52 protein-coding genes are annotated in these 57,002 nt (G+C 60.9%); 28 read left to right on the forward strand and 24 right to left on the reverse strand.

Annotation, left to right across the window (positions count from 1 at the left end; all coding sequences use genetic code 11):
* Positions 1 to 172: 172 nt before the first annotated feature.
* Positions 173 to 520, reverse strand: a complete 348-nt coding sequence (locus KW841_RS28440) for a DUF6124 family protein (RefSeq protein WP_218480623.1) — start codon at positions 518 to 520, stop codon at positions 173 to 175.
* A gap of 501 nt (positions 521 to 1,021) precedes the next feature.
* Here KW841_RS28440 and KW841_RS28450 point away from each other — a divergent pair.
* The 6 genes from KW841_RS28450 to KW841_RS28475 all read left to right on the forward strand — a co-directional run bounded on the left by KW841_RS28450 (position 1,022) and on the right by KW841_RS28475 (position 6,915).
* On the forward strand, positions 1,022 to 1,237 hold the full coding sequence (locus KW841_RS28450; protein ID WP_371319546.1) for an antitoxin Xre/MbcA/ParS toxin-binding domain-containing protein: 216 nt from the start codon (positions 1,022 to 1,024) through the stop codon (positions 1,235 to 1,237).
* 137 nt (positions 1,238 to 1,374) lie between these two features.
* Positions 1,375 to 2,490, forward strand: a complete 1,116-nt coding sequence (locus tag KW841_RS28455; protein WP_218480626.1) for an ABC transporter ATP-binding protein — start codon at positions 1,375 to 1,377, stop codon at positions 2,488 to 2,490.
* 39 nt (positions 2,491 to 2,529) lie between these two features.
* Positions 2,530 to 3,672, forward strand: coding sequence for a PotD/PotF family extracellular solute-binding protein (locus KW841_RS28460; protein ID WP_102702570.1), 1,143 nt, complete (start codon positions 2,530 to 2,532; stop codon positions 3,670 to 3,672).
* 31 nt (positions 3,673 to 3,703) lie between these two features.
* Complete coding sequence (locus KW841_RS28465; RefSeq protein WP_046037379.1) at positions 3,704 to 4,621, forward strand: ABC transporter permease; 918 nt, start codon at positions 3,704 to 3,706, stop codon at positions 4,619 to 4,621.
* A gap of 1 nt (position 4,622) precedes the next feature.
* On the forward strand, positions 4,623 to 5,450 hold the full coding sequence (locus tag KW841_RS28470; RefSeq protein ID WP_218480627.1) for an ABC transporter permease: 828 nt from the start codon (positions 4,623 to 4,625) through the stop codon (positions 5,448 to 5,450).
* The gene (locus KW841_RS28475) at positions 5,443 to 6,915 is read left to right on the forward strand and encodes an aldehyde dehydrogenase family protein (RefSeq protein ID WP_218480628.1); all 1,473 of its coding nucleotides are present in this window, start codon (positions 5,443 to 5,445) and stop codon (positions 6,913 to 6,915) included. Before KW841_RS28470 ends, KW841_RS28475 begins: the two co-directional genes overlap by 8 nt.
* A gap of 586 nt (positions 6,916 to 7,501) precedes the next feature.
* Here the strand turns inward: KW841_RS28475 and KW841_RS28480 are convergent.
* On the reverse strand, positions 7,502 to 8,443 hold the full coding sequence (locus tag KW841_RS28480; protein WP_015093239.1) for an IS110 family transposase: 942 nt from the start codon (positions 8,441 to 8,443) through the stop codon (positions 7,502 to 7,504).
* A gap of 426 nt (positions 8,444 to 8,869) precedes the next feature.
* On the opposite strand from KW841_RS28480, the gene KW841_RS28485 reads away from it, so the two are divergent.
* Complete coding sequence (locus KW841_RS28485) at positions 8,870 to 9,637, forward strand: metallophosphoesterase (protein WP_218480629.1); 768 nt, start codon at positions 8,870 to 8,872, stop codon at positions 9,635 to 9,637.
* Between the two features lie 13 nt (positions 9,638 to 9,650).
* Here KW841_RS28485 and KW841_RS28490 read toward each other — a convergent pair whose 3' ends face one another.
* Positions 9,651 to 9,851, reverse strand: a complete 201-nt coding sequence (locus KW841_RS28490) for a YbdD/YjiX family protein (protein WP_007981151.1) — start codon at positions 9,849 to 9,851, stop codon at positions 9,651 to 9,653.
* Between the two features lie 199 nt (positions 9,852 to 10,050).
* On the opposite strand from KW841_RS28490, the gene KW841_RS28495 reads away from it, so the two are divergent.
* Positions 10,051 to 11,082, forward strand: a complete 1,032-nt coding sequence (locus KW841_RS28495) for an NAD(P)-dependent alcohol dehydrogenase (RefSeq protein ID WP_218480630.1) — start codon at positions 10,051 to 10,053, stop codon at positions 11,080 to 11,082.
* Positions 11,083 to 11,860: 778 nt separating this feature from the next.
* On the opposite strand, the gene KW841_RS28500 is transcribed toward KW841_RS28495, so the two are convergent.
* The 5 genes from KW841_RS28500 to KW841_RS28520 form a co-directional block, all read right to left on the reverse strand.
* Positions 11,861 to 13,411: a glycosyltransferase family 39 protein gene (locus KW841_RS28500; protein WP_218480631.1), complete on the reverse strand. Its 1,551-nt coding sequence runs from the start codon at positions 13,409 to 13,411 to the stop codon at positions 11,861 to 11,863.
* Between the two features lie 3 nt (positions 13,412 to 13,414).
* Positions 13,415 to 13,693: a lipid-A-disaccharide synthase N-terminal domain-containing protein gene (locus tag KW841_RS28505; RefSeq protein ID WP_007976061.1), complete on the reverse strand. Its 279-nt coding sequence runs from the start codon at positions 13,691 to 13,693 to the stop codon at positions 13,415 to 13,417.
* A complete protein-coding gene (locus KW841_RS28510; protein WP_218480632.1) occupies positions 13,690 to 14,430 on the reverse strand; it encodes a glycosyltransferase family 2 protein in 741 nt (246 codons plus the stop codon). The genes KW841_RS28505 and KW841_RS28510 overlap by 4 nt, the downstream gene beginning before the upstream one ends.
* 49 nt (positions 14,431 to 14,479) lie before the next feature.
* A complete protein-coding gene (locus KW841_RS28515; protein ID WP_218480633.1) occupies positions 14,480 to 15,457 on the reverse strand; it encodes an NAD-dependent epimerase in 978 nt (325 codons plus the stop codon).
* A gap of 198 nt (positions 15,458 to 15,655) precedes the next feature.
* Positions 15,656 to 16,276 carry a cell wall hydrolase gene (locus tag KW841_RS28520; RefSeq protein WP_218480634.1) on the reverse strand — a complete coding sequence of 207 codons (621 nt, stop codon included), beginning with the start codon at positions 16,274 to 16,276 and terminating at the stop codon, positions 15,656 to 15,658.
* A 142-nt stretch (positions 16,277 to 16,418) separates the two neighbouring features.
* Between KW841_RS28520 and KW841_RS28525 the strand changes: the two genes are divergently transcribed.
* The gene (locus KW841_RS28525; RefSeq protein ID WP_218480635.1) at positions 16,419 to 17,270 is read left to right on the forward strand and encodes a CAP domain-containing protein; all 852 of its coding nucleotides are present in this window, start codon (positions 16,419 to 16,421) and stop codon (positions 17,268 to 17,270) included.
* Positions 17,271 to 17,841: 571 nt separating this feature from the next.
* Here the strand turns inward: KW841_RS28525 and KW841_RS28530 are convergent.
* From KW841_RS28530 to KW841_RS28545, 4 genes are all read right to left on the reverse strand, one after another.
* Positions 17,842 to 17,997, reverse strand: a complete 156-nt coding sequence (locus tag KW841_RS28530; RefSeq protein WP_218480636.1) for a DUF2474 domain-containing protein — start codon at positions 17,995 to 17,997, stop codon at positions 17,842 to 17,844.
* Positions 17,984 to 19,000, reverse strand: a complete 1,017-nt coding sequence (gene cydB, locus KW841_RS28535) for a cytochrome d ubiquinol oxidase subunit II (RefSeq protein WP_218480637.1) — start codon at positions 18,998 to 19,000, stop codon at positions 17,984 to 17,986. Before cydB ends, KW841_RS28530 begins: the two co-directional genes overlap by 14 nt.
* A 17-nt stretch (positions 19,001 to 19,017) precedes the next feature.
* A complete protein-coding gene (locus KW841_RS28540; RefSeq protein WP_218480638.1) occupies positions 19,018 to 20,439 on the reverse strand; it encodes a cytochrome ubiquinol oxidase subunit I in 1,422 nt (473 codons plus the stop codon).
* Between the two features lie 137 nt (positions 20,440 to 20,576).
* Positions 20,577 to 22,901 (reverse strand): FdhF/YdeP family oxidoreductase, encoded by a 2,325-nt coding sequence (locus KW841_RS28545; RefSeq protein WP_218480639.1) that lies wholly within the window; start codon positions 22,899 to 22,901, stop codon positions 20,577 to 20,579.
* A gap of 682 nt (positions 22,902 to 23,583) precedes the next feature.
* On the opposite strand from KW841_RS28545, the gene moaA reads away from it, so the two are divergent.
* Complete coding sequence (gene moaA / locus KW841_RS28550; RefSeq protein WP_218480640.1) at positions 23,584 to 24,582, forward strand: GTP 3',8-cyclase MoaA; 999 nt, start codon at positions 23,584 to 23,586, stop codon at positions 24,580 to 24,582.
* 5 nt (positions 24,583 to 24,587) lie between these two features.
* Positions 24,588 to 25,487 carry a bestrophin family protein gene (locus KW841_RS28555; RefSeq protein WP_218480641.1) on the forward strand — a complete coding sequence of 300 codons (900 nt, stop codon included), beginning with the start codon at positions 24,588 to 24,590 and terminating at the stop codon, positions 25,485 to 25,487.
* An 812-nt stretch (positions 25,488 to 26,299) separates the two neighbouring features.
* Here KW841_RS28555 and glp read toward each other — a convergent pair.
* A complete protein-coding gene (gene glp / locus KW841_RS28560; protein ID WP_218480642.1) occupies positions 26,300 to 27,505 on the reverse strand; it encodes a gephyrin-like molybdotransferase Glp in 1,206 nt (401 codons plus the stop codon).
* A complete protein-coding gene (moaB, locus tag KW841_RS28565; protein ID WP_007976036.1) occupies positions 27,502 to 28,041 on the reverse strand; it encodes a molybdenum cofactor biosynthesis protein B in 540 nt (179 codons plus the stop codon). The genes glp and moaB overlap by 4 nt, the downstream gene beginning before the upstream one ends.
* Positions 28,042 to 28,339: 298 nt before the next feature.
* On the opposite strand from moaB, the gene KW841_RS28570 reads away from it, so the two are divergent.
* The 7 genes from KW841_RS28570 (at position 28,340) to KW841_RS28600 (ending at position 34,656) form a co-directional block, all read left to right on the forward strand.
* On the forward strand, positions 28,340 to 29,230 hold the full coding sequence (locus KW841_RS28570) for a LysR family transcriptional regulator (RefSeq protein WP_126046152.1): 891 nt from the start codon (positions 28,340 to 28,342) through the stop codon (positions 29,228 to 29,230).
* Between the two features lie 144 nt (positions 29,231 to 29,374).
* A complete protein-coding gene (gene fdhD / locus KW841_RS28575; protein WP_218480643.1) occupies positions 29,375 to 30,202 on the forward strand; it encodes a formate dehydrogenase accessory sulfurtransferase FdhD in 828 nt (275 codons plus the stop codon).
* Between the two features lie 43 nt (positions 30,203 to 30,245).
* A complete protein-coding gene (gene moaC / locus KW841_RS28580; RefSeq protein WP_218480644.1) occupies positions 30,246 to 30,752 on the forward strand; it encodes a cyclic pyranopterin monophosphate synthase MoaC in 507 nt (168 codons plus the stop codon).
* On the forward strand, positions 30,749 to 31,000 hold the full coding sequence (locus KW841_RS28585) for a MoaD/ThiS family protein (protein ID WP_218480645.1): 252 nt from the start codon (positions 30,749 to 30,751) through the stop codon (positions 30,998 to 31,000). The genes moaC and KW841_RS28585 overlap by 4 nt, the downstream gene beginning before the upstream one ends.
* Before the next feature lie 3 nt (positions 31,001 to 31,003).
* Positions 31,004 to 31,492, forward strand: a complete 489-nt coding sequence (moaE, locus tag KW841_RS28590) for a molybdopterin synthase catalytic subunit MoaE (protein WP_218480646.1) — start codon at positions 31,004 to 31,006, stop codon at positions 31,490 to 31,492.
* A 44-nt stretch (positions 31,493 to 31,536) separates the two neighbouring features.
* Positions 31,537 to 32,895, forward strand: a complete 1,359-nt coding sequence (gene chrA, locus KW841_RS28595) for a chromate efflux transporter (RefSeq protein WP_218480647.1) — start codon at positions 31,537 to 31,539, stop codon at positions 32,893 to 32,895.
* 465 nt (positions 32,896 to 33,360) lie between these two features.
* Positions 33,361 to 34,656, forward strand: coding sequence for an FAD-binding oxidoreductase (locus tag KW841_RS28600; RefSeq protein ID WP_218480648.1), 1,296 nt, complete (start codon positions 33,361 to 33,363; stop codon positions 34,654 to 34,656).
* Positions 34,657 to 34,833: 177 nt separating this feature from the next.
* Here KW841_RS28600 and KW841_RS28605 read toward each other — a convergent pair whose 3' ends face one another.
* Positions 34,834 to 35,616 (reverse strand): DeoR/GlpR family DNA-binding transcription regulator, encoded by a 783-nt coding sequence (locus KW841_RS28605; protein WP_218480649.1) that lies wholly within the window; start codon positions 35,614 to 35,616, stop codon positions 34,834 to 34,836.
* Positions 35,617 to 36,042: 426 nt separating this feature from the next.
* Here KW841_RS28605 and speF point away from each other — a divergent pair, with 426 nt between their 5' ends.
* On the forward strand, positions 36,043 to 38,226 hold the full coding sequence (gene speF / locus KW841_RS28610; RefSeq protein ID WP_218480650.1) for an ornithine decarboxylase SpeF: 2,184 nt from the start codon (positions 36,043 to 36,045) through the stop codon (positions 38,224 to 38,226).
* Between the two features lie 49 nt (positions 38,227 to 38,275).
* Here the strand turns inward: speF and ppk2 are convergent, their stop codons facing one another.
* Both ppk2 and KW841_RS28620 read right to left on the reverse strand, forming a co-directional pair.
* Positions 38,276 to 39,094 carry a polyphosphate kinase 2 gene (gene ppk2 / locus KW841_RS28615; RefSeq protein WP_015095568.1) on the reverse strand — a complete coding sequence of 273 codons (819 nt, stop codon included), beginning with the start codon at positions 39,092 to 39,094 and terminating at the stop codon, positions 38,276 to 38,278.
* Positions 39,095 to 39,152: 58 nt separating this feature from the next.
* On the reverse strand, positions 39,153 to 40,874 hold the full coding sequence (locus tag KW841_RS28620) for a SulP family inorganic anion transporter (protein WP_218480651.1): 1,722 nt from the start codon (positions 40,872 to 40,874) through the stop codon (positions 39,153 to 39,155).
* Between the two features lie 318 nt (positions 40,875 to 41,192).
* Between KW841_RS28620 and KW841_RS28625 the strand changes: the two genes are divergently transcribed.
* Positions 41,193 to 41,645 carry a hypothetical protein gene (locus KW841_RS28625; protein ID WP_218480652.1) on the forward strand — a complete coding sequence of 151 codons (453 nt, stop codon included), beginning with the start codon at positions 41,193 to 41,195 and terminating at the stop codon, positions 41,643 to 41,645.
* Between the two features lie 289 nt (positions 41,646 to 41,934).
* The gene (locus tag KW841_RS28630; protein WP_256357983.1) at positions 41,935 to 42,882 is read left to right on the forward strand and encodes an AraC family transcriptional regulator; all 948 of its coding nucleotides are present in this window, start codon (positions 41,935 to 41,937) and stop codon (positions 42,880 to 42,882) included.
* Positions 42,883 to 43,119: 237 nt separating this feature from the next.
* Here KW841_RS28630 and KW841_RS28635 read toward each other — a convergent pair whose 3' ends face one another.
* The 3 genes from KW841_RS28635 to KW841_RS28645 all read right to left on the reverse strand — a co-directional run bounded on the left by KW841_RS28635 (position 43,120) and on the right by KW841_RS28645 (position 46,429).
* Positions 43,120 to 45,039, reverse strand: a complete 1,920-nt coding sequence (locus KW841_RS28635) for a tyrosine-protein phosphatase (protein ID WP_218480654.1) — start codon at positions 45,037 to 45,039, stop codon at positions 43,120 to 43,122.
* A gap of 284 nt (positions 45,040 to 45,323) precedes the next feature.
* A complete protein-coding gene (locus KW841_RS28640; RefSeq protein ID WP_218480655.1) occupies positions 45,324 to 45,857 on the reverse strand; it encodes a hypothetical protein in 534 nt (177 codons plus the stop codon).
* Between the two features lie 98 nt (positions 45,858 to 45,955).
* Entirely contained in the window at positions 45,956 to 46,429 is a 474-nt protein-coding gene (locus KW841_RS28645; protein WP_218480656.1) for an anti-virulence regulator CigR family protein, read from the reverse strand.
* A 403-nt stretch (positions 46,430 to 46,832) separates the two neighbouring features.
* Between KW841_RS28645 and KW841_RS28650 the strand changes: the two genes are divergently transcribed.
* On the forward strand, positions 46,833 to 47,069 hold the full coding sequence (locus KW841_RS28650) for a hypothetical protein (RefSeq protein ID WP_218480657.1): 237 nt from the start codon (positions 46,833 to 46,835) through the stop codon (positions 47,067 to 47,069).
* Positions 47,070 to 47,258: 189 nt separating this feature from the next.
* Entirely contained in the window at positions 47,259 to 47,996 is a 738-nt protein-coding gene (locus tag KW841_RS28655) for a hypothetical protein (protein ID WP_218480658.1), read from the forward strand.
* A gap of 33 nt (positions 47,997 to 48,029) precedes the next feature.
* Here KW841_RS28655 and KW841_RS28660 read toward each other — a convergent pair whose 3' ends face one another.
* A complete protein-coding gene (locus KW841_RS28660) occupies positions 48,030 to 48,833 on the reverse strand; it encodes a hypothetical protein (RefSeq protein WP_218480659.1) in 804 nt (267 codons plus the stop codon).
* Positions 48,834 to 49,473: 640 nt separating this feature from the next.
* On the opposite strand from KW841_RS28660, the gene KW841_RS28665 reads away from it, so the two are divergent.
* Complete coding sequence (locus KW841_RS28665) at positions 49,474 to 49,773, forward strand: fructose-bisphosphate aldolase (protein ID WP_371319547.1); 300 nt, start codon at positions 49,474 to 49,476, stop codon at positions 49,771 to 49,773.
* A 67-nt stretch (positions 49,774 to 49,840) separates the two neighbouring features.
* Here the strand turns inward: KW841_RS28665 and KW841_RS28670 are convergent, their stop codons facing one another.
* Complete coding sequence (locus tag KW841_RS28670) at positions 49,841 to 50,272, reverse strand: hypothetical protein (protein WP_218480660.1); 432 nt, start codon at positions 50,270 to 50,272, stop codon at positions 49,841 to 49,843.
* Between the two features lie 339 nt (positions 50,273 to 50,611).
* Between KW841_RS28670 and KW841_RS28675 the strand changes: the two genes are divergently transcribed.
* From KW841_RS28675 to KW841_RS28690, 4 genes are all read left to right on the forward strand, one after another.
* Entirely contained in the window at positions 50,612 to 51,796 is a 1,185-nt protein-coding gene (locus KW841_RS28675) for a DUF6384 family protein (RefSeq protein WP_256357984.1), read from the forward strand.
* Positions 51,797 to 51,870: 74 nt separating this feature from the next.
* Positions 51,871 to 52,998 carry a DUF6384 family protein gene (locus tag KW841_RS28680; protein WP_218480662.1) on the forward strand — a complete coding sequence of 376 codons (1,128 nt, stop codon included), beginning with the start codon at positions 51,871 to 51,873 and terminating at the stop codon, positions 52,996 to 52,998.
* A gap of 58 nt (positions 52,999 to 53,056) precedes the next feature.
* Complete coding sequence (locus tag KW841_RS28685; protein WP_218480663.1) at positions 53,057 to 53,377, forward strand: hypothetical protein; 321 nt, start codon at positions 53,057 to 53,059, stop codon at positions 53,375 to 53,377.
* 81 nt (positions 53,378 to 53,458) lie between these two features.
* Complete coding sequence (locus KW841_RS28690) at positions 53,459 to 54,598, forward strand: merozoite surface protein 3b (RefSeq protein WP_218480664.1); 1,140 nt, start codon at positions 53,459 to 53,461, stop codon at positions 54,596 to 54,598.
* 76 nt (positions 54,599 to 54,674) lie between these two features.
* Here KW841_RS28690 and KW841_RS28695 read toward each other — a convergent pair whose 3' ends face one another.
* Positions 54,675 to 55,223, reverse strand: a complete 549-nt coding sequence (locus KW841_RS28695; protein ID WP_007975263.1) for a cupin domain-containing protein — start codon at positions 55,221 to 55,223, stop codon at positions 54,675 to 54,677.
* Between the two features lie 447 nt (positions 55,224 to 55,670).
* Positions 55,671 to 56,969 (reverse strand): FAD-binding oxidoreductase, encoded by a 1,299-nt coding sequence (locus KW841_RS28700; protein WP_116583057.1) that lies wholly within the window; start codon positions 56,967 to 56,969, stop codon positions 55,671 to 55,673.
* Between the last annotated feature and the right edge of the window lie 33 nt (positions 56,970 to 57,002).

Genomic DNA, 57,002 nt, shown 5'->3' on the forward strand with positions numbered 1-57,002 from the left:
CCTGCTCCCCTGGGCTCAAGCTGCAAGCCTGATACCTGTCGGTAAGCAGAAAACCCTGTGGGAGCGGGCTTGCCCGCGATAGCGGCAGCACATTCAACATTGATGTGTCTGACATACCGCCATCGCGAGCAAGCCCGCTCCCACAGGTCTACTGGTGATCTGAAGATTGTGGTCAGGGCGGATCAAGTTGATCCAGTGCGCGGTTCACCGCCAACTCCCCCAACATGATCACCTGCGCGATGCCCAACAGCGCATTGCGGCTCGACCCTTCCAGATGATCCACCAGATCGTTGGCCATGACATTGGCCGACGCCAGCGACTCGCAGGCGTGCACCAGCAAGGTTTCGGCATTGAGCTCGGGATTGACGATGAACATCGTGCTGGGTTTGTGAGGGGTGACCATGATGTGGGGGCCCGGGTTGAGCGCGCGCTCGGCGGCTTCGTGGAGCTTGCTTGAATCGAGGCTTTCGTACGGAGATGCCGGATCGGTGTCCGGCGGGTTGGGTGTGACTTTGAACATAGTGAAACTCCTCGCATCGTAAAAAGGAGCCATCACTCTCACGCTACCAAACGTAGGGTGGTGGCCATACGCAGGTTGGTAGACCGGGATGCAAGGAGACCGGCGCGCCCGAAGGCGCCCTGTGCATGGCCACCATAGAGCAGAGTAGAAAAACGCTGCAGATGATGACGCTTTGCACCTCACATAGCCGGGCTACCAAACCCGATCACTGTTGTTATCCAGCGACCGGTAAACGATAAAACCCAGGCCCAAGGCGCACAAGCCGGCGGATTCTGGCGTACCTGTAGGCAATGACGCAAGCCGTTGTAGCTTGCGGGAAGTAACGCTGACAGCGCTTAAACACCACGCTCCCATCAATGGCTTTCCACGCCCTACAGGCGTTGAAAACATCAGGGAAATACAGGAAATATCCGACGCCATTTTAAGGTTGGCCGTCGGAAGTTCGAAGGTTAACTTTGCAGCCCCGGGCAAGTACATGCGATGGCGAAGGAGACCAAATCGGTGCGTCTAAACCAACAGAAAAAAACAGTCCGATATGCGCGGACCTTGAAACACGCCATTAACGTATTTGGCAATCAGCAATTGGCTAAGGACTGGCTAAAGAGACCTTGCAAGTATCTGGAAGGCAACATCCCGCTGGAACTGATCAGCAACTCGCCTGGATACCAGAAGGTTGAAAATTATCTGACCCGGATTGAACTCGGGGTTTATCAATGATCGTTACGTCATACGTCTACTGAAAAACTTGTAGCTTGCCGCTGCTCCTATCCCCCAAGGGATATATACACCGCAAAACCCCCATTGCTAGTTTGGCCCCCGACGCACTGATTCATCACTGCAAGGGAGCCCGCCTCGTGAACAACACCCCGCCAAGCGATATCGAATTCTGCAATGTGGTCAAACGCTATGGCGAGGTGCAGGCCGTCAACGGTCTGGATTTCGCGGTGCGGCGTGGCTCGTTTCATTCCTTTCTCGGTGGCTCGGGCTGTGGCAAGACCACCACCCTGCGCATGATCGCCGGCTTCGAGCAACCCACCAGCGGCGAGGTTCGTCTGGCCGGTAAAAGCGTCGCCGGGGTGCCGGCGTTCGAGCGGCCGGTGAACATGGTGTTCCAGCATTACGCGTTGTTCCCGCACCTGACCGTGGCGCAGAACATTGCCTACGGCCTGCGCTATCGCACACCGCGCCCGGACAAGAAACAGCAACTGCGCATGGCCGATGAAGCGCTGGAGATGGTGCGCCTGAGTGGCTTTGGCCAGCGCAAGCCGAGCGAGCTTTCCGGCGGCCAGCAACAGCGTGTCGCCCTCGCCCGCGCACTGGTCAACAAGCCGACCGTGTTGCTGCTCGACGAACCACTGGCCGCGCTGGACCGCAAGCTGCGCAAGGAGATGCAATCGGAGTTGCTGCGTTTGCAGCGCGAGGTCGGCATCACCTTCGTGCTGGTCACCCACGATCAGGAAGAAGCCCTGTCGATGAGCGACAGCATCAGCGTGATGCACAACGGTTCGATCATCCAGACCGCCACCCCGGAGCAACTCTACGAGGCTCCGGCCAGCCGCTACGTCGCCGACTTTATCGGCGAGTCCAACCTGTTCGACGGCACCGTGCGCCAGCTCAACGGCAATTCGGTGGTGCTGCGTACCGAGCAGGGTCTGGAACTGACCAGCCCGCTGACGCCCACCGGCAAAGCCCTGAGCGCCAACACAGCCGGTTGCATTGCGGTGCGCCCGGAGCTGATCAGCATCGCCGGCGCCCATGCCGAGATGAGCCGCGAAGTGAAGCTGCCGGGCTGCGTCGAAGACCGCATTTACCTGGGCAATTGCACCGAATACCGCGTACGCACCCAGGCCTTCGGCGTGGTCTGCGTGCGGGTACCGCGCCAGCAGGATCACGGCGCCAATGCCTTCGAACACGGCGCAGCGGTTCGCGTCGGCTGGGATCACGCCAATGGCCTGGCCATGGCGTTGTAAATCATCGATTCGTTTCATCAACCGGATGTGGAGCGTGCTATGGACCAGAAGACTTTTATAAAAACCCTGCGCAGCTGGCAGAACGGCTCGATCAGCCGTCGCGAGTTCCTTGGCCGCACCGGCCTCGGCATTGCCGCCGCCGTGGTCGCAACCAACATGCCCGGCCTGCTGACCTCCAGCGCCGAGGCCGCCGAGCAAGCCAAGCTGGGTGATCGCCTGTCGCTGGCGACCTGGCCGAACTACCACAGCCAGGAAAACCTCGACGCCTTCGGCAAGACCACCGGCGCCCGGGTGTCGATGAGCGTGTTCGGTTCCAACGAAGAAATGCTCGCCAAATTGCAAGCCGGTGGCAGTGGCTGGGACGTGCTGGTGCCGACCAACTACACCATCAGCACCTACGTCGGGCTGGGCCTGATCGAACCGCTGGACCTGTCGCGCATTCCCAACTTCGATGCCTCGGCGTTCCAGCAGAAATTCATGGCCCAGGGCACGGTGGACGGCAAGGTCTACGCGGTGCCGAAAAACTGGGGCACCACCGGCATGCTCTACGACACCGGCAAGCTGAAAAACGGCCCGACCAGCTGGAAGGAATTCTGGGTCGCCGCCCAAGGCCCGGCCAGCGGCCGGACGATGGTCCACGACTACCAGTTGACCGCCATCGGCAACGCCCTGAAAAGCTTCGGCTACAGCTTCAACTCCCTGGACCCGAAAGAACTGGCCGACGCGGAAAAGCTGCTGATCGAGGTCAAGCCGCACCTGTTCGCGATCAACTCCGACATTCAACCGTCGATGCGCAGCGGCGATGCCTGGCTGGCGATGTCCTGGACCGGCGACGCTTCGCAACTGCACCGCGACAACGCGCAAATGCAGTTCGAACTGGGCAAGGAAGGTGGCGAGTTGTGGAGCGACTTCTTCGCGATTCCGAAAAGTTCGGAGCACAAGGATGCCGCCTACGCGTTCATCAACTATCTGCTTGATCCGCAGCACAACAAGCTGGAAGTGCTGAGTCACGGCTACCCGAGCGGCGACAAGCGTGTCGACGCGCTGCTGCCTGTGGCGATGCTCGACGACCCGATCATGTACCCGGCCGCCGAGGCCTTGAGCCCGCTGGAGTTCGGTGCCGCCGCGACGCTGACCAGCCCGGCGCGCGCCGAACTGATGGCGCGTTTCAAGTCCGCCTGATCGCCTGACCATGGCCAATGAGGAGTCACCCATGAATGCCGCCGCCCACCCGCAAACGGTGCAGCCGGGCCATGCCCTGTCGGTCGAGGTTCGCCAACGGCGCAGCCTCGGCCGGCGCATCACCCTGCTGATGCTCTTGCCTTCGACCCTGTGGTTCCTGCTGCTGTTGTTGATGCCGCTGGTGATCATCCTGGTTTTCAGTTTCGGCGAGCGCAGCGCCGTGGGCGGTTACGCCGGTGGCTTCACCCTGGCCAACTACCTGAACCTCGGTTCTCGCGGCGCAGCGTTCAGCAATACGCTGATGCTCGCGCCGCTGGGCACTCTGGTGTGTCTGGTGGCGGCCTATCCGCTGGCGTACTTCCTCGCGGTCAAGGTCAGCAGGAACCGTTCGCTGTTGCTGACCCTGGTGATCGTGCCGTTCTGGACCAGTTTTCTGATCCGCACCTACGCGTGGATTTTCATCCTCAGCGGCAAAGGCATTCCGGCGCTGCTGGCCAGCCTGGGGCTTGAGGATGTGCGGCTGATCAACACGCCGTGGGCGGTGCTGATCGGCATCGTCTACGGCTACCTGCCGCTGATGGTGTTCCCGATCTACGTCAGCCTGGAAAAACTCGACAAGCGCCTGCTCGAAGCGTCCGCCGACCTGGGCGCCAGCGCTTTCGAAAGCTTTCGCCGGATCACCCTGCCGCTGTCGGCGCCGGGGATCATCACCGGGGTGATGCTGGTGTTCATCCTGCTGATGGGCGAGTTTCTGATCCCGGCCATTCTCGGCGGCGGCAAGGTGTTCTTTGTCGGCAATGCGCTGGTCGACCTGTTCCTGCAATCGCGCAACTGGCCATTCGGCAGTGCGCTGGCCATGACGTTGGTGGCGATGATGCTGCTGATCATCGGCGTGTATCTGAAACTGGTGGCGCGCTACGGCGGCCGCCCTGCCGATGGAGGCTTGTGACATGTGGCTGCGCAGCTATTCGACTTCGCTGTACCTGTTCCTCTACACGCCGATTGCCTTGATCGTGCTGTTCAGTTTCAACGCCGGGCGCAGTGGCCTGGCCTTCCAGTGCTGCTCGGTGCAATGGTTCGGCACCGCGTTCGGCAACCCATTCATCATGGAAGCCCTGGGCAACAGCGCACTCATCGCCGCAAGCTCCGCGGTGATCGCCACGCTGTTCGGCACCCTGGCGGTGTTCGGCTTGCAGCGCTGCGGCGCCAAGGTACGCCTGCTGTTCGATGCGCTGACCTACTGCGCGATTATCGTGCCGGGCATCGTCATCGGCATCTCGACGCTGATCGCCTTCATCAGCCTGTTCGACCTGATCAACCCGCTGCTGGCGAGCTGGCTGCCCACTGTGCCGAAGTTGAACATGGGCTTCTTCACCGTGATCGCCGCGCATTCGCTGTTCACCATGGCCCTGGTGATGGTGATCGTGCGCAGCCGTGTCGATTCCCTCGACAAGGCCCTGCTGGAAGCCTCGGCGGATCTGTACGCGCCACCGATGGACACCTTCTGGCGGGTGACCCTGCCGCAGATCAGCCCGGCGATCATGGCCGGGTTCCTGCTGGCGTTCACCTTCAGCTTCGACGATTTCATCATTGCCTTCTTCGTCGCCGGTTCCGAAACGACGTTGCCGATCTACATCTTTTCCTCCATCCGCCGCGGCGTGACGCCGGAGATCAACGCGATTTCCACGGTGATCATCTGCGTGTCGCTGGCCCTGCTGTTCACTTCCCGCCATCTGCAAAACCGCCGCACCGGCGTCCAGGAGTCGCACCATGCGTGATCAGCTCTACATCAACGGCGAATGGGTCAGCCCGGACCTGGGCGGCTATCTGGACGTGATCGACCCGGCCACCGAACAGGTCTTCCACCGCGTGGCGGCGGGGACTGAAGAGGACGTCGACCACGCCGTGCGCGCGGCCCGGCGGGCCTTCGACAATGGTTGGGGTCAGACCAGCGGTGCCGAGCGTGCGCATTGGCTGGAGGCCTTGGCCGATGAACTGGAGGCCGGCAAACAGGCACTGGCGGAACTGGAAGTGCGCGACAACGGCAAACCGCTGCCCGAAGCGCAGTGGGACATCGGCGATGCCATTGCCTGCTTTCGTTACTACGCCGGTCTGGCCCGCGATCTGGACCAGCAACAGGATCAGCCGCTGGCCTTGCCGGACGAGCGTTTCCGCTGCCGCATCCGCCACGAGCCGATTGGTGTGGCCGGGCAGATCATCCCCTGGAACTACCCGCTGTTGATGGCTGCGTGGAAGGTGGCACCAGCCTTGGCCGCCGGGGCCACGGTGGTGTTGAAACCGTCCGAGCTGACGCCGCTGACCGCCCTGGAACTGGCCGCCGCCGCCGACCGTATCGGCTTGCCGGCCGGGGTGTTGAACCTGGTCACCGGCCTCGGCGCCGACGCCGGCAGTCCGCTCACCGAACATCCGGGCGTGGACAAACTGGCCTTCACCGGCAGCGTGCCCACCGGGGCGAAAATCATGTCGGCGGCAGCGCGGGACATCAAGAACATCAGCCTGGAACTGGGCGGCAAGTCGGCCTTCATCGTGTTCGATGACGCCGATGTCGACGCCGCCGTGGAATGGATTCTGTTCGGGATCTTCTGGAACCAGGGTCAGGTGTGCAGCGCCACATCACGCCTGCTGGTGCAGGAATCCATCGCCCCGCGCCTGATCGAACGACTGGTGGAGGAAACCCGCAAGATCAGTATCGGCCCCGGTATGCAGCCCGGGGTTCTGCTGGGGCCGCTGGTCAGCCAGGGCCAGTACGACAAGGTGCTCGGTTTCATCGACCAGGGCCTGGCCAGTGGCGCCCGTATGCTCACCGGCGGACGGCGACCGACGCATCTGGCTGAAGGGTATTTCATCGAGCCGGCGATCTTCGATGAGCCCGGCCACAGCAGCATTCTGTGGCGCGAAGAAGTGTTCGGCCCGGTGCTGTGCATCAAGCGTTTCAAGACCGAAGAGCAAGCCGTGCAAATGGCCAACGCCAGCCGCTTCGGCCTGGCCGCCGCCGTGATGAGCGCCGACTTGCAGCGCACCGCCCGGGTCGCCAACCAGCTGCGCGCCGGGATCGTCTGGGTCAACTGCTCGCAACCGACCTTCGTCGAAGCACCTTGGGGCGGGATGAAACACAGCGGCATCGGCCGGGAACTGGGGCAATGGGGGTTGCACAATTACCTGGAGGTCAAGCAGGTGACCGAGTACGTCAGTGACCAGCCGTGGGGGTGGTACCTGAAATAAACAGTCCCCCCTGTGGGAGCGGGCTTGCCCGCGAAGGGGCCGGCACATCCAGAAAAGATGGCGCCTGACACGCCGCCTTCGCGGGCAAGCCCGCTCCCACAGAGACGGAGGCCAGCCGTGGGATTGGCGGTCGCTGAAGATCAAAACTGTGGGAGCGGGCTTGCTCGCGAAGGCGGTAGTTCAGCCAATATCTCTATTGGATTTGCCGGACTCTTCGCGGGCAAGCCCGCTCCCACAGGGATTGTGGCCAGCCTTGGAGTTGGCGGTCGCTGAAGATCAAAACTGTGGGAGCGAGCCTGCTCGCGAAAGCGGTGGGTCAGTCGACATCTCTGTTGGATGTGCCGGCCTCTTCGCGAGCAGGCTCGCTCCCACAGGGATTGTGGCCGGTCGCGGGATTGGCGTTCACTGAAGATCAGAATTGTGGGAGCGGGCTTGCTCGCGAAAGCGGCGGGTCAGTCGACATCTCTGTTGGATGTGCCGACCTCTTCGCGAGCAGGCTCGCTCCCACAGAGACTGAGGCCAGCCGTGGGATTAGCGTTCACTGAAGATCAAAACTGTGGGAGATTCTATGGTTGAGGGAAAGCCCTCAACTGGCTTTTGGCTGATATTCGCTTTGCCCTTTCAGCAAGGCGAATACCACCCGAGCAAGCTTGCGAGCCAGCATCACCAACGCCTGAGTGGTGCTGAACCCCCGAGTTCTTTGTTCTTCGTAATACCCTTTCCAGGCTTTCGTACGGCTAGCCGACATCGCTGCATTGTGCAGAAGTCGGCGGGCCTCGGGGTCACCGCGCTTGGTCAAACTGCGGCGAGCGTCCTTCTGTCCTGATTTCGCCACCCGTAAATCCATGCCCAGGAAGGCGATAAATGCATCCGCGTTTCTAAAATCCCCTCGCTGAAATGCGGTTATCAAGCGGGCCCCAGTCAAAAAACCAATACCCTCAACTTTCAGGCAGCGCTTCAATTGACCGAGCAAACCGGCTTCTTTGAGCTGATCGTTGATCGTCTTTTCGATCAGCGTCTCAAGCTGCTGCATGGACTTCACTTGCTCGGCAAAAGCCGCCTTGAGCAGCGGCTCATTCGACCAGCTCTGCACCAGGCCGACCCTGGCCTGGACCAAGGCTGCGCGACGGCGGAAAAGGCTCAGGAGCTGGCGGTACAGCGGTGAGGGCGGGGTCCAAGGACGCAACTCCTCGGCTTCGTTCTTCAGGTAACGAGCCAGTAGCTTGGCATCCAGTGCGTCGGTTTTGGCGCGGATTTTCACGCCTTCGCGATAATGTTTGAGTTCATAGCCTCCCACCATGTAAATCGTGCAACCGGCCTCATAGGCCAGATCAGCGAAGTCCAAGTGGTAGATGTTGGTCGCCTCAATGGCAATAGCCACCGTCCCCGACAACGCCTTCAGCCACTGCTTGATGGATGTTTTGGTGTTGGCAATCTCTTCAAGCAAATCACCATCAGACTGATAAATCACCAGTTCATTCTTGGCGACATCCACACCCACGATCGGTTTTGATAGAGAGACCGGCATTGCCACAGGATTTCCTCCGGGATAAGGTTTGAGCACTTGAAGGGCTCACCCAGAGGCGCAGGCTTGTTCCTATCGTCGGTCTAGCCAGATGCATTCTTTATCGGCGCTTGGGTGAAAGGAGGAGGGGCGATATCTCCCACGGTCTGTACTGCGTCAACAGTCAGAATCGAGCCTTGTCCCTCCTCCTCCCTTCAAGTCCTACCATACAAGCGAGCCTGCTCGCGAAAGCGGTGGGTCAGTCGACATCTCTGTTGGATGTGCCGACCTCTTCGCGAGCAGGCTCGCTCCCACAATGGATCGGCGGTGAACACGGCATTGGCATACATCCGTTCCCGCCATTTTTTTGCTGACCAGCAGGCTTGTGACTGCGGGCTAACAACAGGTAATTTGGACGGCCAGCCCTCCAAGACACGCCGGAGTTGATCCATGCGCATCGCCTTGCTGTCCGACATGCACCTGTCCGTCAACGCGGTTCCTTTTCCCGCCGTGGAGGCCGATATTGTCGTGCTCGCCGGGGACATCGCGCGACCCGCCAAGGCCATCGAGTGGGCCAGGGCGTGCCCGGTTCCGCTGCTGTACGTGGCGGGCAATCATGAGTTCTATGGCAGTGACCTGGTCTCCACCTACGAACAGCTGAACAGTTTGTCGCAAGGCACGCAGATCCACGTGCTGGAACGTTCGGAATACATCCACGACGGCGTACGTTTTCTCGGTTGCACCTTGTGGTCTGACTATCGTCTGCTCGACAGCCCCGAGGACCGAGCGCTGGGTATCAACCTGGCGACTCAACTGATCCGTGACTTCAGCCACATCAAGATCGCCCCCGACTTTCCAGACCTGTTCACGCCGGCCATTTCCCAGCTGGTGTTTCTGCAGACGGTCGCCTGGCTGGATGACTGCTTCACCCGCGACAGCAGCACGCCCACGGTGGTGATCTCTCATTTCGCCCCGACACGATCGAGCATCAGCCCGACGTTTGCCGGTTCACCGATCAACTCGAGTTTTGTCTCGGACCTCGAAGCGCGGATCAAAGACTGGCAGCCAGCCCTGTGGCTGCATGGGCACACCCATGGCAGTTTTGATTATCGTGTGGGCAATACCCGGGTGGTCTGCAACCCACGGGGCTATGCCAAGAACGGCATCAATGAAAATCCTGATTTCGATGATGCCTTCGTGATCGATCTGGATTTCTGAGGTAACGCTCGGGTCAGCAGCACCGCGTATTGCATTTCCCCCGGCCAAAACGCGCTTCCTGACGTTCGCGGAAAAACATCTCATAACTCATCACTGGCTCACCCGGACGGTTGCGGGCCATTTGTGCCACGTAGTTGTCGTACTCGGGAACACCGACCATCAATCGGGCGCTCTGGCTGAACATTCTGGCAACCTGCTGCAGTTTGCGGAACATGGCGGATCTCTCTGTGGGCGTGGGACCTGGCCCATCAAACCGCGCTCATGTATCGGCATTGTGTCCAGATCGGGCGCCTTTGTATTTTCAAGTATCCAGGCTCGCGCCCGATGGACCGCCGGCAACCCGCTACACTTTCCTCGCTCCGCCGCTGCACCCGAGCGGCCAAGGCCCCTGACTTCTGATCTGGAGGTATCCCATGAGCGACAGCAGCGAACTCACCACCTTTACCGGTTGGGCCGCCACGACAGCGGGCGCGCCACTGGAACGCTACAGCTACGATCCCGGTCCGTTGGGCAACGATGAGGTGGAAGTCGCCGTGGAGTATTGCGGCGTCTGCCACTCCGACCAGTCGCTGATCGACGACGATTGGGGTATCAGCCGCTACCCGTTCATTCCCGGCCATGAGGTGGTCGGCCGTATCGTGCGCATGGGCGCCCAGGTGCGTGGCCTGGAACTGGGGCAACGGGTGGGCATCGGCTGGTACAAGGGCAGTTGCATGCATTGCACCTCCTGTATCGAAGGCTCGCATAACCTGTGCAGCACAGTGCAACCGACCATCATCGGCAGCAACGGCGGTTTTGCCGACCGCGTCCGCTCGCACTGGGCCTGGGCCCTGCCGATCCCTGCGGGGCTCGACCCGGCAATGGCAGGGCCGTTGTTCTGTGCCGGCTCGACCGTGTTCAACCCGCTGGTGGAATTCGGCATCAAGCCCACTGACCGGGTCGGCGTGGTGGGCATCGGCGGCCTTGGTCACCTGGCGCTGCGCTTTCTCAACGCCTGGGGCTGCGAAGTCACGGCGTTCACCTCATCGCTGAGCAAGCAGGACGAAGCCAGGCGCCTGGGCGCACACAAGGTGGTCGCCTCGACCGACTCCGATGCGCTCAACGACATTGCCGGCACCCTGGATTTTCTCCTGGTCACCGCCAACGCCAATCTCGACTGGACCGCCATGCTCGCCACGCTGCGCGGCAAGGGGCGCCTGCACTTTGTCGGCGTCGTGCCCGACGCCATTCCGGTGCACGTGTTCAACCTGATTCCCCAGCAAAAAACCATGTCCGCCTCACCGGTCGGTTCACCCGCCAACACCGCGGCCATGCTGGAATTCTGCGCCCGCCACCAGATCCTGCCGCAGGTCGAGATGTTTCCCATGAGCCGGATCAACGACGCCATCGATCACTTGCGCAGCGGCAAGGCGCGCTACCGCGTGGTGCTGGACGCCAGCCAGTGACAGGAGAGCCGAACGCGGTCTCCTGTCACTGGCTTGCCAGCGATGGTCGTTAACGATAACGCGGGTGAGCTGGATGAACGCGGCGCACTGGAGTCCATCGCCAGCAAGCTGGCTCCTACAGTTTCAGCGTGGGCACGGCCCCCTGTGGGAGCTGGCTTGCCTGCGATGGTCGTTAACGATAACGCGTGTTAACCGGATGAACGCGGCGCATTCGAGTCCATCGCCAGCAGGCTGGCTCCTACAGTAGTTTCAGCGTGGGCACGGCCCCCTGTGGGAGCTGGCTTGCCAGCGATGCTCGTCAACGATAACGCGTGCGAACCGGATGAACGCGGCGCATTGGAGTCCATCGCCAGCAAGCTGGCTCCTACAGTAGTTTCAGCGTGGGCACGGCCCCCTGTGGGAGCTGGCTTGCCAGCGATGCTCGTCAACGATAACGCGTGCGAACCGGATGAACGCGGCGCACTGGAGTCCATCGCCAGCAGGCTGGCTCCTACAGTTTCAGCGCGGGCACGGTCCCCTGTGGGAGCTGGCTTGCCAGCGATGCTCGTCAACGATAACGCGTGCGAACTGGATGAACGCGGCGCATTGGAGTCCATCGCCAGCAAGCTGGCTCCTACAGTAGTTTCAGCGTGGGCACGGTCCCCTGTGGGAGCTGGCTTGCCAGCGATGGTCGTTAACGATAACGCGGGGGAATTGGATGAACGCGGCGCATTCGAGTCCATCGCCAGCAGGCTGGCTCCTACAGGTTCCCGGGAATGTCTGAAGGACTTTTTTGTCTTCAGGGATTGGCTACCTGCGCCGGCACCATTGGCATGTGCGGGTCGTTCCAGCTGAACCGATAGGCTTTGCCGGCTTCTGGCGGCTGGCATTTGCCGTTGTCGGCATCCACGCCCACGATCGACCAGTTCGCCCGTGAGTTTTCGCCCAGTTCACGGGCCGCTTCGGCTTTGAAGCACTGGTTCAAAACGTCATCCGGCACCAAGGCGTAGGCCTTGGGGTGTTCGCGCAGATACAGCGCGGCCTTCTCGATGGACGAGTTATCCATGCCGAAATGCACGATCGGCTGGCGGGCGAACAACCAGTGCCCCTCCTCCCAGTTGACCAGCACCAGATCGGCGTCCTGGGTCATGGTCGCCGCCTGCGCCATCAGCACCTGATCGATGTTGGTGCCGTCCTTGAGCGGTTCGATGAAACCCCGGGCGAACCACAGCGCGAACCAGGTCGCCACCAGTGCCGGCAACACCCGACGCAAACGCGGGTGCTTTTTGAACCAGCGCTTGAGCAGCCACGGGATCAACGGCGCGGCGACCAGCACCAGCCCGGGCAGCGCCGGGTAGATGTACAGCTTGCGCTTGCCCGTGCTGATGCAGAAGAACAGCACCACCAGCACCACCCAACCGAGCAACACCAGGACCCGCCCGTCACGCTTTTGCAACTGACGACGCCAGGCTGGCACCAGCCATGGCAGCACCAGTACCAACGGTAGCCAGTACTGCGGAATAACGTTGGTGAAGAAGTACCAGAACGGTTCGCGGTGATGCCACGCGGCGGCATAGCGGCCCGCGGTCTGGTGCAGGAGGATCTCCCGCGCATAGGCAATTTCGTCGGCGCGGCCATTGAAGGCGATGGACAAGGCCAGGGGCAACAGCCAGATCGCGATGGCGCCAAGCAACAGCGCAAACCCCAGCAACCACTTGCGCGTCTCGCCAGGCATGGCCACCACACCCGGCCAGCCTTTGCGCACCGCATAGGCGTACGGAATCAGCAACAGCGCCGGCAAAAAACCCACGCCTTTGGTGATCACGCCAATGCCCATGGCCGCGCAGCCGGCGTAAAACCAGCGCCACGCCGGGCCGAGCAGCAGGTGCCGCGCCAGACCGTACAGGCCAAGCGAAGTGAACAGAATCAAAAAGCTGTCGATCTGGCCGGTGCGCAGGATGCTGTAGGTCTGGTAGGTCGCCAGGTACAACAGCGCAGCGTTACGCCCGATACGCTGGGTCCACAAGCGGCGGCCCAGGTCATAGACCATCGCCGTGACCGTCACGGCCGAAAACAGTCCCGGCAGGTAGAGCGCGATGTTGGGCTTGCCGGTCAGCCAGGTGAAGAACGCCACCGTCCACATGAAAATCGGCGGTTTGTCGCCGTAGATCTCGGCGGCACGGTGCGGGATCAACCACGAGCCGTTCTGCAGCATCTCCAGGGCGACGCCGAGGAAGCGCTCCTCATCCACGTTCTGTGCCTGGCGTAGCCCCAGCCCCGCGCCGATCAACAACAGGGCAAGCAGCATCAGCCCCAGGCACTCGACCCGGGGCGACAACGATCTACGCATGGTTTATTCCTTCACGCTGCGGCTTTTGGCAATCAATTGCAGGTTGCGAAAATAGACGATGGAGCCAAAGGCCTGCCCGGCAATGAACACCGGATCCTGACGGTAGATGGCGTAGGCCAGCAGCAAGGAGCTGCCAACGATGCTCAGATACCAGAAGCTGGTCGGGATCACGCTGCGCTTTTTGTACTCGCTGTACAGCCACTGCAGGACAAACCGCCCGGTAAAGGCAATCTGCCCTGCAAAGCCGACCACCAGCCACAGGGTTTCACGGGTCAGCATCATCCCTGGAGCTCCTGGGCAATGGTGTTCAGCCGCGTGCGCTTGATCAGCCACCAGACACCGATCAGGTCAAGAATCCCCACCAGCGCGCGGTCGAGGTTGCCGTATTTCGACACCCCGGCCGTGCGCGGCCGGTGGTTGACCGGGTGCACGATCATGCGCCCGTTGTGACGCTGGATCAGCGCCGGAATGAAGCGGTGCATGTGGTCGAAGTACGGCAGGCGCAGGAACGCCGCGCGCTCGATCAGCTTCAGGCCGCAACCGGTGTCCGGGGTGGCGTCCTTGAGCAGACGGCGGCGCAGGTTGTTGGCGAACCGCGAGGCGTAGCGTTTGCTCGCGGTGTCGCGGCGATTGACCCGGTGCCCGGCGACCAGTTGCACATCGACCTTGCCCGGTTCGCCGCGCACCAGCGCCAGCATGCCGGGGATGTCCGCCGGGTCGTTCTGGCCGTCGCCATCGAGGGTCGCCAGCCATTGCCCGCGGGCCTCGCGGGCGGCGTGGTACAGCGACGTGCTCTGCCCCAGCGACCGCTCGTGATGGAGGATGCGCAGGGTGTTCAAGCCGTCGTGGCGGATCTGCCGCAGTTCCTGCAGGGTCGCATCGGTGCTGCCATCGTCGACGACGATGATTTCGTACGACTCATGGGCCAACGCCACGCGAATTTCCTCTAGCAGCGGCTTGAGGTTGTTCGCTTCGTTCTTGGCGGGAATCAGTACGGATACAAAAATGTCTTGGCTCATGGAGTCTCTCTCGCCCTTTATGATTTTTCCGAGATCAGAGGCGAACGCTTCAAATCCGATAGAACTGCCGATACCACTGCACAAACGCTGCGACGCCGGTTTCCAGCGTCACCTGCGGGCTGAAGCCCACCCATTCGGCCAGTGCCGAGACATCGGCCCAGGTCTTGACCACATCACCGGCCTGCATCGGCAGGTAGTTGCGTCGGGCCTGCAGATGCAGGGCCGACTCCAGGCACTCGATGAAATCCAGCAACGCCACCGGTTTGCCACGCCCGATGTTGAAGAGCCGGTTGACGCCAGCGGCGCCGCCTTGCGGCACCGGAGGCTTTGGACGCAGTCGGGCGATGCCTTCGACAATGTCGTCGACGTAGGTAAAGTCGCGCGACATCTGGCCCTGGTTGTAAATGTCGATGGGCAGGCCTTTGAGGATGGCGTCGGTGAACTTGAACAGCGCCATGTCCGGGCGGCCCCACGGGCCGTAGACGGTAAAAAAGCGCAAGCCACTGGCTTTCAAGCCATACAAATGGCAGTAACTTTCGGCCAACAGTTCATTGGCGCGCTTACTGGCGGCGTACAGCGATACGGGATGTTCGACAGGGTCATCGACACTGAACGGCATCTTGCTGTTGGTGCCGTACACCGAACTGCTCGAGGCGTAGATCAGATGCTTGGGGCGATGGTGCCGACAGGCTTCCAGTACATTGAGAAAACCGACCAGGTTCGACTGGGCATAGACATCCGGGTTGTCCAGCGAATAACGCACCCCGGCTTGCGCCGCCAGGTGCACCACCTCGGTAAAACCGTGGTCGCGGAACAGGTCCATCAGGGCCGGTTTGTCGACGATGTCCATTTTCCGGAAGTGAAAACCCGGCAAAGTCTCCAGCACCTTGAGGCGTGCGTGCTTGAGTTCCACGTCGTAGTAGTCGTTGAGGTTGTCGATACCGACGACGTCCTGCCCCTCGCGGCACAAGCGCTGGACCGTATGAAAACCGATGAAACCGGCAGCACCGGTGACCAGGACGGTCATGGGAGGCACGCCATCGACAGCGCCGTGATCGGCGCGAGATTACTGATCCAGACCCTCATCAGCTTCATGTGTGGTTCCTGCTTATCGCGTCATTCGCGCACGGTTACGTTATGAAGCTTATAAAACAGAAACATTTCAGTTTCGATAGCACCTCGCACGGCCTCAAAAAAATAAAATATTTGGCCGAAATCACCGCTGCTATCTGGCAGATCCGTCATGGGGTTTGTAAAAGCGGAACAAGCCAATATCCACGGTCTTGATGTATTTCCTGGCCCAATCCGGCTTGGCCGTACGGTCATGGAAATACAAGGCACCCTGGGTGCGATCCGGCAGCTCTTTGTTCAGGGCCTTGCGCGCGATTTCCTTGGCCATCGCATACGGCACCTCTTCCTGGACCGAATCGGATTTGCCGTCACACCACCAGGAGAACTGACAGCTCTTGGTCTCCGATCCCTGCTTGACCACCTTGCACACCGTGTCCGGAAAGCCCTCGTGACCCAGGCGATTCATGACCACATTGGCCACCGCCTCCATGTCGGCAGCGTCCTTGCCCTTGGCTTCCCAGTAAATGGAACGGGCCAGGCACGTGATCGCATCGTCCAGCGGCGCGACACCCGCCGGGTCAACGGCCTGGACCTCGGACGGAGTAATGGCTTCGACCTTGGGTTCCGTTGCGGGCTTTTTGTTCTCGGCGGCCTTCTGTTCCAGCACCTCGGCCTTGTTCTCGGCCGATTCCTTTTTTTGTTCCTGATCCGTAGCCGATACCGGGCCGGCGAACAGCGTGAGGGCAAGGCAGGTGGCGATCCAGTCGAGGCGCATGGTCGGTGTCACTCGGTGAGCGATTCGATACAGTGTAGTAGTGAAATGATTTCGCTTACCCCACTACACTCTGGATAAATCCGTTGTCCTGGATGGGTCAACTTCGCGCATCATGGGCGCCATCTGCTCAAGGGGGATTTTCATGGGATTCATCTCATCCGCAATGCGCCTGGCCGGTGTGTCACTGGGCCTGGTATGTGCCGCCAACGCCATGGCGGCGGACGAAGCGCAATTGATCGAATCGATCAACCTCTACCGCAGCCAACTGCAGCGCTGTGCCGGCCAGGTGTCATCGGAGCTGCCGCCACTGTCGGCCGACCCGCGCCTGGTGCTGACCGCCCCGAGCATCGGTGATCTGCAGCAAGCCATGGCCGCTGCCGGTTATCCGATGAAGAACGTGCAGGCCATCAGCCTGTTCGGACCTCGCGATGCAGCCGCGGCGATGAAGGCGATCCAGGAGAGTTTTTGCCAGATCGTCCTCGACCCGCAATTCGTCGATGTCGGCGTCTTCCGCCAGGACCGGCAATGGCGCATCGTGGTCGCTCGGCCATTGTTGAGCGCACGCCTGGGCGACGCCCAGACCGAAGGCCAGAAGCTGCTCACCGAACTCAACGCCGCACGCACCCGCCCACGCCAGTGCGGCGCGCAATCCTTCGCCGCCGCGCCGCCGCTGGCCTGGAACGCCACACTGGCCAGCGCCGCCGAAGGCAACTCGCGCTCCATGGCCAACAACAACTACTTCGACCACAAGGACCGCGATGGCCGCACCCCGGGCGACCGCGCGGAACTGGCCGGCTACGACTTCCAGCAGATCGGCGAAAACATCGCCGCCGGGCAAGACACCGCGCACAAAGTGGTCGAAGGCTGGCTGACCAGCCCCGGCCACTGCGCCAACCTGATGAACCCGCAGTTCCGCGAACTGGGCGCGGCTTACGCGACCGATCCGAAGAGCGATGCGGGGATTTACTGGACGGCGATGTTTGGGGCGCAGTAAGAACAAGACTCTGTGCGCTTCAAGGATTTTTTGCGGTGAAACTGAAGTCCTTGGCCGCGAGGCATATCGTACCTGTAGGAGCGAAGCTTGCTCGCGAAAAACGTCTGAACAACGCGATCATTCAGACAGCGCGCGTTATCGTTGACGTCCATCGCGAGCAAGCTCGCTCCTACAGGGAAACACGTACCCATCAGAACCAGGTCGGCCGGTAGGCCGCCTCGCTTTTGCTTTGGCTTTTGATCTTCTTGCCCCCTCGAGAGGCCGAGCGCAGGTTCTGCGCAGTGGGCAACCCGGCATGGATGCCGGGTTAGCCGCCGCCGGCCATGGATGGCCGATGGCGGCTGGCTCTGTAGGAGCGAGCTTGCTCGCGAAAAACCTGAGAGCACCGCGGGGTGTCAGGCTCCCCGCATCATCGTTGACCTCCATCGCGAGCAAGCTCGCTCCTACAGGCTTTTCCAAAGTGACCCGCCGTAAGGGCGGAACCAATAGTCGCCGTTACCCCAGGAATGGATATTCACCCAACCCAATCCAAACACCTCAAAGCAAACTGGAACCTACTAACGACTTGCCCTCAGTGACTACTCATCCCAGCCACCTGCATCAACACCCGCAACGCCCCCGCCACCACCCCCAACGCAACCACACTGCCCAGCCAGATCAACACCAGCCACCCCAGGCGCTTGTACCAAGGCGCCGGTGCCGGTTCACGGGAATCAATGGTAGCCATCGCCAATCCTCACTTTGCCGCGGAACACGTAGTAGCTCCAGACCGTGTACATCAGGATGATCGGCAGGATGAACAGCGCCCCGATCAGGATGAACAACTGGCTGGTCGGTGGTGACGCCGCCGCCCACAGGCTGATCGACGGCGGCACGATGTTCGGCCAGATACTGAACGCCAGACCGATGTACCCCAGGAACACCAGCATCAGGGTGAAGGCGAACGGCCAATGGGTGTGGCGTTGGCGCAGGGTCTTGAGCAAGCCGAACATCGCCAGCAAGGCCAGCACCGCGAGACCTCCAAACACCGCCAGGTGCGCATGGGCAAACCAGCGGGTGGCGATGTCCGGATGCAGGATCGGCGTCCACACGCAGATCACGCCGATCACCGCCAATAGCAGCCAGGCCAGGGGCCGGGTGAACAGGCGCATCCGCGACTCGAGCATGCCTTCGGTCTTGACCAGCAACCAGGTGCTGCCGAGCAGCGCATAGGCGACGATCAGGCCGACTCCGCAGAACAACGGAAAGGGTGCCAGCCAGTCCAGCGAGCCACCGGCGAACTGGCGGTCGACCACCGGGATACCGGCAATGTAAGTGCCGATCACCACGCCCTGGGAGAAGGTCGCCAGCAGCGAGCCGCCGATGAACGCCATGTCCCAGACATGCCGCTTTTCAGGGCTGGCCTTGAAGCGAAACTCGAACGCCACGCCGCGGAAGATCAAGCCGCACAACATCAGGATCAACGGCAGGTACAGCGCCTCCAGGATCACCGAATAGGCCAGCGGGAACGCGCCGTACAGGGCCGCACCACCCAGCACCAGCCAGGTCTCGTTGCCGTCCCAGACCGGTGCCACGGTGTTCATCATCACATCGCGCTCCTTCGCATCCGGGATCAGCGGAAACAGAATGCCCAATCCCAGGTCGAAGCCGTCCATGATCACGTACATCATCACGCCGAAGGCGATGATCACGCCCCAGATCAGCGATAAATCGATACCTTGAATACCCATGACTCAACTCCCTTCCTTCAATTGACGCGGGCGTCGGTTTCGAGGATTTCAGCGTCGGCAGACAGCGGCCGGCGCGGTGTGATGACCTGATCGGCATGCACCGCAGGCGCCTGCTCGTGATGGGGTTTTGGCCCCTTGGCCACCAGTTTCATCATGTAGCCGATACCCACCGTGAAGACCGAGAAGTAGATCACCACGAACAGCGCCAACGAGAGGCTCAACTGCGTGACGCTGTGATTGGACGCGGCATTCGCGGTACGTTGCAGGCCATACACCACCCACGGCTGGCGCCCCACTTCCGTGGTGATCCAGCCGGCGAGCATGGCGATCAGGCCGCTTGGCCCCATCCACAGCATCAGGCGCAGGAACCAGCGATTGCGGTAGATGGCACCACTGCGACGCAGGACCAGGCCGAGCACGCCGGCCAGCACCATCAACATGCCCAGCCCGGCCATGACGCGGAAGCTCCAGAAAATGATCGTCGCGTTGGGGCGATCCTCTTTCGGGAAGCTTTTGAGCGCCGGGATTTGCTTGTCGAGGCTGTGGGTCAGGATCAGGCTGCCCAGGTACGGAATCTCGATGGCGTATTTGGTCTTCTCGGCCTGCATGTCCGGGATGCCGAACAGCACCAGCGGCGTCGCTTCGCTACCGTTGTTTTCCCAGTGCCCTTCGATGGCAGCGATCTTCGCCGGTTGATGTTCCAGGGTGTTCAAGCCATGGGCGTCACCGACCACGGCCTGGATCGGGCAGACGATCAAGGCCATCCACAGCGCCATCGACAGCATCTTGCGCACTTGCCGGGTGTCGTTGCCGCGCAGCAGGTGCCACGCCGCCGACGAGCCGACAAAGAACGCCGTGGCCACGAAGGCGGCAATCGCCATGTGCGCCAGGCGGTAAGGGAACGACGGGTTGAACACGATGGCCAGCCAGTCCAGCGGCATCACGCGACCGTCGACGATCTCGAAACCCTGGGGCGTCTGCATCCAGCTGTTGGAGGCGAGAATCCAGAAGGTCGAAATCAGCGTGCCGATGGCGACCATCACCGTCGAGAAGAAGTGCAAGCCACGCCCTACCCGGTTCCAGCCGAACAGCATGACCCCGAGGAAACCGGCTTCGAGGAAGAACGCCGTGAGCACCTCATAGGTCAGCAACGGCCCGGTGATGCTGCCGGCGAAGTCGGAGAAGCGGCTCCAGTTGGTGCCGAACTCGTAGGCCATGACCAGCCCCGAGACCACGCCCATGCCGAAGTTGACGGCGAAGATCTTCGACCAGAAATGGTAGAGATCGCGGTAGGTGTCGTTGTGGGTCTTCAGCCATAAGCCTTCAAGTACCGCCAGGAAACTGGCCAGCCCGATGGTGATGGCGGGAAAGATGATGTGGAACGAAACCGTGAACGCGAATTGCATCCGCGCCAGGTCCAGTGCCTCCAGATTGAACATGTCGAAATCCTCATTGCGGATTTAAAACTGTGGGAGCGAGCTTGCTTGCGATGAGGCCGGCACCTTCAACATCAATGGCGCCTGGCACCCTGCAATCGCGAGCAAGCTCGCTCCCACAATGTCTTGAGTGATCGGTACTAGGCGGCGGACGTCGAGATCAGGTTGCTGGCCCTGGCCTGCTCCAGCCGGATGGCGACGAACTTGGAAGTCGGCGTGAAGGTGCGGTCACCGTAACTTTCCAGCGGCACCAGTGGATTGGTCTCCGGGTAGTACGCCGCCGCCTGACCGGCCGGAATGTCGTAGGCGATCAGGGTGAAACCGCTGACCCGACGTTCGCGTTCGTCGTCCCACAGCGCCACCAGGTCGACCTTCTGCCCCGGTTCGAAACCCAGCCGGCGAATGTCCTGCTCGTTGGCGAACACCACGTCGCGCATGCCGTAAACCCCGCGATAGCGGTCATCCAGGCCGTACAGCGTGGTGTTGTACTGATCGTGAGAGCGCATGGTCTGCAGAATCAGGTGCGGCTTGACCACCAGGTTGCGCACGCCCTCGCTGATCAGGTGCTCCGGCAGCACGCTCGGGGTGAACTGGGCTTTGCCGCTGGCGGTTTTCCAGATGCGTTTGGCTGCGTCGTTGGGCATGTGGAAACCGCCCGGGTGCAGCAAGCGCCGGTTGAAATCTTCGAAGCCGGGAATGGTGTCGGCGATCATGTTGCGGATGCGACCGTAATCGCCGATGGCCCAGTTCCAGTCGATCGGGTGTTTGCCCAGTGTCGCGGCCGCGATGCCGGCGATGATCGCCGGTTCCGACAGCAGGTGTTTGGACTTGGGTTTCAGTTGGCCGTGGGAAATGTGGATCATGCTGAAGGTGTCTTCCACGGTGACGCCTTGCGGCCCTTCGGCCTGGATGTCGATGTCGGTGCGGCCCAGGCACGGCAGGATCAGCGCCTCACGACCGGTGACCAGATGGCTGCGGTTGAGCTTGGTGGCGATGTGCACGGTGAGGTCGCACTTGCGCAACGCGGCGTGGGTACGCGGCGTGTCCGGGGTGGCCTGGGCAAAGTTGCCGCCCAGGGCGATAAACACTTTCGAGCGCCCCTGCTCCATCGCGCCGATCGCCATCACGGTGTTGTGGCCATGCTCACGCGGCGGCTTGAAGGAGAAGCGTTTTTCCAGGGCATCGAGCAACTCGGTGGGCGCCAGCTCGTTGATGCCCATGGTGCGGTCGCCCTGCACGTTGCTGTGACCGCGAACCGGTGACAGGCCCGCGCCGGGACGGCCGACGTTGCCGCGCAGCAGCATCAGGTTGATGACTTCCTGCAGGGTCGGCACCGAATGCGTGTGCTGGGTCAGGCCCATCGCCCAGCACATGATCACGCGCTTGGCCCGGGCGTACATGCGGGCCGCGAGCTCGATGTCTGCCAGGGGCATGCCCGACTGCTGCTCGATGTGCTCCCAGCTGGTGGCGTCGACTTCGCCCAGGTAGGCGCCCATTCCGGAGGTGTGTTCGGCGATGAACTCGTGGTCGAACACCGGCTCGCCGCCGCTGACCTGTGCTTCGCGCTCCCACTGCAGCAGGAACTTGACCATGCCGCGCATGACCGCCATGTCACCACCCAGTGCCGGGCGGAAGTACGCGGTGTTGGTCGGCTCGGAGCCGTTCATGAGCATTTCGATCGGGTGCTGTGGATGCTGGAAGCGCTCCAGTCCGCGCTCCTTGAGCGGGTTGATGCAGATCACCTGAGCTCCGCGCTTGACCGCTTCGCGCAAGGGTTCGAGCATCCGCGGGTGGTTGGTGCCGGGGTTCTGGCCGATGACGAAGATCGCGTCGGCATGTTCCAGGTCGTCGAACACCACGGTGCCTTTGCCCACGCCGAGGCTCTCGATCATGCTCACCGCGCTGGCTTCGTGGCACATGTTCGAGCAGTCCGGAAAGTTGTTGGTGCCGTAGGCCCGCACGAACAGCTGGTACAAATAAGCCGCCTCGTTGCTGGCCCGGCCCGAGGTATAGAACTCGGCCTGGTCCGGCGATTCCAGCGCGTTGAGGTGCCGGGCGATCGTCGCGAAGGCCTCGTCCCAGGTGGTTTCCACGTAACGGTCGGTGGCCGCGTCATAGCGCATCGGGTGGGTCAGGCGGCCCTGATACTCCAGCCAGTAATCACTCTGTTCGGCCAGCGCCGAGACGCTGTATTTGTTGAAGAACGCCGGGTCGACCAGACGCCCCGTGGCTTCCCAGTTAACCGCTTTGGCGCCGTTTTCGCAGAACTTGACCATGCCGTTTTCCGGCGACTCGCCCCAGGCACAACCGGGGCAGTCGAAGCCGCCGTTCTGGTTGGTCTTGAGCATGGCGCGAATGTTCTTCAGCGCGTTTTCACTGCCCAGCCAGTTCTTGGTGACAGCAATCAGTGCACCCCAACCGGCGGCGGCACCTTTGTAGGGTTTGTAGCGGTCGACTTGAGACATGGTACTTCTCCGTGACCTGATTCAGGCCATTGATCGTTTGACGGAGAAAAGCATATGAACAGGGGTAAATTATTGTCTAATCGCTATTTACGACCGCATTATCGAAACGCTCTATCATTGGTTTTTATCATTATTAATCAATGACTTAAAATCAATTAAAGTCCTTTAAACCACAAAACAAAGTTCATCATCGACCCGCTCGATCACCCGGTTGTTAATAGTGATTGGACGCCCGTTAAAGTTGCTCTTAGCCTGCGCTCAACAGATCCGTTTACAGCGCAATACCTGTAGGAGCGAGCCTGCTCGCGATGGACTCAAGAGCACCGCGTTCAGTCAGCCAGCACGCGTCATCGTTAACGACCATCGCGAGCAGGGCTCAACAGATCCGTTAACAACGCAATTCCTGTAGGAGCGAGCTTGCTCGCGATGGACTCAAGAGCACCGCGTTTAGTCAGTAAGCACGCGTAATCGTTAACGACCATCGCGAGCAGGGCTCAACAGATCCGTTAACAGCGCAATACCTGTGGGAGCGAGCTTGCTCGCGATGGACTCAAGATCACCGCGTTCAGCCAGTCAGCACGCGTCATCGTTAACGACCATCGCGAGCAGGCTCGCTCCTACAAAGAAAAAACCCGATTAACGGAATGTCCATTCAACGCATGCAGTACCAAGCGAGGGTGTCATGTCAGAACGAGTCTTGATCGATGGCTTCTCCCGGCGCGTGGACTATCTGCGCATGTCGGTCACCGACCGCTGCGATTTCCGTTGCGTGTATTGCATGGCCGAGGACATGCAGTTTCTGCCCCGGCAACGGGTGCTGACCCTGGAAGAGATCTATCAAACGGCGCAAAGCTTCGTCGCGCTGGGCACCCGCAAGATCCGTCTCACCGGGGGCGAGCCGCTGATTCGTCCGGGCGTGGTGCAGCTGTGCGAAAAGATCGCCGCCCTGCCCGGCCTGCGTGAACTGTGCATGACCACCAACGGTTCGCAACTGGCCAAGCTGGCTGTGCCGTTGTTCGAGGCCGGGGTCAAGCGCCTCAACATCAGCCTCGACTGCCTGGACCCGCAACGCTTTCGCGAACTGACCCGCACCGGTGACCTGGCGCAGGTCATCAAGGGCATCGACGCGGCCAACCAGGCCGGTTTCCACAACACCAAGCTCAACTGCGTGGTGATGAAGGGCCGCAACGACCATGAGATCAATGATCTGGTGAGATTCGCCATCGACCGCAACCTCGACATCTCCTTCATCGAGGAAATGCCGTTGGGCACCATCGACGAGCACAGCCGCGCCGAATCGTTTTTCGCAAGCGCGCAGGTCCGCGAACGCATCGCCGAACGCTACACTTTGATTGATTCCGCCGAGTCGACCCAGGGTCCGTCGCGCTACTGGCGCCTGGCCGAGGCGCCGCAGATTCGCCTGGGGTTCATCTCCCCCCACAGCCACAACTTCTGCGGCACCTGCAATCGGGTGCGGCTGACCGTGGAAGGACGCCTGCTGCTGTGCCTGGGCAATGAGCACTCGGTGGATCTCAAGGCTGTCTTGCGCAGCCACCCCGGACAGCCCGAGCGCCTGGAAAAAGCCATTATCGAGGCGATGAAACTCAAGCCTTATCGGCACAACTTCGAAGTGAACGACGATGTCCAGGTCATTCGCTTCATGAACATGACGGGCGGCTGAACCCCATGATCGTGAGACCCAAACCCAACCTGATCGGCGTGCTGACGTCCCTCAAGGGTTCGATTGCCAAGCGCATTGCCTGGCGCAGCCTGATGGTGACATTGCTCGCCTCGGCCATCGTGCTCATTGAAACCTTGCATCCCAGCTACTTTTCCAAGGTCAGCGCAACGCCCTTCACGCTGCTGGGTTTGTCGTTGTCGATCTTCATGAGCTTTCGCAACAACGCCTGCTACGACCGCTGGTATGAAGCGCGCAAGGCGTGGGGCGATGTGATAGTCGAAGTCCGTTCGATGATTCGTGAAACCCTGGTAATCAAGGACGCGGCTGAACGACACACGATCCTCAGCAACCTGTGCGGCTTCGCCCATGCCCTCAACGCGCGGCTGCGCCGGGAAAACGAACTGGCCGCCAGTGGCGACTGGCTGCACCCGATGCCCCAGGGCAACACCACGGACATCAGCGGGCAGATCCTGATGCAGGTCGGTCAGCAGTGCTCGACACTCAACGAGTCCGGGGCGATCAACGACTGGCGCTACACGCTCATGGCCAACCACCTGGCCGGCCTGACCCACGCCCAGGCCGTCTGTGAGCGGATCAAGCACACCCCGCTGCCGTTTCCCTACACCCTGTTGCTGCACCGCACCATCTACCTGTTCTGCATCCTCCTGCCGTTTGCCATGGCCGAACCCCTGGGCTGGCTGACACCGATCTTCACCGCGATTGTCAGCTACACCTTTTTTGGCCTGGATGCGATTGCCGACGAACTGGAAGACCCCTTCGGCCGCGACGAAAACGACCTGCCCACCGACGCCATCGTGCGCAACATCGAGCGCGATGTGCTGGCGGCACTGGGTGTGACGGAGTTGCCACCGCAGCTGGAGCCGGTGGATTTTGTGTTGAACTGACACTAAAGAAACACACAGAACCTGTGGGAGCGGGCTTGCTCGCGAAGGCGTCAGGCCTGTCGACATCTCTATTGAATGTGCCAGCCTCTTCGCGGGCAAGCCCGCTCCCACAAGGGATTGTGGCCGGCCGTGAGATTGGCGTTCACTGACGATCAAAACTGTGGGAGCGGGCTTGCTCGCGAAGGCGTCAGGTCAGTCGACATCTCTGTTGAATGTGCCGGCCTCTTCGCGGGCAAGCCCGCTCCCACAAGGGATTGTGGCTGGCCGTGAGATTGGCGTTCACTGAAGATCAAAACTGTGGGAGCGAGCTTGCTCGCGAAGGCGTCAGGTCAGTCGACGTCTCTGTTGGATGTGCCGGCCTCTTCGCGGGCAAGCCCGCTCCCACAAGGGATTGTGGCCGGCCGTGGGATTGGCGTTCACTGAAGATCAAAACTGTGGGAGCGGGCTTGCTCGCGAAGGCGTCAGGTCAGTCGACATCTGTGTTGGATGTGCCGGCCTCTTCGCGGGCAAGCCCGCTCCCACAAGGGATTGTGGCTGGCCTTGGGATTGGCGTTCACTGAAGATCAAAACTGTGGGAGCGAGCCTGCTCGCGAAAGCGGTGGGTCAGTCGACATCTGTGTTGGATGTGCCGACCTCTTCGCGAGCAGGCTCGCTCCCACAAGGTATTTTTGCCGGCCGTGGGATTGGCGTTCACTGAAGATCAAAACTGTGGGAGCGGGCTTGCTCGCGAAGGCGTCAGGTCAGTCGACATCTCTGTTGAATGTGCCGGCCGCTTCGCGGGCAAGCCCGCTCCCACAGTATGTTTGCTGAATTCAGAACAGTTCGCTGAAGGGTATGAACCGCGCTGTGTCGCCCACTTTCAGTGCGCAGCCCTCAAGCACTTCCACCAGCCCGTCCGCCCAGGATGCACCCAGCAACACGCCTGAACTCTGGTTCGGATAGAGCACCGCTCTCCCTCCTTCGAGTTTCGCCCGCAGGTATTCGCGGCGACTCCCGGGTTTGGGCCAGGCAAAACCGACACTGACCGGGAAGCTCAACGGCTCGACCTCTTCCACGCCCTGAATCCGCAACAGATAAGCCCGGGCCAACAGTCCGAAAGTGACCAATGCCGATGTCGGATTACCCGGCAGGCCAATCACCGGCACGCGGCCGAAGTGGCCCACGGTCAATGGCTTGCCGGGTTTGATCGAGAGTTTCCACAGCAACGGCTTGCCGCACTCGCGCAGCACCTGGCCGAGGCAGTCGGCGTCACCGGCGGACACACCGCCCGTGCTGAGCATCAGGTCTGCCGTGTGTTGCAGTTGTTCGAGCTTGAGCCGCGTCTGGCGTGGTTCGTCGGGAAGAATGCCGGCATCGATGACCTCGCAACCCAAGGCACTCAACCAATGGCTCAACAATGTCCGGTTGCTGTTGTAGATGCTGCCGGGCTTGAGGGGATTGCCCGGCTCGACCAGTTCATCGCCGGTGGACAGCAACGCCACCCGGGGTCGGCGCACCACCTGCACATGGGTGCAGCCCTGCGCCGCCGCGACCGCCAGTTCGAACGGACCGAGACGCTTGCCGGCACGTAGCAGCACATCGCCGACGCGGTTCTCCTGGCCTTGCGGGCGGATATTGCTGCCGGCGCTCAGGGGCTGCTTGAAGCGGATACGTCCGTCATCCAGTACCTGCGTGTTCTCCTGCATCTCCACGCAGTCGGCACCCGGCGGAACCGGTGCGCCGGTGAAGATGCGCGCACAGGTTCCCGGCGCCAGGGCTTCGGGGGCCTGACCGGCAAACACCTGCTGCGACACGGCCAGCGGTTCCCCGTCCCAACCCTCCACATTCAAGGCATAGCCATCCATGGCGCTGTTCGGCCACGGCGGCAGATCGAGGGTCGCCAGCAGGTCATTGGCCAATACCCGTTGCCGCGCGGCACTGAGCGGTACGGCTTCGCTGTCTTCAATCCACTGCGCCTCGGCCATTGTCAGTAAACGGTCGATGGCGTCCTCTACCGGCATCAAGGGTGAAGCGCTCATCCGCGCGTCCCGCAGGCTTGCACAGGCTTGAGGTGCGGCACGAAATTGCACGGCCGGTGGCGCGCGTCGAGCTGCTCGGCAAGGATGCCTTCCCACGCGGTGCGGCAGGCGCCCGTGGACCCCGGCAGGCAGCAGACCAACGTGCCATTGGCCAACCCGGCCAGCGCCCGGCTCTGCACCGTGGAGGTGCCGATGTCGAGGATCGAAATCGCCCGGAACAGCTCACCGAAGCCATCGATCTGTTTATCCAGCAAGCAGGCCACGGCCTCGGGGGTGCTGTCGCGGCCGGTGAACCCGGTGCCGCCCGTGATCAGCACCACCTGGATGCCGTCGTCGGCGATCCAGTTCGCCACCTGTGCGCGGATCTTGTACAGGTCATCCTTGAGCAGGTTGCGCTCGCTGAGGGTGTGACCGGCTTCCAGCAAACGGCTGACGAGTAATTGGCCGGAAGTGTCATTGGCATATTCACGGGTATCGCTGACGGTCAGCACGGCAATATTCAAGGGTATAAACAAGGCATCCGGTTTGACGCTCATGGGGTTCTCCGGCAGGCATGAATTAGATAGCTAAGTTAGATGACTTCCGGAGACTAATTCTATAAATCAAGCCGTGTCTAATCACTCTAACCAACCAGACTATCGAGCCAATCTATCAATATAAAAACAGCCGAAACCACAGCAATGATAGAGCCCGTCGATAACCCCTTAAACAACAGTGATTGGACGCACGCCAAAGACAGTGAGATCGTCCGCACCTCATGTTTGCGCCTCGCCTTGTGTCTTGCGCACCTGAGTCAATACTTACCCCCTCACTCCCCCGCCAGCAGGTGCCGTCTTGGACATCAAACAACTCAAGTTCCTGATCGCCCTGGAGCAGACCCGCCACTTCGGCCAGGCGGCCGCGCGCTGCCACATCACCCAGCCCACGCTGTCGATGCGCCTGCGCAACCTGGAGGATGAACTGGACCTGGTGCTGGTCACCCGGGGCCAGCGCTTCGAAGGTTTTACCGAGGCCGGCGAGCGTGTACTGGCCTGGGCCAGGACCCTGCTGGCGGCCCACGACGGGCTCTTCGCCGAGGCCGCCGCGTGCCGGGGCCAGCTCGTGGGTAACCTGCGCCTGGGGCTGGTGCCGCTCAGCAGCTTCAACCCGGTCACCTACATCCAGGGCCTGTCCCGCAGCTTTCCCGAGCTCAAGTACAGCCTGTCGTCCCTGAGTTCCGACCAGATCATCGAGGGCCTGGGCAACAATCAGCTGGACCTGGGCGTGTGCTACCTCGACCACGTCAACCCGAGCTATTTCGAGTTTTTCGAGATCGGCGAGACCCGCGTCGGCCTGTTGTACGACACCCGCCACTTCCATTTCGACGGCACGCAAATGAGCTGGGAGGACGCCGCCGAACTGCCGCTGGGGATGCTCAGCAATGGCATGCACTACCGCAAATCCATCGACCTGAGCTTTCGCAGCCGCGGACTGGATCCGCAGCCGATCCTGGAAAGCGATTCGACCTACCAGTTGCTGCAGGCGATCCACGAAGGTTTCTGCTGCGCGATCATGCCGCTGGACAGTGGCCTGGAAGAGCCCATCGAACACCTGTCGTTCATCGAATTGCCCGATGCCAGCGTGCTCGCGCCCCTGGGCCTGGTGATGCGAAAAACCGAGCCACGTTCGGCGATTGCCGAGAAGTGTTTCGCCGAAGCACGAACGTTATTCAACCGGACCCACTGAGAAACTGTCGGTTTTATAAAACCGAACCATAGATGTTTGCCCGCCGTGATAGACATCACCAATCGGTGCATCGGAACAAGCGATTGGACGCTTTGAAAAGTTACCCGTAGCCTGAACTTAATTCAGCGCTTCGAGGTTCTTTTCATGTTGTGCAAAGTTGAACAAGCCGATGATCGAAGCGACACTAACGCCCCTGCACCCAAACCCTTAAGTGTGAACTTTCGCGAATACGAAAACGGCGCATCAGTCTGTCAGGCGGCGCTGGCTTCAGAGATTGCCCTGGCAATCACCTACAACGGTTTGAGCCAGGCCGTGATGATGGTGTCGCCGGGCAACCTCGAAGATTTCATCCGCGGTTTCAGCGTCAGCAACGACATCGTTCGGGACCCGCGTGAAATCTACGACCTGCGCCTGACCCACTTCGACCAGGCCGTACAAGCCGACGTGCAGATCTCCAGTCGCGCGTTCTGGGCGCTGAAGAACCATCGTCGGCAAATGGCGGGTACCAGTGGCTGCGGACTGTGCGGCGTGCAAGCGCTGGAGCAGGCCCTGCCGAAACTGGAGATTCTCGAGCCGGTTGCCCTACCGCCCGCCGAGCACTTCATCGACATCCGCCAGCGCATCGAACAGGCCCAGCAAATGGCCCGCAGCAGCGGCGCGCTACACGCAGCACTGTACTTCGACAACGAAGGCAACGCGCTGATCTGCCGCGAAGACATTGGCCGCCACAACGCGCTGGACAAGCTGATCGGCGCCCTGCAACACGCCGGCATCGACAGCCGCTGCGGCTTCACCGTGGTCACCAGCCGCTGCAGCCTGGAGCTGATCCACAAGGCCGTCAGGGCCCGGCTCGGCACGCTGGTCAGCCTGTCGGCGCCCACCGCCCTGACCGTGCAATGGGCGATCAGGCATCGCCTCAACCTGATTCACGTCCCCCACCGCAACGCGCCACGCATTTACAGCCCGGCATGACGCCTTCACCTGATCACCGCGCCGGCCAGCGCAGGAACCTCCCATGACAGACATTTCAAATGCATCGCCCAACGGCCTGACCCACCTCGACAACCAGGGTCGCGCCAACATGGTCGATGTCAGCGAAAACCCCCCGACGCAACGTGAAGCACAGGCCCAGGCCTGGGTGCGGATGCGCCCGGAAACCCTGAAGCTGATTCAAAGCGACGGCCACCCCAAAGGCGACGTCTTTGCCGTGGCGCGGATCGCCGGAATCATGGCGGCGAAAAAAACCCATGAGCTGATCCCGCTGTGCCACACCCTGCTGCTCAGCTCAATCCATGTCGAACTCAAGGCCTGCACACCGGACAGCGTGAAAATCCTCGGCACCTGCCGCGTCGAGGGCCAGACCGGGGTCGAGCTCGAAGCCCTGACCGCCGTCAGTGTGGCGGCCCTGACCCTCTACGACATGTGCAAGGCCGTGGACCGGGGCATGGTCATCGACGACATCCGCCTGCTCAGTAAACAGGGTGGCCGCTCCGGTCATTTCAAGTTCGAGGACGCACAATGATCCTGATCAATTACTTCGCCCGTTACCGCGAACAGCTCAACCTGGGCGGTGAAAAACTGCCGTTGACCGACAACCTCAGGACCATCGAAGACGTGCGCCGCTTGCTGATGGCTCGCGGCGAGTTGTGGCGCCAGGTGCTCGGTGAAAACAACCTGATGTGCGCACTGAACCAGGAGCTGTGCTATCCGGACCGGGTGATCGAAGACTTTGACGAGATCGCCTTTTTTCCACCGGTCACCGGGGGCTGAGGCATGACGGTTCGGGTCCAGCGAGAAGTGTTCGACGTCACTCAGTTGATCGCCAGCCTGCAGGCCAACGATCCGGGCGTGGGGGCCGTGGTCAACTTCGTCGGCTTCGTGCGCGACATCAATCAGGGTGAGGCGGTCGCCGGGTTGTTTCTGGAGCACTACCCCGGCATGACCGAACGCTCGCTGCAAAAGATCATCGACAACGCCCGGGCCCGATGGGCACTGCGGGCCGTGCAGATCGTGCATCGGATCGGCCGGTTGTCGGTCAGTGAGCCGATCGTGTTTGTCGGCGTCAGCAGCCCGCATCGCCAGGCCGCTTTCGAGGCTTGTGCGTTCATCATGGACTACCTGAAAACCGACGCGCCGTTCTGGAAGCGCGAAGACGTGGCGGGCGGCGCACGCTGGGTCGATGCGCGGGACAGCGACCGATCCGCTGTCGAGCGCTGGGCAGATACGCCACAAGTGGCGGCTATGCAACGCGTTCCGGCATAGCTACAGTCACGGGCTCAACGTTTCCCTGCACAAGGAACCCGCGCTTGAGCCCCACGCCCTCTCCGATCACGCAACAGGCTGTGCCCCAGCCCCGGACCATCAGCCTGCGCGAAGCCTTCCTGTTCTGGCTCAAGCTTGGTTTCATCAGTTTCGGCGGACCGGCCGGGCAGATCTCGATCATGCATCAGGAACTGGTCGAACGCCGGCGCTGGATCTCCGAGCGACGCTTTCTGCACGCCCTCAACTACTGCATGTTGCTGCCCGGGCCCGAGGCTCAGCAGTTGGCGACCTACATCGGCTGGCTGATGCACCGGACCTGGGGTGGCGTGATCGCCGGCGTGCTGTTTGTGCTGCCGTCGTTATTCGTCCTGATTGCCCTGTCCTGGGTGTACATCGCCTTTGGCGAGGTGCCCGTGGTCGCCGGACTGTTTTACGGGATCAAGCCGGCGGTCACGGCCATCGTGGTGCAGGCGGCTCACCGGATCGGCTCGCGGGCGCTGAAGAACGGCTGGTTATGGGGCATCGCCGCCGCGTCCTTCGTGGCCATCTTCGTGATCAACTTGCCGTTTCCGTTGATCGTGCTCGGAGCGGCGGTCATCGGTTACTTCGGCGGACGACTGGCACCGGAAAAATTCAGGACCGGTGGCCATAGCGCGGCGAAACAATCCTACGGCCCGGCTGTGATCGACGACGACACCCCGTCCCCTGAACACGCCCGCTTCAGTGGTTTGAAGTTGGCGTACCTGGCGGTTATCGGTGCGATTTTGTGGACGCTGCCCATGGCCATGCTCACCGCCCTGTTCGGCTGGGAAGGCACGCTGACCCAGATGGCCTGGTTCTTCACCAAGGCGGCGCTGCTGACCTTTGGCGGTGCCTATGCGGTGCTGCCGTATGTGTACCAGGGCGCGGTCGGTCACTACGGATGGCTGACGCCGACGCAGATGATCGACGGCCTGGCGCTCGGCGAAACCACTCCAGGCCCGTTGATCATGGTCGTCGCCTTCGTCGGCTTCATCGGTGCCTATGTGCAGCAGGTCTTCGGCCCGGATCAAGCCTTTGTCGCCGGTGCCGTGGCGGCCACGCTGGTGACCTGGTTCACCTTCCTGCCTTCGTTCCTGTTCATCCTCGCCGGTGGACCTTTGGTGGAATCGACCCACAACGAACTCACCTTCACCGCACCGCTGACGGCCATTACGGCCGCCGTGGTGGGCGTGATTCTCAATCTGGCGTGCTTCTTTGCCTATCACGTGCTGTGGCCCAAAGGCTTCGAAGGACGACTGGACTGGCCTTCGCTGCTGATCGCCATCGTGGCGGGCATTGCCTTGCTGCGGTTCAAGCGCGGGGTGATCGAGGTGTTGATCGGCTGCGGGCTGATCGGGCTGGTGGTGCACCTGATGTTCTGAATCAAACATTTACACGCGCGCCAATCCTCCCTAGTATCCAGCCATCCCCGGATGGCTTGTGCTACTCGCCACCGACGATTTCCGCCGCCGGAAACCTGCGCCATGCGTACTTTGCCGTCACTGCTGAACATTTCGATCCAGGCCACCTCGCTGCTGGCCGCGGACGGCATTGCATGAAGCGCATCGTCAACCTGCCCATGGCCCTGCGCCGTTCCAAGTTGCGTCACTCCGCACGTCCGCCGGATAGCGCCCTGCTCGCCTGATTGGCGAGCGCCCTCCTTCGCTATCCCCACATTTGCTCAGCGTATGCAAATCCCTGTGGGAGCTGGCTTGCCAGCGAAAGCGGTGTACCTGCCAACAACCATGGCGGCTGACACAACGCCTTCGCTGGCAAGCCAGCTCCCACAGGTTGCGCATTTTGACTGACTGGCATTGAGTTTCTTTCAATTTCGCCTGGACACCGACATGACTCAACGTTGCAATTCCTACTACACCGCCACCCTCAACCAGGACACCGATTATCCGACGCTGCAAGGCCGGCACAAGGTTGACGTGGTGATCATCGGCGGCGGATTCACCGGCGTGGCCACCGCCGTCGAGCTGGCGGAAAAAGGCCTGAAGGTCGCGATCGTCGAAAGCCACAAGATCGGCTGGGGCGCCACCGGGCGCAACGGCGGCCAGGTCACCGGCAGCCTGTCGGGCGACGAAGCCATGCGCAAACAGATGCGCCGCTCCATCGGCGATGAAGTCGACGATTTCATCTGGAACCTGCGCTGGCGCGGGCACCAGATCATCAAGCAGCGCGTGGAAAAATACGGCATCGCCTGCGACCTCAAGCACGGCCACCTGCACGCCGCGTACAAACCCGCGCACATGGACGGCTTGCGCAAGGATTACGACGAGGCGGTGCGCCGTGGCATGGGTGATGAAGTCAGCCTGCTCGACCGCAGCCAGGTGCGCGACCTGCTGCAAAGCGACCTCTACCACGGCGCGATCAAGAACACCCGCAACATGCACCTGCACCCGCTCAACCTGTGCATTGGCGAGGCCCGCGCGGCCGAAAGCCTGGGTGCGTTGATCTTCGAGAACAGCGAAGTGCTGGAGATCATCCATGGCGATGGCCGTCACAAGAGCCCTGGCGTACGCACCGCCCACGGGCACATCGACGCCAATCAGGTGCTGCTGGCCGGCGACGTCTACCACAAGCTGGAACCGGGCAAGCTCAAGGGCAAGATTTTCCCGGCCATGGGCGGCATCGTCACCACCGCGCCGCTGGGCGAACTGGCCAGTCAGATCAACCCCGAAGACCTGGCGGTCTACGACTGCCGCTTCGTGCTCGACTACTACCGCCTCACCGCTGACGGTCGCCTGCTGTTCGGTGGCGGCGCCAACTACAGCGGCAAGGATTCACGGAACATCGCCGCCGAGCTGCGCCCGTGTATCGAGCAGACCTTCCCGGCGCTCAAAGGCGTGGCCATCGATTACCAGTGGAGCTGCGCGATGGGCATCGTGATCAACCGCATCCCGCAACTGGGCAAGCTGTCGGACAACGTCTGGTATTGCCAGGGCTACTCCGGCCACGGCATCGCCACCACCCACATCATGGGTGAAATCATGGGCCGCGCGATCACAGGCCAAATGGAGCAGTTCGACACCTTTGCCGCCTGCCAACACATCCGCGTGCCCATGGGCGACCTGCTGGGCAACCCGATGCTGGCTGCCGGGATGTGGTACTACCAGATGCTAGAGCGATTGCGCTGAGGTTATTGGCCAATACTTCAACATGGATGTTGTTTGTGCTGGCCTCTTCGCGGGCAAGCCCGCTCCCACAAGGGTTATTTGTCAGCCTCAAAATTTGTGGTCGACATAAATCCCTGTGGGAGCGGGCTTGCCCGCGAAGAGGCCGGCACATTCAACACACCTGCCAGCAAAAAATGCTCAAGCCTGTACCACCTCAACCCCCAACGCCCGGTAGTCCTCGACATTGCCAGACGCCACATGCCGCTCGGTGATCAGCGTGTGCACACGGTTGCAAGGCGCGACGACAAAGGGCTCCACCGCGCCCAGCTTATCGGCGGTGGTGACGGCAATCACATGGGACGCACAATCGAGCATCGCCTGCTTCACCGGCACTTCATCAAAATGCAGTGAGCTCAAGCCCACCTGCGGGTGAATCGCGCAGACCCCGGTAAACAGCAGATCGGCCTTGATGCCCGCCAGCAGCCGCAGGGTTTCGTGGCCGCTGGCCGACATCGTCGCCGGGTTGAGCTGGCCGCCGGCCAGGATCACCTTGATGCCTTTGTATTCGGACAGGGTAATGGCCGTCATCGGCGACGCCGTGATCGCGGTGATAGCGATGTCCGTCGGCAGCGAACGTGCGATCTGCAAGGTGGTGGTGCCCGAGTCGAACACCACGATCTGACCGTCCTGCACCCGTTGTGCAGCCAGTTGCGCCAGATGGGTCTTCACCTCATCGGTTTCGCTGATCCGGGTGAAATAGTCCTTGCCCGTGTCTTTGGGCCGCGGCAACGCCCCGCCGTGCACCCGCTGCACCAGGCCGGCACTGGCCAGTTCCGCCAGATCGCGGCGGATGGTGTCTTCGGACACCGCGAAATGCTGGCTCAACTCCGAGGCCATGACCTTGCCGTCGCGTTCGAGGATCAACAGGATTTTTTGCCGGCGCACTGACGGCAGTTCCGCCGCGGAATGGTTGTCTTGCATGTTTTTGCCCGTTTATGCGTGTAACTGCGTGTTGCACGAGAGTATCCGCAACCCCCAGCAAAAACAACGAACCGGTCCGGTATCATTTTTTTCGATCTTTCAAATCATTACAGCGAATTTTTTATTTTCCCGTGAGCTGTTCAAGATGGCGCCGTCACTCATGTCCTGGATGGAAACCTCATGAATATCAATTTTGCCTTTGCCTGCATGATCGTGGTCTCGTTCACCATTGCGCTGGTACACGCCTGACCGACAGGTCGTGAGGCGTCAAGATGTGCAAGGTCGCGGTAAAAGCCTGACAGATCAGGAAAATGCTCTATAACCAGTGGTGACACGATTTCCGATGCTAAGGAACTGGAAGGCTCCCTCGGAAGTTGATCTCTTGAAAAGCTGCGGACAATTGAGTGCCCGCCTGGAGACGCCACGATGAAACCCCTGAAAATAGCCGCCAGCGATGGCGCCGCCGCAAGCTTCAAGAACGCTCGGGAAGTGGTAGCGCTCAGCCAGACCGATTTCACCAACGTCGCCGTGGCGGTGGTGTCTGTGAATGACGTCATGGCCGGCGCCTTGAGTGCCATTCAGCGCACCGGTTTCGACATTCCGATTTTCCTGGTGGCCTCGCCGGATTCAGCCAACCGTCCCCGGGAAGTCTATAAGCACCTGACGGACGTGCTGCTGCAGGTGAACGGCATTTTCGATCTCACCCGCGCCAACGCCGAGTACCATGGCAACCAACTGGAAACAGCGGCCCGAGCCTATGAAGACAGCCTGCTGCCGCCATTCTTCGACTCACTGAAGAAGTACACCGAGGCCGCCAACGCGACCTTTGCCTGCCCCGGTCACCAGGGCGGCCAGTTCTTTCGCAAGCACCCGGCCGGCCGACAGTTTTTCGACTTTTTCGGCGAGACGCTGTTTCGCGCCGACATGTGCAACGCCGACGTCAAGCTCGGCGACCTGCTGATCCACGAAGGCCCGGCGCTGCTGGCGCAGAAACATGCCGCGCAAGTGTTCAACGCCGACAAGACCTACTTCGTGCTCAACGGCACCTCGGCCTCGAACAAGGTGGTGACCAACGCCCTGCTGACCCCGGGCGACCTGGTGCTGTTCGACCGCAACAACCACAAGTCCAACCACCAGGGCGCGCTGCTGCAGGCCGGGGCTACGCCTGTGTATCTGGAAACCGCACGCAACCCCTACGGCTTCATCGGCGGCATCGACGCCCACTGTTTCGAAGAAGACTACCTACGCGAACTGATTGCCGAAGTCGCCCCGGACAAGGCCGAGCTGCCTCGGCCGTTCCGCCTGGCGATCATCCAGTTGGGCACCTATGACGGCACCGTGTACAACGCCCGGCAAGTGGTCGACCGCATCGGCAAGCTGTGTGACTACATCCTGTTCGACTCGGCGTGGGTCGGCTACGAGCAGTTCATCCCGATGATGAAAGACTGCTCGCCGCTGTTGCTCGACCTGGACGAGAACGACCCGGGCATCTTCGTCACCCAATCGGTGCACAAACAGCAGGCCGGTTTTTCCCAGGCCTCCCAGGTGCACAAGAAAGACCGGCACATCAAGGGCCAGGCCCGCTATTGCAACCACCACCGGCTCAACAACGCCTTCATGGCCCAGGCCTCGACCAGCCCCTTCTACCCGCTGTTCGCCTCGCTGGATGTCAACGCACGCATCCACGCCGGCCGCAGCGGCCTGCGCCTGTGGGAGGACTGCGTGAAGTTCGGCATCGAGGCGCGCAAGCTGATTCTCGAAGCCTGCACCATGGTCCGCCCGTTCGTGCCGAACACCATCGAAGGGCGCGCCTGGGAAGACTACCCAACGGAAGACATCGCCAACGACATCCGCTTCTTCGAGTTCCATCCCAAGGACCGCTGGCATGCCTTCGGTGGCTACGCCGAGAAACAGTACTTCATCGACCCGTGCAAATTGCTGTTCACCACGCCGGGCATCGACCCGGTGGACGGCAGCTACACCGACTTCGGCATTCACGCCGGCATCCTCGCCAACTTCCTGCGCGAGAACGGCATCGTCCCGGAAAAATGCGACCTCAACTCGATCCTGTTCCTGCTCACCCCGGCCGAAGACTGGGCGAAGATGACCCACCTGGCCGCCCAGATCGCCCGCTTCGAACGCTTCATCAGCGACGATGCGCCGATGAGCCGGGTGCTGCCGGCCATCTACGCGCAGCATCAGGAGCGCTACCGCAACTACACCATTCGCCAGCTCTGCCAGGAAATGCACGACCTGTACCGCCACCACAACGTGCAGCAACTGCAGAAGGACATGTTCCGCAAGGAACACTTCCCGAAAAAAGCCATGAACCCGCAGCAAGCGCAAATCGAGTACATCCGCGGCAACGTCGAACTGGTGGCGCTGGCCGATGCTGACGGGCGTATCGCCGCTGAAGGTGCGCTGCCCTATCCACCAGGGGTGCTTTGCGTGGTGCCGGGTGAAATCTGGGGGGGCGCGGTGTTGAAATACTTCCTGGCGCTGGAGGAAGGCATCAACCGCTTGCCCGGCTTCACGCCGGAGTTGCAAGGGGTGTACCTGAAGCAGGAAGACGGTCGTACCCGGGCGTATGGGTATGTGATCAAGGCTTGATGGCATGCGGCAGGAGCTGGCGTGGGCCGGCTCCTGCCCAATGCATCGATCAGAATTTTTCCGCGATGTACTTGAACGGATAGTTCGGATCCCGATAGTTGCCGGGACTTTGGCGCTTGGGCAGTTTCACCTTCGCCCGCGGTACTTCCTCATAAGGAATGCTGCTCAGCACATCGCTGATGATGTTCAATCGCGCCCGCCGCTTGTCATTGGAGTTGGCGACCCGCCACGGGGCGAACTCGGTGTCGGTCGCCTCAAACATGTCGTCCCGGGCACGGGAGTAGTCGTACCAGCGGTTATAGGACTTGAGGTCCATCGGTGACAGCTTCCAGATCTTGCGCCCGTCGGTGATGCGCGCCTTGAGGCGTCGGGTCTGCTCCTCCGGGCTCACTTCAAGCCAGTACTTGATCAGGATGATGCCCGATTCGACCAGTGCATGCTCGACGCGCGGCGCCACGGTGAGAAATGAGCGCACCTGCTCTTCGGTGCAAAACCCCATGACCCGCTCGACACCGGCGCGGTTGTACCAGCTGCGATCGAAGATCACCACTTCACCGGCCGCCGGCATGTGCGGCAGATAGCGCTGCACGTACATCTGGCTTTTTTCCCGATCGGTCGGGGCCGGCAACGCGATCACCCGGAACACTCGCGGGCTGACACGCTCGGTCAGTGCCTTGATGGTCCCGCCCTTGCCGGCGCCATCACGGCCCTCGAAGACGATGCAGACCTTGGCGCCCGAGTGCTGTACCCACTCCTGCAGCTTGACCATCTCGACATGCAGCCGTGCCAGCTCCTCGAGATACACCTTGTTCTTGAGCTTGCCGCTTTCAACCGGCTTGCTCTTCGTTGCCGTCTTCTTCTTTGCCATGCCAGTTATCTCCTTCAATGCGTCACACAGCGTCCGGCATGCACCCGGCCGCATTCATTCAGCGCCGACTGCGCTGGTAATGTTCAACCGCCAGTTCCAGGTTCAGGAACATGCGTGCCTCGCCCAACGTATGGCCTAAGGGTGCCTTGATGACCATGTCCCATACACTGGGGCTCATACCTACCAGCCACAGTGAAATGCCTTTCTCGCTCATGCGCTGCTCGGCGCTGGTGAGCATTTTCAGGGCCGTGTATTCCAGGTCGAACACGCTGCGCAGGTCCAGGACCACGACCCTGGGTGCCGCCGCATCGATCAACGGCCGGATTTTCTCGGCGATGCGCTCGGCATTGGCGAAGAACACCCGCCCCTCGGGCCTGAGCAACAGCAGCCCGTCAAAGTGTTCGTCGTCGGCGTGTTCGGCAGACGGCGGCCGGTACACATTGGTGCCGGGCTTGCGCCCGAGGACATGCACCGGTGGGTCCGAGACCTGATAGGCCAGGGCCAGCAACGAGACGATGATCGCCACGACGATCCCTTGCAGCGTGCCCAGCAGCATCACGCCGATCATGGCCACCACGGCCCAGGCGAATTCGGTACGGCGAACCGACAGGATCTCGCGAAACTCCGCCGGCTCGATCAAGCCCACCGAATACACAATCACCACGGCGGCGAGCGTGGCATTGGGCATCAGGCCAATGAGCGGTGCCAGCAGCAGGCAAGTGCCCAATGCCAGTGCAGCGGTAATCAGTGCGGCCAGTTGCGAGCGGGCGCCGGCCAGACGGTTGACCGCCGTTTGAGTGGTCCCGCCACCCGCGACCATGGCCCCGAGAAACGCACCGCCTATGTTGGCAACGCCAGTGGCCAGCAGCTCCCGATTCGGTTGTGGCGCAGGCTCGTCACTGCGGGCGAAAGCACGTCCCGCAGCGATGGTTTCGGTGAAACTCATCAGCGCGATACCCATCGCCGAAGGCCACAGGGTTTCGGCCAACGACCATAGCGGCAGGGTCGGCGCGGGTAATCCGATCGGCACCACGCCGACGGCGGACACACCAAGACTCTCAAGGCCAAGCAGGCGCATGCCGAGGATGCCCAGCGCCACCGCAATCAAGGGAGCCGGCAGTCGCGGCGTAAAGCGTTTCATGCCGACCAGCAGCAATATCATGAACACCCCGACCGCCGCGGTCGGCAGCGAGGCATGAGGGATGCTCTGAACCGTAGCCACCAGGTTGTGCAGGAAGCCACCTTTGTCGATGTGGGTGCCCAGCAGTTTGGGGAGCTGGTCGAGCACGATGACCACGCCTATGCCGGCCTTGAACCCCACCAGCACCGGTTCGGAAATGAAATTGGCGACGAAACCCAGGCGCAGCAACCCCGCGACGATCAGGATCGCACCCACCATCAGGGCCAGCGTGGCGGAGCCCGCCAGCAGGGTCGCCGCATCGCCATCGGGGCTGATCTGGCCCAGTGCGGAACCGGCGAGAATGGCCAGGGTGGTCGTGGTGCTGACACTGAGCGGACGCGACGTGCCGAGCACGGCATAGATCACCATCGGCACCAGCACCGTGTACAGCCCGACCTGCACCGGCAGGCCGGCGATCGTGGCGTACGCCAGCGCCTTGGGAATGACCACGGCCGCTGCCGTCAGCCCGGCGACCACATCGCCCCGCAGCCAGTCCGGGCGATAGCTGTCGAGCCACTCCGGGATCAACAGGCTGCGCAAGGTACCCCGTTGTGGAGTGCCAGGGTTCCGCACTTGCGGATCGCTGCCTAGTTGATTCATCAGTCACTCCAGTCGCAAATCGTCCGTGCGGATGATGAGTGGGCTCAACTGACCGCACAATCCGTTAACTGCACGCGTAACCACTGCAAACCTTCATCGGCATCGAAGTGCGCGTGCCCGCCGCCAATCCACGCGGGCTCGACTACAAATGTAGCCGGTTTGCACCGCCACGCCGCCACTTGGTTGAAGAAGGAGTAAGACACCCCAGCATCTGCGCGCAAAAATGGAAAGCCTTATATGGACGACGTCATGAGGGCGATAAATGAGCTATACCCGCTAATTCCCCCCATTGCAGTTCTTCAACTCAGGAGTTTGGCAATGAAGCTCAAGACCTCTCTGGCAGCACTCATGGTCGCAGCCAGCCTTTTCGGCTGCGCCACTTCCTCGCACCACGGCGTGAACGTCAACCTGGTCGCCACCCGGCAAAACGCCGGTCAGATCGGCACCGTCACCTTGACCGACTGGGACAAGAAAACCGGGCTCAGTTTCTTCATCAGCGGTGCTCCAAGCGGGGTTACCCTGCCCCTGCGCCTTTACTCGTTCATCAATAACGGCACCTGCGAGCAACCCGGATCAGTCGCCTACGCGATGAACGACACCGTCAACACCGAACGCCAACCCATACGCGGCTGGTCCTTTACCCGAACCGCGCCCGTGCCGTTGCAAACCCTGGTTGACGGCAAATATTCGGTGGTCGTGCGAACGGCTCCGACCGATGGCAACGTCGATATCTTTTGCGGGGACATCAAGGCGACAGAGCCGGTGAAATAGCCCCGGCCAGTACAGGCCAGCCCACGCCCCGGTACCGCTCGTGCCACCGGTTGTCCGGTGCGGGCGGTGGCGTCGGGTGAACGAAAACGGGGGCCGGCGGCAACATCAGCAACAACCGGTCACAAACCTGTCATTACTCACTGATAACGTCCTGACGCTTTCCCGAACCGCGCCCGCTCGATCTTCGATCGCCAGCTCCCTGTACCAGGGCATTGCCCATCCGCTCAAGGTGACACTTCAGGTGTACGCAAGCACGACGCGCAAGCAAATCATCATCAGGTCCAACGACATGAGCTGCGACGACTTCGGCGCGTTGTTCTCGAGCCTGTTTGGCAACCTGTATGCCGACTCGGCGCCACCGCCGAAAAACATCATCATCGGCGGGGTCTACGGCCGACACGAAGGTGTCAGTTTTCGGCGCATGCACTATCGCGGCGACTTCACCGTGGACTTTCCCGCGCCCCTGGATGAAATCACCTTCGTCATTCCTACCGCCGGCAAGATCATCTTCAACCATGTCACCGAGTCGGTAGGTTTCGCGCAGATCGGCCTGGCGATCGACAAGGCCGAGGTCCGCTCGGCGCGCTTTGTCGATAACCACGCACAGCACGGGATATCGATCAGCCGTCGGCTGATCACCGAGCGCCTGTCGACGTTGCTGGGCAAACCCATTCTGCAAAAGGTGCAGTTCGAACCGATGGTGGATCTGCAGGCATCGGCCTTGCAGGGCATCCGGGCATTGATCGACCTGGCCACGGGCAGCGAGTTCGACCTGCTGATCAACAGCGGTTCGCTGATGCCTTCGCGCCTTCGCGAAATGCTGGTCGATGCGGTGCTGGAAACCTGGCCGCACAACTTCACCGAAGCCCTCCGGCGCCCTTCCCCACTGATAGCGCCGCGGCATGTGAAGCTGGCGGTCGAGTACATCCAGGCCCACCCCGACCACCTGGCCAGCGGCACGGAGCTGGCGCAACTGACCCATGTCAGCCTGCGCGCCTTGCAGGAAGGTTTTCAGCGTTTCATGGGCACTTCGATCGTTGCCTATCAGCGCCAGGTACGCCTGGAGCGCGCCTTTGCCGCGCTGTCCCAAGGGGCGGCGCCGTCGGTGACAGACGTGGCCCTGCAATACGGCTTCAGCAACGTCGGACGGTTTTGCCAGTATTTCCAGAGTGCCTACGGCATCAGTCCCGCAGACGTGAGAAAGGGTGTGCGAACGCGGCCGATGGCGACCCTTTGAGGGGTTAGCGGGAGCGCTCGCGAAGGTGGAGTGACATTCAACATCCCTGTCGACTGACATGGCCTCTTCGCGGGCAAGCCCGCTCCCACAATGTTTTGTGCTTGCCACATGATCCGGGCACGACACAAAACCACTGTGGGAGCGGGCTTGCTCGCGAAGGGGCCGCAAGAGTCAATATCAATATTGCCGGTCGATCACTCTCGCGAACCCGCTCCCACAGCTTGCCTTGACTGATCGTCAGAACAGGTAGCTGGCCTTCAGCCCGCCGTTGAAGCCATGGCTGTCGCCGCCACCGCTGGCGCCGATTTCTGCCCCCACGCTCCACGGCCCAAGGTTGGCCATGACGTTGACGCCACCGGTGAACTGGTCACGGTTGTCGAAGGCGGCCTGTTGCTCGATGTCCAGGCCCAGCAGGTGCCCTTCGCTGTCGACTTCAGTGTCGCCCAGCACATGCTCGTAGCCTACTTGCACCCCCGGCACCAGTTGCCAGGCGCCCAGGTTGACCGGTGCAAAGGATGCGTTGAGGTTGGCCACCGCGCTCTTGCGGGTCTCGTGGATGCCATCGACGTCCAGCGCCAGCTCACTGCCTTTTTCCTGGAAGCCCGACAGATTGACGTGGCTGATCCGCACACCGAGGCTTGGCTCGAGGGTCACGCCGCTCACCGGAACACGGTAGCCCACGGCCAGGGTCGCGCCGGTGAGGTTGCCATGGCTGTCGCCCTTGGCCGTGCCCAGGCCGCCACCGAGTTCGCGCTTGCTCTCGTAATCGAGATAACCGGCGCTGGCATCGGCATCCACAAACAGGCCGCGCTCCAGACCGTTCGGTGCAAAGCGGGCACCGACGCTGAAGAAGGTCAGGTCGGTATCGGCCTCGCCACCCGCGCCACCGACATTGCCGCGGCTGTAGCCGAAGCCGGCATGGGCGCTGAGCTGTTCGGTAAAGCGTTGGGTCAGGCCAATCATCAGGCCCTGGCTATGCTCGTTGCTGCTGGAGGCCTGAGAGGAGCCGTCGGTGCCCAGATACCCCGCCAGGGCGGTGCTCCACAGGCGATATTGCCCGGTCTTGAGGTCGGTGCCGCTGGTGAAGGGCGCAGCGGCCTGATCGATCATCGCGCCCTGGCGCAGCAGGTAGCTGGCAGCGTCGGCATGCACCTGGCCGCCAACGGTGGACTCGACGCCGCCAAGGCTGCGCGCATCGATGGCCGATTGCAGGTAGTAGTTGTAGGCGCTGTAGGTGCCCGACAGGTTGCTGTTCTGCAGTTGTTGCAACAACTGCGCACCGGCCGCGGCGTTGCCGGCCAGGTCCGCCGCGCCCGGCAGGCTGTTGTAGAACACCATCTTGCCGCGCAGCACGTAGATGGTTTCCTGGGACAGGCCGAGGCCTTGCTTGAGGTAGTTGTCCATGGTGCCGTACTGCGCGGTCACCTGGTCCAGCCCGGCTTGCAGGTAGCTGGCCTCCACACCGATCAGCGGCCCATAGATGGTCGCCATGCCGGGCGGCATCGCCGCCAGGGTCGCCTTGATACGCGCGGCGGTGTAGTCGTTGGTCGCCAGGTAGTTGCTCATGATGGTGGCATCGTCGACCCCGGCGATGCTTTGCAGCACAGCGGCGGTCCAGCCCGTGCGGTCCTTACCGGCAGTGCAATGGAACAGCGCGGCACCGTCGACCGCGGCCAGTTCATTGAACAGCTGGTTGAACTCGCTGCGCATCCCCGCGTTCCGTACGAAATCACGGTTGGTGTCCTGCATCATCGCGGTGGCTTCAGCGGCGCTGTGGAACGCGATGTTAGTGACGTTGGCGCCAGACGTTGAACCGCCGATGATGTCGATGTTGCTGTAGGTCGCGCCTGTGAGCATCGTGTCGGGCGTGGCGGCGATCTCGGTGGGCGTGCGCAGGTCGTAGACCGCCTTGATGCCCAGGCCGTTGAGGGTCGCCAGGTCCGCCGCCGATGGCGTCAGCGCATTGGAGCGGTAAAACACCCCGCCACGCATCGTGCCGTCATTGGCTGTGGTGTATGCCGTGGTGAGACCGGCGACATCGCGGAAATTGTCGATGCTCTTCAGGCGTGGGGTGTTGAGGGGAACAGTCTCGGCCGCCTGGGCGGCAGCGATGGACAGGCTCAAAACAGACAGCGAACACACAAGTCGTTGGAACACAGTGCAGCCTCATTGGAATCACGTTGGGCTGACCAATATCTACATTGCGTTGACGCTGAACATGACAAATCGCCTGCAGACGCAAATCACTGCGCGATGTGTCCGGGTGGCTCGTTTTCTGTCCGTGCCTGGCCCGGTGTGCGGCCAGCTTCAGTGCCGAAAACCCATGACAGGCCGGGTGGGAAACGTGCTGCGCAATGTCCGGCGATCAAATGCCGGACGCAAAAAACCCGCCTTTCAGCGGGTTTTTGGCTTTTCTGAAACGGCTCGCTACTGCTGTGAACTCAATGGGTTTTTTTCGAGGTCGACAGCCCGGCTTTACTCAAGCCTTTGGTGTTGTGCTCACCCGGCGTCGAGGCCGAGATAGCCCTGGCCTTGGAGAGGCCGCGAGTATCCTTGGAGTGGGCGATGCCTGAGGTCGTGCTGCCATGACCGTTGTCATCGTTGCGCTCACTACCGTAGTGGTTGCCGCTCAGGCCATGGTCGCGCACGGATTTGCCGGCATGGTCGCTGTCCAGCCCGTTGCCGCGGCCGTTACTGCCGGAGTGGCCTGTGCCGGCGTGTCCGCCACCCATGCCGCCGCCGTGACCTGCGCCGTTTCCGCCGCCGTGGCCGCCACCGTTTCCGCCGCCATTACCACCGCCGTTTCCACCGCCGTTTCCACCGCCGCCGCCGCCACCGTTTCCACCGCCACCGCCACCGCCGTCCTTCGCGTAGGCGGAACCCATGATCGACAGGCCATCAGGCAGCAAAGGGGCGGCTGCAAGCATCATGGCGCATGACATTACAGCAACGAGACTCTTGTTTTTGAAAAGCATGATTGCTTCCGTAGGTGGTTGATATTGCGTGACGTATGACGCGATATCCCTCAAACAGTTCCAGCCCGACGACAGGCGGCTGGAAGCCCACTCACACCTCAATCGAACACACCGTTGAGAATTTCATAGACGAGCCCGGTGGCCAGCGCGACCAGGATCAGATCCGTGCCGACTTGCTGCCACTCGTAACCGTCATAGTGGGGCAACCTGCCGACCAGCCGGCCATCCAGCTTTTTGGCAATGCCCGGTGGAAGCGGCTTGCCTCGGGCAAGGTTCTTTTGAATACCCGGTGGCAAGGCAGGCCCGGGGCTCCAGTAGCCCGTGTTGGCGCCGATGATCTCGAGCACGCTGCCGTGATTGATGCTGGGACCATGACTCCAGTCCCCGCCGCCGGAATTCTTGTTCTTGTTGCCATGACTGCCCTGGTTGCCCTGGTTGCCCTGGTTGCCCTGGTTGCCATGGCTGGCCTTGTTGTTGCCCTGGCCGTTTCCTGGATCAGCCAGTGCAGTCACTGAGCCGCTGACCAGGGCCAAACAGGTGATTGCTGCAATCAACGATCGAGACTTGATCATGAGTCGTTCCTTCGTGGCGGGAATGTTCCCTGAACTTTAGACGCCATTGACGGAGTTGGTTCCATCGGGTCATCGTGCGCAACGATCCGTTCATCCCGACCTCCGAAAATCACGCAGGAAATCACTCACCGTGGCGAGGGAGCTTGCTCCCGCCGGGCTGCGAAGCGGCCCTTGCGACCCGGCCGGTCCTCACCCTTCCCACCCGAAACGCTCAACCAGACTCCGCTTGATACGTCGCAGATACTTCAATGCATGGCGCTGTTTCCCGATTGTTACCTCAGCGCCGCAGTTGTCACTTCTGCGCCGCCGAACGGGCCAATAGAGTATGGCCGTCGGTGTGGAACAGGCTCGTCGACTTGTCGGCGCGCTGGCACCGATCCCCCCATCACGGAAGAGGTGAATCATGAGTTTCGTCAAAGTGGAAAAAAACCAGAGCAGCGCCCCGTCGGATGTCGACATGAAAAAAGCCATGGTCGAGTCGGGCGGCCAGCCGGGCGAGGTCACCGGGAACAATGCCGCCCGCACCCTGACCTACACCGGCGTGGTCAATCACACGGTGTACGAGAACAAGCTGATCGAGATCGCCAAGGGCAGACGCACCAGCTGGAACTTCGTCTGGGCCGATGCCCGGGCCGCCTGAGGTCAAGGCGGGGCGGCCGATCGGCTGCCCCGCTGCCCACGCCCCTGATACCCCCCCGATACCCACTTGTAACACCACGACACTTAGCCGCCCTGCCCCTCGACCCTAGAGTGACACCGTCAATGGACTGCAGCGCCAAGCGCCAGCAGCCATTGTTTGCCCAACACACCACCAAGGAAGAGGGAAACCATGAGCAAGTCAATCGCTGTCAGCCAACAGAGCCAGCAGCTTCACAATGATGTGCAAGAAGCCGTCAAGTCGATCATGGGTGCTACGCAACTGAAGGCGTCGGATTACGGCCGGGTACTGAGGTCGGCCCTGGCGGCTTCGCAAAAAACCGTCACCATCGAAATCGCCGCCGGCGACCTGGCGCAGCTGAAGAAGTCCGGCTACAAGCTGTGCTTTGCCAAGAAGGTGGGTGACGCCGACTACAACGTGGTCTGGCAGTCCTATAACGCTTACCTGAGCAACAACGAGTTCAGCTGGACGCCGCAGTATCAGCTGTTCGCCTCCAACGTGTTCAGGGAAAACGTGCAAGTCAAAGTCTCGACCAACATCATCAACATTGGCCTGGGGCAAACCTCGACACTTGATGAACACGGCCTGCTGAGCCCGGCGGTAACCGGTGGCCCGAACATTTCCCTGACTTTCGTGAACGACTACGCGCCGATTCATCCGGGGGTCAACCAGTTGTCCACCGGCATTGATGGCAATCAGGTCAGTACGCCAATCTACGTGGCCGTAAACCAGGTCGTCACCGGCAGTACCGCGCTGACGCCGGTGGAGACCATCCTCGTGTGGTTCGAACAGAACGTACAGACCAGCACCATGTTCAGTACCTCACGCTCCAAGGCGATCGAAATCGACCTGACGTTCGATAACACCGCAGGTCGCCTTTACGAAGGCGGTCAGTGGAAAACCGTGTAACCGTCATGCCAGGGCAACCTCGCGGTTGCCCTTTCACTTCTCTTTACCTGCCGTGGCGAAGTAGCCCGTCAGCGAGCGACAGATCGACTGTGCGAGATCCTCCTGGGTGGCGATGCCATAGGGTCGATCACGATCGAACTGTGCCGACCAGCGAATCCGCCCCTGCGCCACATCCACCAGGCGCAATGACGCGCGCACCCGCGAAGGCTCGACTCGCACGCTGCCCTCCAGGCAATAGCTGTAACGCCCGCCACGCTTGAAGTCCGCTACCGGCTCGCTGTTGCGTGCCACCCGCATCAACACATGATTGGTCCCGGTCTGCGCCTGTTCGAACGACTCGAACAGGCGGCAGCTCAACTCCTCGCACAAGCCCCGGGCAAAGTCATTGCCATCGCGGGTGAGGCAGGTAAACGGCTGGATCTGGACCACAGGATGGCGCGTGCCGACGCCCTTGGGCCGCAGCCGCTGATAGGTCAAGCGATAACACCCGGCTGGAATGCTGAAGCGCACCGGGTCCTGCTGGCCGTTGCCGGCGTAATGCGCTGCGAGCTTGCGCCGCAAGCGCCCTACCTGCACCCGCACCACCGGATCGTCGCCGGTGCAATACACTGCCGGGTCACGACGAAACACCGCGATGCCGATCGCGTGTTCGGTCAGCGGCGTTTTGCCAGCCTGAAGGTCGTGCTCGACCAGAAAGCGCAACAGACTACCCATGCGCCGGGACTTGGCAAACAACGGGCTGACCAGCAATAGCGCCAGCACCCGCTCGATTTCTTCCCGATCGAGCGGCTCGGGAACCCCCGCCGCCGTCGAATCGGCCATGCTCATGATCACCATCGCCTGCCTCCGTGCAGGTTGCCGACAGGAATGGATGTCGCACTCCGTGATTACCCTTGCAGCGCGAGCAGGAATGGGCTCGGGCACTGCAACGTCCAAGCTTAGCAGCCGTGTTGATATCGGCAGGCAATTGCGATGGTAGCAACCCGCCAGCCGACGAACGTTCAATCTTGACGTCCGAAAAACTTGTAGGACTTGCCTCTCTGTGGCGAGGGAGCTTGCTCCCGCCGGGCTGCGAAGCGGCCCTCATCCCTTGCAACTCATTTCCTCAGACACTTCGAAGTGCCTGATTTTACGGCGGCAGAGCCGCCGATCGGGAGCGAGCTCCCTCGCCACAGGGGGTATTTGGCGTCCTACAGGCTGGTTGCGGCACTGGAAATCTCCGCCTAATGTGCGCCCGTCGCTGACTTGAGTTGGCGATTGGGTTTCGCAGCCCGAAGGAAACAAGCCTTAGACCGTCAAACAACAATTCTGGCAAACTGCGCCGGCTTTACGTTTTATGGCGGTTGTACGTGGGAGATCTCCGGATCTGCCGGGTTTTGGGTTGTCTTCCTCGGTCTGCGAACCCGCGTACAGCTGCCACCCAATTGATTCGCAGCAAGCAGGTGGCGCTTCATTAATTTTTTGAGTAAATATCAAAATGATGAACAACCCACCCCGCCGCTTCACCCCCATGAAACAAATCGCCACCAGCTACCCCGTCCTCCTCATCGACAGCGACGCCCCGCTACGCGAACTCCACAACTGCGTCGCCGAACGCCTCAACGCCGTCCTGCAATACCTCAACCTCATGGCCTGCACCAGCCTCCCCGACTACGCCGAAAACGACATCAATACCGTGACCAACATTTCGCGGATTCTGCTGCAGGATGTACGGGATGTGTTTGGGGTCATCGAGCAGCGGGGGTTGAGTTGCCCAAAGAGCAGTGATCCCCTCTGAGGCGTAAGAACCCCGATGTCCATTCTCAGGCATCGGGGCTGGATTCCTTGTCTGATGAACCATTCAATCAGCGCTTGAGCGCGTCACACTGATTGCGCAGGTCGTTGTTATCGATACTGCCGCAACTGCCGCCGTTTATTTTGGCTTCACACAGTTTGCGCTGGTCGCTGTCATCGATGCTGCCGCAACCGCCATGACCCGTTTCCGCATTGCACAGGTAGCGCAGATCCCGGTCGTCGATGCTCCCGCAACTGCCACCGTTTGTCCTGGCTTCGCACAATTTGCGTTGGTCACTGTTATCGATGCTGCCACAACTGCCGTGCCCCGTTTCGGCATTGCAGGTGTAGCGCAGATCCCGGTCGTCGATGCTCCCGCAACTGCCACCGTTTGTCCTGGCTTCACACAACTTGCGCTGGTCATTGTTGCTGATACCGGAGCACCCCGCATAAGCGTGCCCACCAAGGACGAACATCAAAAACACCGCAACCAAGCTTTTCATCGCACACATCCATGATTTGTCAGGAAACAGCCTGACACTGATTGACCCCTGGGTATTTCGGCGCATCACACGCCATCAAATTGACATCAATCTCGCGAAAAGTTCCAGCGCTAAATTCAATACGCAGCCTTGGAACTTCCGTATAATTTGATGTCGACATGACATCACCCCCAACCAACAACCGAAATCAATCAATGCCTGGCTGTTTCCTGGCTTATCAAGGACGTGTGTAATGAGACTGATCGTTGCTGTTTTGCGGGCACCTGACGGGCACACCCATACCGGCTGCGACAACATCAGACACCATGGCCAGGGTCACCCGCACAAGGCCTGCGCCTGATGAGCAGCATTCCACTCTCAGAGCAAATGGCAGCCATGGCCTTTGTCGATGAACTGCGTCGTCAGCAAAGGCATGTCCAGGATCATCTCGATCTGCCGCGACGCCGTGCGGAAATCCAGAAGCGTATTCGCGCCTATTACCAGAGCAACAACATCGCCTTCGATGATGACCTGGTCGAGCAAGGCGTTCACCAATTCTTCTCCTGGCGCCTGGCTTTCGATGAGCCGCAACTCACAGGCTTCGATGCCTGGCTGGTCAAAAACCTGACCAACCGTGACCTCAAGCGCAGTCGCATCAAGGCGCTGCTCCCTCGGCGACGGCTGATCAAGCTGGCTGCACTGGCAGCGGTCGCCCTGCTGATCCAGCGCTGCAGCAGCTTTATTGATTATCAGGAGAAACTTAAAAACGTTACCCTTGACTCCATCGGTATCGACCAAAGTTACGACGAGCTTTACAGGCAAGTAGAGAAGGTGCGCGCTGAACTGCAGCAATTGCAGAAAAGCAACGCCGAAAAACCGGACGAAACCGTCAGTCGCCTTCTTCAGCGCGCACAAAACGCTCTCCCTGCGGGCGATATCCGGACAAACATCAATATCGCCGGACCGGTGACTCGCGACAACGTGGATGCCCTCTTGTCAGAGCTCGATTCACTCCAGGTAAAACGGGACGCGATCTGGGGCGCCCTCCCCGCTGTACAGGAAAACCTGAAGCTGGCCCGGGGAGTCCTGTGGATTCGCCTTGGGATCACGCAGATGCTGCAGGACCCGAATCGGGCAGCAGCCATCAAGCAATCCAGCAACCTGGATCAACGCTTGGCTGAACTCGATCAGTTGCTCGAACGCGTCGACAATCAGACCACTTACGATGATGCCTATTCGACCTACAGTGAGTTGGGGCGTGACCTGTCCGGCACAGACTTGCTACAGCTCCAGACCCGTCGCTACAAGGAACTGAAAAGCCTCCTTGCGTCCCAGTCCATCCCGAGTGATATCCGCCGGGAACTGGACAGGATCAGCAGCCAGATCGAGGCCGACCTCGAAAGAAGCGACGCAGATGCCGCGGAGAAGAAGATCAATGCGTTGATTGAAACCACGAAAAGCGCCGGCTACCGCACTCGCTTCGGTCAAACTGAACGCAACAACATGACAGAGCGGGCAGTCGTGTCGACGCAGGCACGCAGCTAGATCCGCAAAAAGTACCGCTGAAGTCCAAACACCTGGTTTGGACCCGTACTGAATACATCACGAAAGGACACTCGATGAGCAACATTTCACTCACCGATCAAATGGGGGCGATGGCACTGGTCGATGAGTTGCGCCATCAACAGAAACAGGTTCAGGAACACCTCGACCTTCCACGGCGTCGTGCGGACATCGCCGGACACATCCGCGCTTACTATCAAAGCAACAATCTTGAATTCGATGATGAGCTGATCGAGCAAGGTGTTCATCAATTCTTCGCCCATCGCCTGATGTTTGAACTCCCGCAGCTCAATAGCTTCGACACCTGGCTGGTCCGCAGGCTTGCCAATCGCCCTCTATTGTCCATGCATGGAAAAAAATTATTCTCGCGGCGATGGGTGATCGCTGTGGCGCTGGCGGCAGGGATCACCACGCTGGTTCAGAGTTGCAATTCCACTATTGATTCCAATACAAAAGTACGCGAAGTCACCAACGCTGCCTACATCCTTCGGCAGGATCTAAACGAAACATCCAAACAACTGGACGTTCAGCGCAAAAAGCTGGTGGATTTGCTGAGAAGGAATGCAGCAGAGCCGGACGCAAACGCCAGCCGGCTGCTTCATCGCGCCGAACAAACACTGCCGGTAGGCGATATACGCACGGACATCGGTCAAGCCGAACCGATTACCCGCGACAACGTGGACACTCTCGCACCACAAGTCGAGGCGCTGGAGCAGGAAAAACTCAGGATCAACCGTGCACTGTACGCAGCAGAGAGAGACATGGGATACGCAAGCGGGGTTCTCAACATACGCCAGGGGATCAAGGCAATGCTCGAGGATCCGGGTCGGGCAGCCGCGATTGCGCAATCGAGCGGCCTGGATGACCGCCTGGCTGAACTCGACCAGCAACTGGCACGCGTTGACGACTATGACAGCTTCCAGGCCGCGTTCGCCAGCAAAATGGACCTCGGTAGCGAACTGTTCGCTACCACCGATCTGCTTAAGCTCCAGACCTCGCGTTACTACACGGTGAAAAGGCGCGTGGAAGACCCATCGATTCCCAATGAAGTACGCACTGAATTGCAGGGGAACATCCACGATATCGAGGCGGATTTAAAGCGTGGCGACTCGGACGCCGCCGAGAAAAAAATCAGTCTGCTGATCAAGCGACTCAAGGTGTCAGGTTATTGGTCACGGTATTGATGGTCACACCCAATGCGGGTTGCCAGCCAACTTCAAATGATACTCAAAGGGTCATGCAATGACATTTACCAGCCACGATCAGGCATCGCGCCAGGATGTTCCGGCCTCGAAAGAACCTGCGCAGCAAACAAAAAAAGATTATGAAGACATACGCCAGGAATGCCGGGAAAAACTGAGCGCCTACAACGCCAACGAAGCTTATGTATTCCTGCGCGAGCGGGGTTTTGGCACCGAGCAGTACCCTTACAACTTCTACCAGCGCTGGCTGGACGGCATGCTGGCCAAGCGAATCAACTATGCGGCCAACCGCCAGAACGAACTGATGCTGCTGGCGATGCAGGAACGCAACGAGGAACTGCGGCGCAAAAGCCCCCGTTAGGATTTGCAGCGCCTGGCTGGATGCGCCTGCATGCCGTCTCTCATTTTGATTTGTACTGAAAACATCACGAAAGGACATTCGATGAGCAACTACCTGGAACGAGCGCTCACTGGCCTGCGCACCATCGGCATCAACCTCTTTCAACCCGTGCAGAATGCGCCGGTGCTGGTGCTTCTGGACCGTGTGGCCGAGTACGACACCACTAAAGTCACGTCCATCGCTTCGGTCCTGCAACAGTCAACGGCCTTCAATAGCATGGTCCGGGAACAGATCGAGGGCATGGACATCTCCACGCGGTTCATGGACATCACCCAGAGTTTCACCTCGATTCGTGAAGACGCGGCCGCGATGGCCGGGTGGATGGACGACGGGCGCCTGGACACCACGGAAAAGCTCAAGTTGAGCTGGATGAATCTGCGCCGTGGCTCCATCCCCGACCGCTTCAATGACATCCGCACGAACTACCTTCAGGTGTGCAAGTCGGCCAACGACCAGATCGCCCGTGAAACCGTGATCCTGGAGGCTTACATGGACTTCCGGATGGCCATGAAAGCCGCCGAGGTCGATGCCCAGCAGGTTCTCGCCTTGGCCGGCAAGGCCCTGGAGCAACGGACTCTGGCGTTGAACGAGGCCAATACTCAAGTGACCGCTGCCGAGGCTCAGGAGCCTGCCCGGCGCGCCGCCCTGGAGCTGCGCCGTGACGAAGCCGTTCGCGCCTTGCAAGACGAAGACAAGCGCTACCAGATCGTCAAGGACATCGCCGATGACCTCAAGGTTGGCTACAACACCGCCGAGATGGTCTTCGCCCGGATCAACCAGGTGCATGTCATCAAGGAGCGCCAGTATCAGCGCATGGTCTCGTTCTTCTCCACCAACGAAGTCGTGTTGACCGGCCTTGCCGTTTCCTTCACCAGCAACAGCGGCCTGGCTGAGGCCACCCACACGCTGAACGCCACTACCGACGGTATTGGCAAGGCCCTGGAAGCCCTGGGAGCAACCGGTAATCAGCAACTCGAAGCGGCAGTCAAGGCCAGCTACGGTTCGACTATCAAGGTCGACTCGGTTCGCGCGCTGGCCGATGCGACCCTGAGCTTCCAGACCGACATGAACGAACTGACCGAAACCTATCGCACCGAATCGAGCAATGCCGCCCGTGACATTGCCGACGCAGTCGAGGATGCCAAGCGTAAATTCGCTGCGCTTTTGACCAAGGCTGCCTGATGGCATAAAAAAATCCGATGCCTGAGCAGGTATCGGATTTCTTTGGCCACGATCAATGAAGCGTTTCTGACCGTAATCAGAAGTTCGCCGGCGTATTCGCGCTGATAATCTCCGCCTCATCCGCCCCGATATTGCGAAACCGATGCGGCAAGGTCGTCGGGAAGTAATAACCATCCCCGGCGTTCAGCACACTCACCTGGCCGTCCACGGTCAACTCAACCGTACCCCGTGTCACCAACCCACACTCCTCGCCTTCGGAATGCACGATCGGCTCTTCGCCGGAGCTGGCGCCCGGTGCGTACTGCTCGCGCAGCAGGCGCATCTGCCGGCTCGGTACGGACGCGCCGATCAGCAGCAGGCGCAGGCCATGGCGGCCGAGGTCAGGCTGTTCGTTGGCGCGGAAGACGTACTGGTGTTCGCGGGGTGGCTGATCGAAGGTGAAGAAGTCGGCCAGGGACATGGGGATGCCCTCCAGCAATTTCTTCAGGGAGCTGACGGAAGGACTGACCCGATTCTGTTCGATCAGGGAGATGGTTGCATTGGTGACGCCGCTACGCCGGGCCAGCTCGCGCTGGGACAGTTTGTAGCTTTCGCGTACTAATTTGAGTCGTGAGCCCGTGTCCATGACAGCCTTATGTGCCAACCCGTAGGAGCGAGTGTGTTCGCGATTGCGATTTTAGCCTCAACATTGATGTTGATTGAACTGGCGTTTTCGCGAGCAGGCTCGCTCCTACAGGGATAATGGAGGGGTGGAGTACTGGCGTGTATCACGCCGTTTTCCGGTCCCGGAAACGTGAAAGGCGGCTATTAAATCACGTTTGTTGGTAATGCTCAGCAGGTTCGATAAACGGCTGGAAAAACGACCTGCGAATTGTCACTTTCACTCAACTGAAGAACCTGTGGGAGCGGGCTTGCCCGCGATGGCGGTGTGTCAGGCAACATAAAAGGTGACTGACAGGGCCTCATCGCGGGCAAGCCCGCTCCCACAGGGAACTGCAGTGTTCATGACCTTTTTGGCCGTTGTAAAAAACCGGCGGCACCCTTTGGGGAGATGCCGCCGGCGAGGTAAGGCTTAGATGCCGAAACGGTCGCGCAGCGAGTAGTACACGGCGCCCATGGCGGTCAACGGTGCCGAGAAGGTGCGCCCGCCGATCATCGGCATGTGCGGCAAGGAGGCAAACGCATCGAAACGCTCGGCGTCGCCACGGATCATTTCCGAGATCAGTTTGCCGGCCAGGTGCGAGCAGGTGACGCCGTGACCGCTGTAGCCCTGCATGTAGTAGGCGTTTTTCTCGATACGGCCGAATTGCGGCATGCGCGACATGGTCAGCAGGAAGTTGCCGGTCCAGCGGTAGTCGATCTTCACATCCTTCAATTGCGGGAAGGTCTTGAGGATTTTCGGGCGGATCAGTTGCTCGATGTCGTTCGGTTCGCGCGCACCGTAGACCACGCCACCGCCGTACAGCAGGCGGTTGTCCGCGGTCAGGCGGTAGTAGTCGAGCAGGTAGTTGCAGTCTTCGACGCAGTAGTTGTTCTTGATCAGGCTGCGGGCCTGCTTTTCCGACAACGGCTCGGTGACGACGATCTGCGAACCGCACGGCATGCTCTTGCTGGTCACGCGGTTGTCCAGACCCTGCGGCAGGTAGGCGTTACCGGCGATCAGCAGGTACTTGGCCTTCACCACGCCCTTGGCAGTGCGCACGGTGATCGGCTCGCCGTAGGTGATTTCCACCGCCGCCGATTGCTCGTAGATCTTGCCGCCCAGGCCGATGATCGCCGAGGCTTCGCCGAGGGCCAGGTTCAGCGGGTGAATGTGACCGCCCTGCATGTCCAGCAGGCCGCCGACGTAGGCATCGGAACCCACTTCGCGCTTGATGTCGGCTTCGCCGAGCAGTGTCAGGTTCTTGTTGCCATAGCGCTCCCAGCTTTTCTTCTGTTCGGCCAGGCCCTTGAGTTGCTTCTTGTTCATCGCCGCGAAGATGCCGCCGGGACGGTAATCGCACTGGATGTCGTAGTGCTGTATGCGCTGACGAATGATGTCGGCGCCTTCGAAAATCATGCTGCCGAGCACTTCGGCGGTCTTGTCGCCGTAGCGCTCTTCGATGACATCGACGTCGCGGCTGTAGGAGTTGACCAGTTGGCCGCCGTTGCGACCGCTGGCGCCGAAGCCGACTTTGGCCGCTTCGAGCACGGTCACGCTGTAGCCCGCTTCGGCGAGGAACAGCGCCGAGGACAGGCCGGTGTAGCCGGCGCCGATCACGCAGACGTCGCAGTCCACCGCCCCTTCCAGCACCGGGAAATCGCCAGTGAAGTTGCGGGTGGCGGCGTAGTAGCTGTTTACATGCTGCTGATTGCTAGAGCTGTGTTTCATAAATTTCTCCGATGGCCGCCGCAGGTTGCCGGC

Origin of the sequence: Pseudomonas sp. PDM28, from assembly GCF_019219115.1 — a bacterium.
In the GTDB taxonomy this organism is placed as follows: domain Bacteria; phylum Pseudomonadota; class Gammaproteobacteria; order Pseudomonadales; family Pseudomonadaceae; genus Aquipseudomonas; species Aquipseudomonas laurylsulfatiphila.

What these genes read in the sequence shown, in the direction of transcription:
- moaE (WP_218480646.1), top strand. Translation starts at nt 31,004, where the DNA reads ATGACGGTTCGGGTCCAGCGAGAAGTGTTCGACGTCACTCAGTTGATC.
- moaB (WP_007976036.1), bottom strand. Translation starts at nt 28,041, where the DNA reads ATGAGCGTCAAACCGGATGCCTTGTTTATACCCTTGAATATTGCCGTG.
- KW841_RS28640 (WP_218480655.1), bottom strand. Translation starts at nt 45,857, where the DNA reads ATGCTTTTCAAAAACAAGAGTCTCGTTGCTGTAATGTCATGCGCCATG.
- moaC (WP_218480644.1), top strand. Translation starts at nt 30,246, where the DNA reads ATGACAGACATTTCAAATGCATCGCCCAACGGCCTGACCCACCTCGAC.
- cydB (WP_218480637.1), bottom strand. Translation starts at nt 19,000, where the DNA reads ATGGGTATTCAAGGTATCGATTTATCGCTGATCTGGGGCGTGATCATC.
- KW841_RS28700 (WP_116583057.1), bottom strand. Translation starts at nt 56,969, where the DNA reads ATGAAACACAGCTCTAGCAATCAGCAGCATGTAAACAGCTACTACGCC.
- KW841_RS28520 (WP_218480634.1), bottom strand. Translation starts at nt 16,276, where the DNA reads ATGCGCCTCGACTGGATCGCCACCTGCCTTGCCCTCACGCTGTTCGCC.
- KW841_RS28655 (WP_218480658.1), top strand. Translation starts at nt 47,259, where the DNA reads ATGAGCAAGTCAATCGCTGTCAGCCAACAGAGCCAGCAGCTTCACAAT.
- ppk2 (WP_015095568.1), bottom strand. Translation starts at nt 39,094, where the DNA reads ATGGCAAAGAAGAAGACGGCAACGAAGAGCAAGCCGGTTGAAAGCGGC.
- KW841_RS28620 (WP_218480651.1), bottom strand. Translation starts at nt 40,874, where the DNA reads ATGAATCAACTAGGCAGCGATCCGCAAGTGCGGAACCCTGGCACTCCA.
- KW841_RS28605 (WP_218480649.1), bottom strand. Translation starts at nt 35,616, where the DNA reads ATGCAAGACAACCATTCCGCGGCGGAACTGCCGTCAGTGCGCCGGCAA.
- KW841_RS28480 (WP_015093239.1), bottom strand. Translation starts at nt 8,443, where the DNA reads ATGCCGGTCTCTCTATCAAAACCGATCGTGGGTGTGGATGTCGCCAAG.
- fdhD (WP_218480643.1), top strand. Translation starts at nt 29,375, where the DNA reads ATGTTGTGCAAAGTTGAACAAGCCGATGATCGAAGCGACACTAACGCC.
- KW841_RS28630 (WP_256357983.1), top strand. Translation starts at nt 41,935, where the DNA reads ATGAGCTGCGACGACTTCGGCGCGTTGTTCTCGAGCCTGTTTGGCAAC.
- glp (WP_218480642.1), bottom strand. Translation starts at nt 27,505, where the DNA reads ATGAGCGCTTCACCCTTGATGCCGGTAGAGGACGCCATCGACCGTTTA.
- KW841_RS28585 (WP_218480645.1), top strand. Translation starts at nt 30,749, where the DNA reads ATGATCCTGATCAATTACTTCGCCCGTTACCGCGAACAGCTCAACCTG.
- KW841_RS28695 (WP_007975263.1), bottom strand. Translation starts at nt 55,223, where the DNA reads ATGGACACGGGCTCACGACTCAAATTAGTACGCGAAAGCTACAAACTG.
- moaA (WP_218480640.1), top strand. Translation starts at nt 23,584, where the DNA reads ATGTCAGAACGAGTCTTGATCGATGGCTTCTCCCGGCGCGTGGACTAT.
- KW841_RS28680 (WP_218480662.1), top strand. Translation starts at nt 51,871, where the DNA reads ATGAGCAACATTTCACTCACCGATCAAATGGGGGCGATGGCACTGGTC.
- KW841_RS28500 (WP_218480631.1), bottom strand. Translation starts at nt 13,411, where the DNA reads ATGCGTAGATCGTTGTCGCCCCGGGTCGAGTGCCTGGGGCTGATGCTG.
- KW841_RS28470 (WP_218480627.1), top strand. Translation starts at nt 4,623, where the DNA reads ATGTGGCTGCGCAGCTATTCGACTTCGCTGTACCTGTTCCTCTACACG.
- KW841_RS28650 (WP_218480657.1), top strand. Translation starts at nt 46,833, where the DNA reads ATGAGTTTCGTCAAAGTGGAAAAAAACCAGAGCAGCGCCCCGTCGGAT.
- KW841_RS28530 (WP_218480636.1), bottom strand. Translation starts at nt 17,997, where the DNA reads ATGGCTACCATTGATTCCCGTGAACCGGCACCGGCGCCTTGGTACAAG.
- KW841_RS28675 (WP_256357984.1), top strand. Translation starts at nt 50,612, where the DNA reads ATGAGCAGCATTCCACTCTCAGAGCAAATGGCAGCCATGGCCTTTGTC.
- KW841_RS28670 (WP_218480660.1), bottom strand. Translation starts at nt 50,272, where the DNA reads ATGAAAAGCTTGGTTGCGGTGTTTTTGATGTTCGTCCTTGGTGGGCAC.
- KW841_RS28540 (WP_218480638.1), bottom strand. Translation starts at nt 20,439, where the DNA reads ATGTTCAATCTGGAGGCACTGGACCTGGCGCGGATGCAATTCGCGTTC.
- KW841_RS28600 (WP_218480648.1), top strand. Translation starts at nt 33,361, where the DNA reads ATGACTCAACGTTGCAATTCCTACTACACCGCCACCCTCAACCAGGAC.
- KW841_RS28465 (WP_046037379.1), top strand. Translation starts at nt 3,704, where the DNA reads ATGAATGCCGCCGCCCACCCGCAAACGGTGCAGCCGGGCCATGCCCTG.
- KW841_RS28460 (WP_102702570.1), top strand. Translation starts at nt 2,530, where the DNA reads ATGGACCAGAAGACTTTTATAAAAACCCTGCGCAGCTGGCAGAACGGC.
- KW841_RS28440 (WP_218480623.1), bottom strand. Translation starts at nt 520, where the DNA reads ATGTTCAAAGTCACACCCAACCCGCCGGACACCGATCCGGCATCTCCG.
- KW841_RS28665 (WP_371319547.1), top strand. Translation starts at nt 49,474, where the DNA reads ATGATGAACAACCCACCCCGCCGCTTCACCCCCATGAAACAAATCGCC.
- KW841_RS28545 (WP_218480639.1), bottom strand. Translation starts at nt 22,901, where the DNA reads ATGTCTCAAGTCGACCGCTACAAACCCTACAAAGGTGCCGCCGCCGGT.
- KW841_RS28625 (WP_218480652.1), top strand. Translation starts at nt 41,193, where the DNA reads ATGAAGCTCAAGACCTCTCTGGCAGCACTCATGGTCGCAGCCAGCCTT.
- KW841_RS28490 (WP_007981151.1), bottom strand. Translation starts at nt 9,851, where the DNA reads ATGTTCCGCAAACTGCAGCAGGTTGCCAGAATGTTCAGCCAGAGCGCC.
- KW841_RS28660 (WP_218480659.1), bottom strand. Translation starts at nt 48,833, where the DNA reads ATGGTGATCATGAGCATGGCCGATTCGACGGCGGCGGGGGTTCCCGAG.
- KW841_RS28525 (WP_218480635.1), top strand. Translation starts at nt 16,419, where the DNA reads ATGGGATTCATCTCATCCGCAATGCGCCTGGCCGGTGTGTCACTGGGC.
- speF (WP_218480650.1), top strand. Translation starts at nt 36,043, where the DNA reads ATGAAACCCCTGAAAATAGCCGCCAGCGATGGCGCCGCCGCAAGCTTC.
- KW841_RS28510 (WP_218480632.1), bottom strand. Translation starts at nt 14,430, where the DNA reads ATGAGCCAAGACATTTTTGTATCCGTACTGATTCCCGCCAAGAACGAA.
- KW841_RS28475 (WP_218480628.1), top strand. Translation starts at nt 5,443, where the DNA reads ATGCGTGATCAGCTCTACATCAACGGCGAATGGGTCAGCCCGGACCTG.
- KW841_RS28685 (WP_218480663.1), top strand. Translation starts at nt 53,057, where the DNA reads ATGACATTTACCAGCCACGATCAGGCATCGCGCCAGGATGTTCCGGCC.
- KW841_RS28555 (WP_218480641.1), top strand. Translation starts at nt 24,588, where the DNA reads ATGATCGTGAGACCCAAACCCAACCTGATCGGCGTGCTGACGTCCCTC.
- KW841_RS28690 (WP_218480664.1), top strand. Translation starts at nt 53,459, where the DNA reads ATGAGCAACTACCTGGAACGAGCGCTCACTGGCCTGCGCACCATCGGC.
- KW841_RS28485 (WP_218480629.1), top strand. Translation starts at nt 8,870, where the DNA reads ATGCGCATCGCCTTGCTGTCCGACATGCACCTGTCCGTCAACGCGGTT.
- KW841_RS28505 (WP_007976061.1), bottom strand. Translation starts at nt 13,693, where the DNA reads ATGATGCTGACCCGTGAAACCCTGTGGCTGGTGGTCGGCTTTGCAGGG.
- KW841_RS28515 (WP_218480633.1), bottom strand. Translation starts at nt 15,457, where the DNA reads ATGACCGTCCTGGTCACCGGTGCTGCCGGTTTCATCGGTTTTCATACG.
- KW841_RS28645 (WP_218480656.1), bottom strand. Translation starts at nt 46,429, where the DNA reads ATGATCAAGTCTCGATCGTTGATTGCAGCAATCACCTGTTTGGCCCTG.
- KW841_RS28495 (WP_218480630.1), top strand. Translation starts at nt 10,051, where the DNA reads ATGAGCGACAGCAGCGAACTCACCACCTTTACCGGTTGGGCCGCCACG.